Origin of the sequence: Aeromicrobium sp. UBA7512, from assembly GCF_002476985.1 — a bacterium.
GTDB lineage: Bacteria > Actinomycetota > Actinomycetes > Propionibacteriales > Nocardioidaceae > Aeromicrobium > Aeromicrobium phoceense.
This window is the reverse complement of the sequence record NZ_DLNK01000002.1, coordinates 1-57,477: the sequence shown is the minus strand read 5'-3', so window position 1 is coordinate 57,477 and position 57,477 is coordinate 1. Positions and strand designations below refer to the sequence as shown.

The window sequence follows — 57,477 nt, the reverse complement described above, 5'->3', positions numbered from 1 at the left end:
CGGCCGACCAGATCGGCTGGCTGGGCACCTCGAAGGTCGTCATGGGCTGGCCCCTGCAGATCGCCACGCTCGCCGCGATGGTGTGGCTGCTCAGCCGCAACAGCACGCCGGTGACCGACCTGCGAGACGAGCCCCGCGAGGTCTGAGCTCTGTCAGTCGTGCGACGACAGCTGGGCCGCGAGCTGCTCCTCCGCCTCGGCGGGGGTGACGAAGAGCAGCTCGTCACCGGCCTCGACCGTGCGGTCGGGCTCGGGCAGCAGCGACTGCTGGAGCCGCAGGATCGCCACCGGCGCGACGCCGTCGGGCCACGTGATGTCACCGAGGCGACGGCCGACGTAGGCCGAGTCCTCGGGCACGGTCAGCTCGACGAGGTTCGTGTTGCTCTGGCGGAAGGTGAACAGCCGGACGAGGTCGCCGACCGACACGGCCTCCTCCACGAGCGCGGCCATGATGCGCGGCGTGGACACGGCCACGTCGACGCCCCACGACTCGCCGTAGAGCCACTCGTTGCTCGGGTTGTTGACGCGGGCCACCGTGCGGGGGACCGCGAACTCGGTCTTGGCCAGCAGCGACGTGACGAGGTTGGCCTTGTCGTCGCCGGTGGCGGCGATGACCACGTCACACGTCTGCAGCTGCGCCTCCTCCAGCGTGCTCATCTCGCAGGCGTCGGCCAGCAGCCACTGGGCTCCCGGCACGAGGTCGCTGCGGATGGAGGTGGCGGCCTTGTCGATGAGGAGCACGCGGTGACCGTGGTCGACGAGCTCCTGGGCCACGGAGCGGCCGACCGCACCGGCTCCGGCGATCGCGACGCGCATCAGTCCTCCTCCTTGGGCCCGTTGTCCAGCGCCTCGAGCACGCCGTCGGCCTCCTCCGAGACCAGGAACATGCTGAGGTAGTCGCCCTCCTGGATCACGGTGTCACCCGTGATCTGCTGGCCCGTGCCCAGACGCGTGATGAACGCGACGCGGGCGCCGGTCTGCGCCTCGAGCGCCGCGACGGTGCGCCCGACCCAGGCGAACGGGGCGTAGGCGTTGTCGAGCCGGAGCCGGCCGGAGGGATCGCGCCAGGCCGGCTCGGAGCCGGCCGGCAGCAGCCGGCGGAGCATCTGGTCGGCCGCCCACGGGACGGTGGCCACGGTGGGGATGCCGAGGCGCTCGTAGACCTCGGCGCGTCGAGGGTCGTAGATGCGCGCCACGACGTTGGGCACGCGGAACACCTCGCGGGCGACCCGCGCGGCGATGATGTTGGAGTTGTCGCCGCTGGACACCGCGGCGAAGGCGTCGGCCTGCTCGATCCCGGCCGAGACGAGCACGCCCCGGTCGAAGCCCATGCCGGTGACGGTGGACCCGGCGAACGAGGGTCCCAGGCGCCTGAACGCGTCGGGGTTCGAGTCGATGACGGAGGTCGAGTGGCCGCGTGACTCCAAGCTGCGGGCCAGCGACGCGCCGACGCGCCCGCACCCCATGATCACGATGTGCACACCGGCGACGGTACACCGGCCTGATCGGGTCTAGCATCGGTCGGGTGGGATTGACCGGGGCGCTCAAGCGCGCTCTCATCGGACAGAAGCTGCGCACCTCCCAGATGGGCGAGACCCTGCTCCCCAAGCGGATCGCGCTGCCGGTGTTCGCCAGCGATGCTCTGTCGTCCGTGGCCTATGCGCCGGACGAGATCTTCCTGACCCTGTCGATGGGCGGACTGACGGCATACGCGTTCAACTGGCAGGTCGGTCTGGCGGTCGTCGTGGTCATGCTCACGGTGGTCGCCTCGTACCGCCAGAACGTGCGTGCCTATCCCAGCGGCGGTGGCGACTACGAGGTCGCGACCGTCAACCTGGGCCGCAACGCGGGTCTCACCGTGGCCAGTGCGCTCATGGTCGACTACGTGCTCACGGTCGCAGTCTCGATCTCCTCGGGTGTCCAGAACGCCGCCGCGGCACTGCCGTTCCTCAAGGGTCACGAGGCCGTCACCGCCGTGGGGCTCGTGGCGCTGCTGACCGCCATGAACCTGCGGGGCACGAAGGAGTCGGGTCGCGCGTTCGCGATCCCCACCTACCTGTTCATGGTCGCGATCGCGCTGATGGCCGGTTGGGGCTACATCGAGTACGCGCTCGGCACGCTGCCCGAGGTCGAGAGCGCGAAGTACGACATCGCGGCGGAGGAGCCCTTCACCGGCGCGATCTCCGGCATCGCGATGGCCTACCTGCTCGCCCGCGCCTTCTCGTCCGGCTGTGCGGCGCTGACGGGCGTCGAGGCGATCAGCAACGGCGTGCCGGCCTTCCGCAAGCCCAAGAGCCGTAACGCCGCGACGACCCTGCTGCTGCTCGGGACCATCTCCATCGCGATGCTGATGAGCATCATCGTGCTGGCCGACCTGATGAACCTGCGCTACGTCGAGGACCCGGCCCACCAGCTGCTCCTCGACGGCCAGCCGGTCGGCGAGGGATACGTCCAGGAGACCGTGATCGGCCAGCTCGCCGGCGCGCTCTTCCACGACGTGCCGCCGCTGTTCTACTTCGTCATCGCCTGCACGGGCATCATCCTCGTCCTCGCGGCGAACACCGCGTTCAACGGCTTCCCGGTGCTCGGGTCGATCCTCGCGCGCGACGGGTTCCTGCCGCGCCAGCTGCACACCCGTGGCGACCGGCTGGCCTTCAGCAACGGCATCCTGGCCCTCGCGGCGGCCGCCTCGGTGCTCATCGTGGCGTTCGACGCCGAGGTCACCAAGCTGATCCAGCTCTACATCGTCGGGGTCTTCGTCTCGTTCACGCTGAGCCAGCTCGGGATGATCCGGCACTGGACGCGGCACCTGCGGACCGAGTCCGACCCGGGGGAGCGAAACCGGATGCGGCGCTCGCGCGTCGTCAACGCGTTCGGCCTGGCGATGACGGCCACGGTCCTCGTGATCGTGCTCATCACCAAGTTCCTCGCCGGGGCGTGGATCGCGATCCTGGCGATGGTGATCGTGTTCGTGGTCATGCGCGCCATCGCCCGCCACTACGACCGCGTGGCGCTCGAGCTCGCGGTGGATGAAGCCGACGTCGCGCTGCCGGCCCGTGTCCACGGCGTCGTGCTCGTCAGCAAGCTGCACAAGCCGGCCATGCGAGCGATCGCCTACGCGCGGCTGGCCGGCTCCGGCACGCTCGAGGCGGTCACGGTCGACCTCGATCCCGACGAGACCGCCGAGCTGACGCGTCGCTGGGACGAGCTCCGAGTGCCGATCCCGCTGCGCGTGCTCGACTCGCCCTTCCGCGAGGTCGTGCGTCCGGTCATGCGGTACGTGAAGGCGCGGCGCTCGCAGAACCCGCGCGACCTCGTCACGGTCTACGTCCCCGAGTACGTCGTCGGCCGCTGGTGGGAGCAGCTGCTGCACAACCAGACCGCCTTGCGCCTCAAGGCCCGCCTGCTCTTCGTGCCGGGCGTGCTCGTCGTCAGCGTGCCGTTCCAGCTGGCCTCGGCGAAGCGGATGGCCGCAGTCGACTCCCGCCCGACGGCCGGCGACGTCCGGCGCGGCATCGGCAGGGAGGAGCGATGACCGACGATCCCGTGGTCACCGTCGGACCCGTCGCCCACGGCGGCCACTGCGTGGCCCGCCTGGACGGCCAGGTCGTCTTCGTGCGGCACGCGCTCCCCGGCGAGGTGGTGAGGATCCGCGTCACCGACCGCACGAAGCGCTTCCTGCGCGCCGACGCGATCGAGATCCTCGAGGCGTCGCCCGACCGCGTCACCCCTCCGTGCCCCCTCGCGAGGCCGGGCCTGTGCGGTGGCTGCGACTTCCAGCACGTCTCGGAGGAGGGCCAGCTGACCCTGCTCACCGACGTCGTCCGCGAGCAGCTCCAGCGGCTCGCCGGACTCGACTGGGACGGTCGCGTCGAGTCGGTCGGCCCCCTGCTCGACTGGCGCACCCGCGTGATCTGGTCCGTCGCCGAGAACGGGATGGCCGGCCTGCGCCGGCACCGCAGCCACGACGTCATCCCCGTGGAGGACTGCCCGATCGCGCATCCCGACCTGCCCGACGTCAGCCGTCAGCTGTGGGACGAGCCGCGCGTGGAGACGATCGTCTCGTCCACGGGCCAGCGGCTGCTCGTCACGGACGCGACGATCGGCGACGAGCTGGAGGCGCAGGCCGACGGCGTCGTGGCCTCCGACGGCTCGGTCCGCGCCGGCACCGGCACGCTCGTCGAGGAGGTCAAGGGACGCCGATTCGCCGTGAGCGGCTCGGGCTTCTGGCAGGTGCACCCCGCGTCCGCCACCACCCTGGTCGACGCGGTCCTCGCCGGCGCCGACGTCCGGCCGGGCGACCGCGTGCTCGACCTCTACGCGGGAGCCGGCCTGTTCTCGGCGTTCCTGGCCGAGGCCTGCGCCCCGGGCGAGCTGGTGAGCGTCGAGGGCAATCGCCGCGCCTCGGCCGACGCGGGGGAGAACCTCGCCGACCGGCCGAACGCGGCCGTCGTCCACGCGCCCGTGGAGCGCGCGCTGCGCCGCGGCGCCCTCGGGGCCCGGGCCGATGTCGTCGTCCTCGACCCGCCGCGCACCGGCGCCAAGGAGGCGGTCGCGGCCATCGCCGCGCTGGAGCCCCGACGGATCGTCTACGTCGCGTGCGACCCGGCCGCGCTCGCCCGCGACCTGGCCACGTTCGGCCGGCTGGGCTACGGGCTCGAGTCGCTGCGTGGCTTCGCCCTGTTCCCCATGACGCACCACGTGGAGTGCGTCGCGGTGCTTGCGCGGGCGTGACCCGTCCGGTTGAGTCACCCCCGTGACGTACGCCGACCCCCATGCCTGCCCCGCCTGCCGAGGGATGATCAGCGCAGCGATGACCTGTCCTCGCTGCGGGTTCGACCTCGGCTCCGTGGAGGCGCAGCGCCTGTGGGGGCTGTTCGTCGAAGCCGACCGGCTCGTGGCCGAGGGACGCGCCCGCCAGCAGGTCGGCGCGACGACGCCCGCTGCCGCTGCGGCGACGACCCCCGCCACGGGGACGACGTCGCTCCCGTCCGCCCCGACGCCGACGCCGGCGCCGGCTCCGGCTCGCACGTGGTCGACGGGCTCGATCCTGCTCGGCCTCGGTGCCGTGTGCCTGGTCGTCGCGGGCATCATCTTCGCGACCGTGGCCTGGGGCTCCCTCGGTGTGCTCGGCAGGGCGGCGATCCTGCTGGTGGTCACCGCCCTCGTCGGCCTCGCGGCCCGCTGGGCCACGCGCCGCGGGCTCGACAACACCGCCGAGGCGCTCTGGGCCGTCTTCCTCGGCTTCGTCACGGTGGACCTGCTGGCCGCCGTGGCCGAGGGTCTCTTCGGGCTCGAGTGGTCCGACTTCGCGCTCGTCTCGGTGGTCTGGACCGGCGTGCTCGTCGGCGCGGGAGTGGCGATCGTCCGGTCGTCCGAGGCGCCGCTGGGCCGTCGCCTCGTCAGCCCGCAGCTGGTGGCGGGCCTCGCCCCGTACGTCAGTGCCCCCGCCGTCATGGTGCGCCTGGGGGACCTCGGCGAGGGTGCCGATCTCTGGTTCTGGGCCGCGGCCGCGGCACTCGTGCTGCCGCTGGTGGTCGTCGCCGTCGGCCACCGGACGGGCCTGCGCTGGATGCTGTGGCCCAGCGCACTGCTCTCGCTGCTCCTCGCTGTCGTTCTCGTGGCTCTCGCGATCGACGCGTCGCAGGCCGGGTCGCCGGTCCTGGGTCCGACCGAGGCGCTGCCGACCATCGTGCTGGCTGCCCTCGCCGTGGGCGGGGCCGTCGTGGTGCCCCGCCTCCGCGTCTGGCTCACCGCCTTCGCGGTGTCCGCCGCGCTCTACCTGGTGGGCGTGGCGGCCCAGGGTGCGGCGTGGAGCGCCGACGTCGTCACGTCGGCGGCGGGTCTGACGGCCGTCGCGGTGCTCGTGGCCCTGCTCGCGTGGTTCGTGGTCCGTGAGGACGACTGGTCGCTCGGCACCCGGTGGGCGGCGGTCGCCGGTGGCACCGCCGCGCTGCTGTGGTGCGGGGCCGTGGCGCTCTCCAACGCCGAGCGCGCGGACGAGGCCGGCTGGTTCTCCTCGCCATCCGACGTGTGGGTGCGCCCCAACGAGCTCGACATCACGGAGGGGTGGTGGGTGCTGGCCGTCGCCGTGCCCGTGATCGCCGCGTGGCTCGCCACGACGCGCTGGCCGGCGCCGAGGCTCGCTCCGCCGGAGTGGCGGGTCCCGGTCGCGCTCGTCGCAGCCGGCGCCGCCGTGGTCACGGCGGTCGGCTCGTCGACGCTGCCCTTCCTCGTGCACGCCGTCGTGCTCGTCGTGGTCGGTGCCGCGCTCGCGGTCGCCCTGCGGAAGGCGCTGTGGGGGTTCGCGATCGTCCCGGTGGGCGTCGTGGCCCTCGCGATGGTCGTGGTGCCCCTCGGAGGACCCGTCACCGCGTGGGCGTGGGGGATCGCTGCCGCGGGCGCTCTCGTGTGTGCCGTGGTGGGTCTCGAGGAGCCTCCGGGTCCGCGTCGCGCGATCTCGGCTGCTGCCGCCGGGCTCACCGCGTTCGCGATCGTCGCCACGGTCGCGCAGGTCGCCGACCTCGCCGACGTCAGCCCCGGTGCGTGGGGACCGATCGTCGTGGGCGTGGCCGCGGGGCTGCTGCTGCTGACCCTCGCGCTCGACGAGCTGCCCTGGCACCGCACGGCGGTGGAGGTCGTGGTCGCCGCGACCCTGCTCGTCACGGTGGTCCGCGAGGGCGACGACTTGGCCCTGGTCTCACTGCTGCTCACGATCGGCGCGGTCGCCTCGGCCGTGGTGGGCCTGCTCGACGACGACCGCACGCACCTGCGCTGGGTCGCCGCCGGACTCACCGGCGCCGCCTGGGTGGCGCGACTGGCCGCCAGCGAGGTGGAGACCGTCGAGGCGTACACGGCGCCGTTCGCCGTGGCCGTCCTCGTGGCGGGCTGGTGGCACCTGCGCTCCCACCCGGAGAGCCGCACCTGGGTCGCCCTCACGCCCGGACTCCTGCTGGCCTTCCTGCCGTCGTTGCCCCAGGCGCTGGAGGACCCGACCAGCCTGCGCGCCCTGCTGCTCGGTCTGGTCGCCGCCGTCTCCCTCGCCGCCGGGCTCGTGCTGCGCTGGGGCGCACCGGTCATCGCCGGCGCGGCGGTCCTGCTGGTGCTGGTCCTGGCGAACGTCGGCCCGACGGCGCTGGGACTGCAGCGCTGGATCCTCATCGCGATCGCCGGGCTGATCCTGCTCGTGGTGGGTACCACGTGGGAGAAGCGAGTCGCTGAGGGACGCGCCCTGCTGGTGCGCATCGCCGCGCTGAGGTGAGGGTCACCTGAGCGGAGCGCTTCCGGACATCGTTTGATATCGTTTATCTTGACATCAAGATAACTGGTACTTAGGCCATCCTGAACGCCCCCGGGCGGCCCCACGGGGGGCAGGATGGGAACACCAGTGAAGGAGAAGCCCATGAGCGTCGACACTTTCCAGGCCAAGGACTCCTTGGCGGTCGGGGAGAAGTCCTACGACTACTACCGGCTCGATGCGGTCCAGGGCGAGGGACTCGACGTCGCCTCCCTGCCGTTCAGCCTCAAGATCCTGCTCGAGGCGCTCCTGCGCACCGAGGACGGCGCGGACATCACCGCCGAGGACATCAAGGCGATCGCCTCGTGGGACCCGAACGCGGATCCCAGCAAGGAGATCCAGTTCACCCCCGCCCGCGTGATCATGCAGGACTTCACCGGCGTCCCGTGCGTCGTCGATCTCGCCACGATGCGTGAGGCGATGGCCGACCTCGGTGGCGACCCCTCCAAGATCAACCCGCTCGCGCCCGCCGAGATGGTCATCGACCACTCCGTGATCGCCGACGTCTTCGGCACGCCCGAGGCGTTCGAGCGCAACGTCGAGATCGAGTACGAGCGCAACGGCGAGCGCTACAAGTTCCTCCGCTGGGGCCAGGGCGCCTTCAGCGACTTCCGCGTCGTCCCGCCGGGCACGGGCATCGTGCACCAGGTCAACATCGAGAAGCTCGCCCGCGTCGTGTTCACCCGCGACAGCGACGGCGGCGTCGTGGCCTACCCCGACTCGTGCGTCGGCACCGACTCGCACACCACGATGGTCAACGGCCTGGGCGTCGTCGGCTGGGGCGTGGGCGGCATCGAGGCCGAGGCCGCGATGCTCGGCCAGCCGATCAGCATGCTCATCCCGCGCGTCGTCGGCTTCAAGCTCTCCGGCGAGCTGCCGCAGGGCGCCACCGCCACCGACCTCGTGCTGACGATCACCGAGCAGCTGCGCGAGCACGGCGTCGTCGGCAAGTTCGTCGAGTTCTACGGCCCCGGCGTCAGCGCCGTCCCGCTGGCCAACCGCGCCACGATCGGCAACATGAGCCCCGAGTACGGCTCCACCATCGCGGTCTTCCCGATCGACGGCGAGACCACGAAGTACCTCGAGCTCACCGGCCGCTCGGCCGAGGAGATCGCGCTCGTCGAGGCGTACGCCAAGGCCCAGGGCCTGTGGCACGACACCGACCACGAGCCGCGCTACAGCGAGTACCTCGAGCTCGACCTCGCGGACGTCGTCCCGTCGATCGCCGGCCCGAAGCGCCCCCAGGACCGCATCGCGCTGACGAACAGCAAGACGGCCTTCCGTGCGTCGCTGCGTGACTACGTCGATCACAGCGAGCAGCAGCTCAACGGGTACGACGAGGCTGTCGACGACTCCTTCCCCGCGTCCGACACGCCCAAGACGTCCACGTACGCCAACGGCGGCGAGGGCCCGAGCGAGCACGCCACCGGCGCTCCCGGCGAGCGTGTCCGCAACCCGCAGAGCGTCACGCTCGAGGACGGCACCTCGTTCGAGGTCGACCACGGCGCGGTCACCATCGCGGCCATCACGTCGTGCACCAACACGTCGAACCCGTCGGTCATGATCGGCGCCGGACTGCTGGCCAAGAAGGCCGTCGAGAAGGGCCTGCAGCGCAAGCCGTGGGTCAAGACGACGCTGGCGCCGGGCTCGAAGGTCGTCACCGACTACTACGAGAAGTCGGGCCTGAACGTCTACCTCGACAAGCTCGGGTTCAACCTCGTCGGCTACGGCTGCACCACGTGCATCGGCAACTCCGGGCCGCTGATCCCCGAGGTCAGCGCGGCCGTCAACGAGGGCGACCTGGCCGTCTCCGCGGTGCTCTCGGGCAACCGCAACTTCGAGGGCCGCATCAACCCCGACATCAAGATGAACTACCTCGCGTCCCCGCCGCTGGTCATCGCGTACGCGCTCGCCGGCTCGATGGACGTCGACCTGTTCAACGACCCGCTGGGCCAGGACGCCGACGGCAACGACGTCTTCATGAAGGACATCTGGCCGTCGCCGGCCGAGGTCGAGGACGTCATCGCCAGCTCGATCGACGCCGACACCTTCAGCCGCGAGTACGCCGACGTGTTCGCCGGTGACGAGCGCTGGCAGAACCTGCCGACCCCCGAGGGCGACACGTTCGCGTGGGACGAGGACTCCACCTACGTCCGCAAGGCGCCGTACTTCGACGGCATGGGCCTGGAGCCCGACGCCGTCACCGACGTCGAGGGCGCCCGGGTCCTGCTGAAGCTGGGCGACTCGGTCACCACCGACCACATCAGCCCGGCCGGCGCGATCAAGAAGGACAGCCCCGCCGGCAAGTACCTCATGGAGAAGGGCGTGCAGCCGCGCGACTTCAACTCGCTCGGCTCGCGCCGCGGCAACCACGAGGTCATGATCCGCGGCACGTTCGCCAACATTCGGCTGCGCAACCAGATCGCGCCCGGCACCGAGGGCGGCTTCACCCGCGACTTCACCGCCGACGGCGAGGTCACCTCGGTGTTCGACGCCTCGCAGCACTACCAGGAGGCCGGCATCCCGCTGGTCGTCCTGGCGGGCAAGGAGTACGGCTCGGGCTCGTCGCGCGACTGGGCGGCCAAGGGCACGGCGCTGCTGGGCGTCAAGGTCGTCATCGCCGAGTCGTACGAGCGGATCCACCGCTCGAACCTCATCGGCATGGGCGTCCTGCCCCTGCAGTTCCCCGAGGGCGAGACGGCCGAGTCGCTGGGCCTGACCGGTGAGGAGACCTTCACGGTCACCGGCATCACCGAGCTCAACGACGGCACCACGCCGCGCACGGTCAAGGTGAAGGCCGACGACATCGAGTTCGACGCCGTCGTCCGCATCGACACCCCCGGTGAGGCGAACTACTACCGCAACGGCGGCATCATGCCGTACGTGCTGCGCTCGCTGCTCGACTGAGTGAGACGTCCTGGACTGCCCGCCACCGCTCCGGTGGCGGGCAGTTCTGCGTCACGGGGTGTCCGGCGCGGCGGCGGATGATGGGATGGGGGAGTGACGATCCACTCGGAGCACCCGTTCGTGCCGGCCGACCGCGACAAGGACGCCTTCCGCCGGCTCCGGGGCCGCCTCCCCGCGCCGGTGACGGTCGTCGCCACCGGGGCGGGCCGCGACCGGGTCGGGCTCACGGTCTCCTCGGTGCTGCTCGCTGACGGGGAGCCGCCCCGGATCGAGCTGCTCGTCGATCCCGACTCCGACCTGGGGGAGTCGCTCGACGTAGGCTTCCGCGCCGCGGCCAGCGTGCTGCAGCCCGGCGACGACTACCTCGCCGAGGTGTTCGCCGGCATGGCGCCGGCGCCGGGAGGCATGTTCACCGTCGGTCGCTGGACCGACTCCGCGTGGGGACCCCGACTCGAGGACCGCTCGTGGTGCGGCCTCACCGTGGACGAGGTGACCGAGATCGGCTGGTCGCTGCGCGTGACCGGAACGGTCCACGAGGTCGGCGTCGAGGCCTCCACCGGGACGGCCCACGCCCGCGGGCGCTTCCACGACCTCGGCTGACGGCCGGTCGTGGCGCCTCGCTGGCCGGGCGTCGTTACGATGGAGGAATGCCGTCAGTGCTCAGCTCCGTGTCCGGTCCCGCCGACCTGCGACGCCTGGACGACGAATCGCTGGCGCGGCTCGCTGCCGAGGTCCGTGAGTTGCTGATCGAGTCGGTCGCCGCGAACGGTGGGCACCTCGGTCCCAACCTCGGCGTGGTCGAGCTGACGATCGCGCTGCACCGCGTGTTCGACTCCCCGAACGACAAGATCGTCTGGGACACCGGACACCAGGCGTACGTCCACAAGATGCTCACCGGCCGCGCCGACCAGTTCGGCGACCTGCGCAAGGAGGGCGGCCTCTCGGGCTACCCCAGCCACGCCGAGTCGCCCCACGACTGGGTCGAGAACTCGCACGCCTCCACGTCGCTGTCGTACGCCGACGGCCTCGCGCGCGCCAACGCCGTGCAGGGCAAGGACGACCACGTCGTCGCGGTCATCGGCGACGGCGCGCTCACCGGCGGCATGGCGTGGGAGGCCATCAACAACATCTGCGCCGACAACTGCCGGCGCGTGGTGATCGTCGTCAACGACAACGGACGTTCGTACACGCCCACCGTCGGTGGCCTGGCGAACCGCCTCACGCAGATCCGCACCAACCCGCGGTACGAGCCGGCCCTGAGCGCCATCCGCGAGCGGATGACCACCGGCCCCAGGTTCGCCGAGGTCGCCTACGAGGCGCTCCACGCGATCAAGAAGGGCTTCAAGGACGTCCTCGCGCCGCAGGGCATGTTCGAGGACCTCGGCATCAAGTACCTCGGTCCGGTCGACGGACACGACCGCCACGCGATGGAGCAGGCGCTCACGGCGGCCCGCAACTTCGGCGGTCCCGTGCTCGTCCACGCGATCACCACGAAGGGCCACGGCTACGACATCGCCGTCGCCAACGAGAACGACCAGATGCACCAGGCGACCCCGTTCGACCGCCTGACGGGCGAGGCCATCAGCATCGCGCCCGCGGGCTGGACCTCCGTCTTCCGCGACGAGATCGTGCGCATCGCCGACGACCGTCCCGACGTCGTGGGCATCACCGCGGCCATGCTGTACCCGACGGGGCTCGACGCCTTCGCCGACAAGTTCCCCGATCGCGTCCTCGACGTCGGCATCGCCGAGCAGCACGCCGTCACCAGCGCGGCCGGCATGGCGATGGGCGGCCTGCACCCGGTCGTCGCGGTGTACGCCACGTTCCTGAACCGCGCGTTCGACCAGGTCCTGATGGACGTGGCCCTGCACCGCCAGGGCGTCACGTTCGTGCTCGACCGCGCCGGCGTCACGGGTGACGACGGCGCCAGCCACAACGGCATGTGGGACCTCTCCCTCATGCAGCTCGTCCCCGGCCTGCACCTGGCCGCCCCGCGTGACGGCAGCCGACTGCGCGAGCTGCTGCGCGAGGCCGTCGAGATCGACGACGCGCCCAGCGTGGTGCGCTTCGCCAAGGGCCCCGTGGCCCCCGACCTCGAGGCCGTCGACCGCGTCGGCGGTGTCGATGTCCTGCACCGGTCCGACGACGCCCAGGTCCTCGTCGTCGGCGTCGGCACGATGGCCGCGATGGCGGTCGACGTGGCCCAGCGCCTCGAGCAGGAGGGCGTGGCCGCGACGGCGATCGACCCCCGCTGGATCAAGCCGCTGGACCCGGCCGTGCTCGACCTCGCCGCCGACCACCGTCTCGTGGTGACGATCGAGGACAACGGCCGCCAGGGCGGGGTGGGGTCCACGATCCTGCACGCCGTCAGCGACCGCGGCCTCGACGTGCCGGTGCGGATCCACGCCGTCGCGCAGGAGTTCCTCGACCACGCGAAGCGCGACGTGATCCTGCGCCGCCTCGGCCTGACCCCCGAGTCGATCACGCAGGACGCACTGGCCCGGCTCGGGGAATGTCCCGAGGGTGACCGGCGTTGACTCCGAAGTGGTTCTCACGACGACGTTCCGATGAATACGAGCGCGACCCGATCCCGCTGATCGTCGCCCTCGACGGCTTCCTGAGCGCGGGCTCCTCCTCGGTCCTCGCGGCCGAGCAGCTGCGCACCGACGGCGGCGAGGTGGTGCACGAGTTCGACCTCGACTCGATGCTCGACTACCGCGCCCGGCGGCCCCCGATCACGTTCCGGCGTGACCACTACGTCGACTACGTCGAGCCCGTCCTGCAGCTCACGCGTCACACCGACCGCGTCGGCACGCCGTACCTGCTGCTCGCCGGTCCCGAGCCCGACTTCGGCTGGGAGGCCTTCGCGGCCGAGACGATCGACGTCATCACCGAGCTGGGCGTCCCGCTCACCGTGGGCCTCGGTGGCGTGCCGATGGGCGTGCCGCACACGCGGCCGCCGCTGCTGACGATGCACGGCACCCGCCCCGAGCTGGTCGACCGGAAGAACTTCTGGAACGCCGAGGTCACGGTGCCGTCGTCCGCGCAGTCGCTGCTGGAGTTCCGGATGCGCGAGCACCGGCTCGACGCGATCGGCTACGTCGTGCACGTGCCGCACTACCTGGCGCAGATCGAGTACCCGACCGCCGCGATCGCCCTGCTGGAGGCCGTGGGCCTGCGCCTGGGCCTCGAGTTCGACCTCGAGGACCTCCGGGCCCGCCAGCCCGAGTCGATCACCGAGATCGAGCAGCAGATCGCCGAGCAGGACGGTGAGCAGGTGCTGGCCGGCCTGGAGGAGCAGTACGACATCTTCAGCCGCGGCGCGGCCGAGTCGCTGCTCGCCGACGACGCCAGCCTCCCGACCGGAGACGAGCTCGCGAGCCAGCTGGAGCAGTTCCTGGCCAGGCAGCGCAAGGACGATCAGGGCTGACCGAGCCTGGCGTGATCTCGATACACCGCCTCGCTTCGCTCGTCGGCACTCGATCACCGGAAGTTGTGACGACGGTTACGGCTGCGCCGTGCCGTCGTCGGCCCGGCGACGCCGGCCGACTTCGATAGGATCGCGATCGTGCCTGCCTCCGTGAACGAACTCGTCGACCTGCTGCAGATCGAACAGCTGGAGGTCAACCTCTTCCGCGGTGGTCAGCCCAAGGAGTCGCGCCTGCCGCGCGTCTTCGGCGGCCAGGTGGCCGGTCAGGCCGTGAGCGCAGCCCAGCACACCGTCACCGACGGGAAGCACCTGCACTCGCTGCACGCGTACTTCATCCTCGGCGGCGACCCGAGCATCCCGATCATCTACGACGTGGAGAGCGTGCGCGACGGCCGCTCCTTCGCCACGCGCCGGGTGTCGGCACGTCAGCACGGCGAGGTCATCTTCTACATGACCGCCTCGTTCCAGCGCGACGAGGAGGGCTGGGACCACCAGGACGTCCTGCCGCCCACGCCGGGCCCCGAGGAGGCCACCTCGATGCTCGACCTGGTGAAGTACATCAGCCCGGACGGCGCCGAGCAGTGGAAGCGCGAGTGGGGCGGGTTCGACATGCGCTACGTCGGGGACCCGCGGCCCGAGGACGACCCCTCCCGCCCGTACGTCCCCGTCGTGCAGCGCATGTGGTTCCGCGCGAGCGACGCGCTGCCGGACGATCCCGAGCTGCACCGCGCCGCGTTCACGTACTACAGCGACTTCAGCCTGCTGGGCGCCGCCCTGGTGCCGCACGGCCTCGTGATCAGCTCGCCGAAGGTGCAGCCGGCCTCCCTCGACCACGTGGTGTGGTTCCACCGGCCGTTCCGCGTGGACGAGTGGCTGCTCTACGACCAGACGTCGCCGTCGGCCTCCGGTGCCCGCGGCCTCAGCACGGCCCGCGTGTTCACCCAGGACGGCACGCTTGTCGCCACGGTCGCGCAGGAGGGCCTCATCCGCCCGGCCAAGCCCCGCGACAAGCGCTGACGAGACGAACGGGCCCGCCACACAGCACGTGTGGCGGGCCCGTTCGTTCGCTCAGGCGGGCGTGATGCGCCCCACGAGGTGGGGAGCTGCCGAGCGGGCGTCGCGGACGCCGAACGTCGTCACGGCGCCCTCGGCCTCGGTGCCGAACACGACGGTGGCGGGCAGCAGGACCGGCTTCTTGAACTCGACGTCCACCGTGTAGGCGTCGGGCAGCCGGTTCTGCAGCGCGGCGAGGCTGTGGGCCTTCGTCCACATGCCGTGCGCGATCTGGCGAGGGAAGCCGAACGCCTTGGCCGTCCACGGGTAGAGGTGGATCGGGTTCCGGTCACCCGACACGGCGCCGTAGCGACGTCCGAGCTCGCCACCGAGCTTCCAGTGGACGACGCCCTCAGGAGCGTCCACGCCCGCCAGCGGGGGCACGGCGGGCTCGTCGCCGCCCTTGCTGCTGCGGAACAGGACCGTCATGGTCTCGTCCCACACCAGCTCGCCCGCCACGTGGGCCTCGCTGACCAGCGAGATGAGGCGCCCCTTCGGGTGCGGGTCGTCCGCTGCGGCCCGCAGCGAGAGGTCGTAGATCTCCTCGCGACCGATCGGCCGGTACTGGGTGATGCGGTTGCGCAGGTGCACCGCGCCCATGGGCGGGAACGGGAACGCCGTGTCCGTCATGAGGCTCAGGTGCAGCGTGTGCGCCGCGATGTGCGGGTACGTGGCCGGGAGGGTCTCGGCGCGGGCGAACCCGCACACCTCGTTGTAGCGGTCGAGGTGCGCCAGGTCGGTGGCCACCCGTGTGCGCCGCAGGGTGACGTCGGGCAGGCCGCCCCGCTCGTGCTTGATGCCGGGCAGGCCGCCGACGACCGGGATCGCCGGCAGCGCCGCCTTGAGCATCAGCGGCAGGCCCGCCGGCGCCTTGTCGAAGGTGCGCGTGGTCACGTCAGGCACCGAGGAAGCCCTGGCCGCAGACCCGCACGACGTTGCCCGAGATCGCCGACGAGCCGGGGTGGCAGTACCAGGCGATCGCCTCGGCGACGTCGACCGGCTGGCCACCCTGCGACAGCGAGCTCAGGCGGCGTCCGGCCTCGCGGATGCCCAGCGGCATCGTCTGGACCATGTCGGTCTCGATGAAGCCGGGGGCGATCGCGTTGACCGTGATGCCGTCGCCGGCGACCCGGGGCGCCAGCGCCTGGACGAAGCCGATGACGCCGGCCTTGGCCGTGCCGTAGTTCGTCTGGCCGTTGTTGCCGGCGATGCCCGCGATCGACGAGATGCCGATGACGCGGCCACCGGGGCGGATGAGCTTCTGCTCGAGCAGGTGGGCCGTGATGCGCTCCGGCGCGCCGACGCTGATGTCGACGACCTTCGCCCAGTTCTCGGCCTTCATGTTCCTGAGCCGCTTGTCGCGGGTGATGCCGGCGTTGTGGACCACGAAGTCGACGCCGTCGCCCAAACCCGCGGCGATCGTCTCGGGAGCGTCGTCGGCGGTGATGTCGCAGACGATCGAGGAGCCGTCCAGCTCGGCCATGAGGGCGTCGAGGTCCGCCTGCAGCGGCGGGACGTCGAGGCCGATGATGGTGGCGCCATCGCGGTGCAGCGTGCGCGCCATGGCTGCGCCCAGGCCGCGGGAGGCACCCGTGACGAGGGCGACCTTGCCGGCGAGCGGACGCGTCGGATCGGCGGGGGAGTCGGCCTCCGCGAGCTCGGTGGTGCCCAGGCGGACGACCTGGCCGTCGACGAACGCCGACTTGGCCGAGAGCAGGAACTGCAGGGTCGAGCCCACGGCGTCCTTGGACTCGGGCGTCACGTACACGAGGTTGGCGGTGCTGCCGTTCGCGCCGATCTCCTTGCCGAGCGAGCGGACGAAGCCCTCGAGGCCGCGCTGCGCGATGGCGGCGCCGACGGACTCGGCGCGCTCGGGCAGCAGGCCGATCACGACGATCTTGGCGCTGCCGGCGAGGCAGCGCAGGACCGGCGTGAAGAACTCCTGGAGGGCCACGGTGCCGGCGGCCGAGTCGATCCCGGAGGCGTCGAGCACGAGGCCCTTGTAACGGCGACCCTCGGCCCGCACCGTGGTGGTGTCGATGCCGGCGCCCTTGAGCAACCCGGGCAGCGACCCCACGACGAGGCCCTCTCCGCCGATCAGGACGGGACCGTCGACCAGCGCACCGCCTCGGTAGCGCTCCAGCTCCGGAGGGTTCGGCAGGCCCAGGTTCTTCACCAGGAACTGACCGATCGGGTTCTGGATCATCGACTTGTAACGGTCGCTCATCGCAGGATGTGTCCTATCTCTCGGATCTCTCGGATACCATCGGTATCTGAACGCGTTAAGGTGACTCTAGCCTGCACGGCAGCGCCACGGCAAAGGAAAGCGACGTAGGTCGCAGACGAAAGGTTCCGCATGGCTGACAAGCCCTCCACGAAGGCCGCGAAGGCCACCAAGGCCGCCCCCCAGGACGCCGCCACCATCCGTCGCGTCGCCGTCATCGGCGGCAACCGCATCCCGTTCGCGCGCTCGAACTCGGTCTACTCGGGCGTCTCCAACCAGGAGATGCTCACCGCCGCGCTCGACGGGCTCGTCGACCGCTTCGGCCTCGAGGGCGAGCGGGCCGGCGAGGTCGTCGCCGGTGCCGTCCTGAAGCACGCGCGCGACTTCAACCTCACGCGTGAGGTCGTCCTCGGCTCCAAGCTCTCGCCCGCCACGCCCGCCGCCGACATCCAGCAGGCCTGCGGCACCGGCCTGCAGGCGGCGTTCCAGGTCGCGAACAAGATCGCGCTCGGCAAGATCGAGTTCGGCATCGCCGGCGGCACCGACACCACGTCCGACGCCCCGCTGGCCGTCAACGACAAGCTCCGCAAGATCCTGCTGCAGGCCAACCAGGCCAACGCCAAGGGCGACAAGAAGGCACTGGTCAAGCTGCTCGCCAAGATCCGCCCGAGCTACCTGGCCCCCGACCAGCCGCGCAACGCCGAGCCGCGCACCGGCCTGTCGATGGGCGACCACCAGGCGCTCACCACGCACGAGTGGGGCATCACGCGCGAGGCGCAGGACGAGCTGGCCGCCCGCTCGCACCAGAACCTCGCCGCCGCGTGGGAGTCGGGCTGGCAGGACGACCTCGTCTCGCCGTTCAACGGCGTGGAGCGCGACAACCACCTGCGTCCGGACTCCACGGTCGAGAAGCTCGCCAAGCTCAAGCCGGTCTTCGGCAAGCAGCTCGGCGACGCCGCCACGATGACCGCCGGCAACTCCACGCCGCTGTCCGACGGCGCCTCGGTGGCGCTGCTGGCCTCGGAGGAGGAGGCCGCGCGTCGCGGCTGGGACGTGAAGGCGTTCCTCGTCGACTACGAGACGGCCGCGGTCGACTACGTCAACGGCGGCGAGGGCCTGCTGATGGCTCCGGCCTACGCGGTGCCGCGGATGCTCGAGCGCAACGGCCTGACCCTGCAGGACTTCGACTTCTACGAGATCCACGAGGCGTTCGCCGGACAGGTGCTGTCCACGCTCGCGGCGTGGGAGGACGCGGACTTCTGCAAGCAGCGCCTCGGCCTCGACAGCCCGCTGGGCTCGATCGACCGCAGCAAGCTCAACGTGAAGGGCTCGTCGCTCGCCGCGGCGCACCCGTTCGCGGCCACGGGCGGGCGCATCATCGCCAACCTCGCCAAGCTGCTGGAGGAGAAGGGCTCGGGCCGCGGCCTGATCTCGATCTGCGCTGCCGGCGGCCAGGGCGTCGTGGCGATCCTCGAGCGCTGACGCGACGGACGAACGAAGCGGGGCCGGTGGCATCAGCCACCGGCCCCGCTTCGTGTGCGTCGTGGGGGAGCGTCAGTCCTGGATCTCGACGATGGCGCGCACCGAGCGCTTCGCGAGGTCGAGCACCTCGGTCGTGGGCAGGTGCTCCATCGTCGGCAGGCCCGAGTTCAGCTCGCGGATCGAGCGCTGGAACGTGACGAGGTTCAGGATGCCCAGGCCCTGCGTGTACATGATGTTCGCGACGAGCTCGGGGTCCTTGACGTCGAAGTCGCCACTGGCGTTGCCGGCCAGGATCGCCGAGGTGATGTGGTCGAAGCAGCGGTTGATCGCGGCGCCCAGCTCGGTGAGGCGGTCGAGGCTGATCTGCTCGAGCAGCTCGGAGCCGCGGTGGCGCAGCAGCGACTGAGCGCAGTCGACGAACGCGGGGTACTCGCTGCCGTAGGAGAGGAACTCGACGGTGATCGTGTCGATCCGCTCGATGGGGCTGAGCTGGGAGTCGTCGGACTTGGCCAGACGGGTCTCGAGCTGGTTGAGGTAGTCCACCAGCGTCATCGCGAAGAGCTCTTCCTTCGTGGTGAAGTGGCGGTAGATGATCGCGCGGTTGATGCCGACGGCCCGCGCGATGTCCTCGATCTGCGCGTCCCGCATTCGACGTTCGTCGAACAGGGCGCGGGTCGCATCGAGGATCTCGCGCGTGCGTTGCGCCCTGCGCTCGACGATGGCCATACCGACGACCTTATCGGCTCCGTCCGCGAAAGTGACGTCCGGCACCGCGCGCGCGTCAAGGCGATGTGACGCACAGCACGTAGGGTGTGCAGCATGGCGAAGTTGGACATACGTACCAAGCAGTGTGTCGTGACCGGTGCAGCCGGCGGGATCGGAGCCGCCACGGCGCTCGCGCTGGCTCGCGCCGGTGCGCGTCTGGTGCTCACGGACCTGGACCCGGTGGGGCTCGAGCGCACGGTGGAGCAGGTCAGGGCATCTCGGGGCCAGGTCGTGCTCAGCCGTGCGGTCGACCTCACCGACGCCGACGCGGTCCGCCGCTTCGCCGCTGACGTGCGGGAGGAGGTGGGGTCGCCCGACGTGCTGCTGAACATCGCCGGCATCTCGATCTGGGGCACGATCGACCGGCTCCAGGAGGAGCACTGGCGCCGGCTCCTCGACGTGAACCTCATGGGGCCCGTCCACGTCATGTCGTCCTTCCTGCCCGGCATGATCGAGGCGGGCCGCGGCGGTCACGTGGTCAACGTCTCGAGCGCCGCGGGGATCTTCGGGCTTCCGTGGCACGCGGCCTACAGCGCCAGCAAGTTCGGACTCCGTGGCGTCTCGGAGGTGCTGCGGTTCGACCTGCGGCGGCACGGGATCGGCGTGAGCCTCGTCTGCCCCGGGGCGGTGGCGACACCGCTGGTGCGCGACCTCGAGGTGGTGGGCGTCGACCGCTCCGCGCCGTCCTTCCAGGCGATCGAGCAGCGGTTCCTCCGTCACGCCATCAGCCCCGAGGCCGCGGCGGACGCCATCGTCAAGGGCCTCGAGCGACGGCGCTACTGGGTCTACACGTCACGCGACATCCGGCTCGGCCACTACGCCCAGCGCTGGTTCCCGTGGGGTTACGGACTGGCGATGCGGTACCTCAACCGGATGCTGACGTGGGCCGAGGCCCGGGCGATGAGCGGAGGGAGGCGATGAGGGCGCCGCGCGTCACTCCCGGCGGGCGCCGGCAGCTCGGGCCGGTGAACCACCTGCTCGGCCGTCTGCTGTCCCGCGGTGCGGGCGTCAGGAACGCCCACCTGTTCACCACGCTCGGCCGCAACCGCGGGCTGTTCCGCGCGTGGCTGCTCTACTCCGGCGCGCTGATGCTGCGCGGACGGCTGCCGCGTCGGGAGACCGAGCTGGTGATCCTGCGGGTCGCCCACCGCTGCGACAGCGAGTACGAGCGACAGCACCACGTGCGGCTCGGTGCCAGGGCGGGCCTCGGGCGCGACGAGATGGAGCGGGTGCGTGCCGACGGCCTCGCGGGATGGAAGCCGTCGGACGAGGTGCTGCTCGCGGCCACCGACCGGCTGCTGGCCGAGGACGACGTCGACGACGCGACGTGGTGGCGGCTGCGCGCCTACTGGGACGAGGCGCAGGCGATCGAGCTGTGCCTGCTCGTGGGCCAGTATCGCGGCCTCGCCACCACAATCCGCACGCTCGGCATCGCGCCCGACCGCTCGACGGACTGACGACTCCCGTCGTACGGTCGGACCACCGAGACGGGGAGGCCAGATGCACGACGTGACGTACTCGATGGGCCTGTCGCTCGACGGCTACATCGTCGGGCCAGACGGGGGATTCGACTGGGGCGCCCCGGAGGAGCAGATCAGCGACGTCATGGAGATCTCGATGGACGAGATCCAGGGCGTCTCCACCCACCTCATGGGCCGGCGGATCTACGAGACGATGCTCTACTGGGAGACCGCCGCCGAGGACCCGGACCTGGGGGAGCAGGAGCGCCGCTGGACCGAGCTGTGGAACCCGTTGCCCAAGGTCGTGTTCTCGCGCACGCTCACCGAGGTGGAGGGCGCGGCGCGGCTGGCCAACGGCTCCCTGCAGGAGGAGATCGAGCGGCTCAAGGCCGAGCCCGGCGACGGCGACATCGCGATCGCCGGGGCCACGCTGGCGGCGCAGGCCGCCGACCTCGGCCTCATCGACGAGTACCGCCTGCGGGTCAGCCCGGTGCTGGTGGGCGGCGGCATCCCCTACTTCACGCGCGGTCGCCAGCACGTCGACCTCGAGCTCGTCGAGAGCCGGGAGTGCGCCGCGGGACTGATGTACCTGCGGTACCGCGTCCGGCGCTGATCGCCCCGCGGATCCTTCCGCGCGATTCTGTCGGTGTCCGCCCGTAGGCTCGAAGGCATGAGACCCGTCTCCGAACTCACGCGGCAGGTGGCACCGTTCGAGGTCGTCTCCGACTACCAGCCCGCCGGCGACCAGCCCGCCGCGATCGCCGAGATCACCCAGCGCATCCAGGGTGGCACCGACGACGTCGTGCTGATGGGTGCCACCGGCACCGGCAAGACGGCCACCACCGCGTGGCTGGCCGAGCAGCTGCAGCGCCCGATGCTCGTGATGCTGCCGAACAAGACCCTCGCCGCGCAGTTCGCCAACGAGCTGCGCGAGCTGCTGCCGAACAACGCCGTCGAGTACTTCGTCTCGTACTACGACTACTACCAGCCCGAGGCGTACATCGCGCAGAGCGACACCTACATCGAGAAGGACTCCTCGATCAACGAGGAGGTCGAGCGGCTGCGCCACTCGGCCACGTGGTCGCTGCTCACGCGGCGTGACGTCATCGTGGTGGCCACCGTGTCGTGCATCTACGGCCTCGGCTCGGCGCAGGAGTACCTGAACCGGATGATCGGGTTCAAGGTCGGCGACGAGATGGGCCGCGACCACCTGCTGCGCACGCTCGTGCAGGCGCAGTACGTCCGCAACGACGTCAGCGCCACGCGCGGCACCTTCCGCGTCAAGGGCGACACCGTCGAGATCTTCCCCGTCTACCAGGAGATGGCGGTGCGGGTGGAGTTCTTCGGCGACGAGATCGAGCGGCTGATGACCCTGCACCCGCTCACCGGCGAGGTGCTCAGCGACGACCAGGAGCTCTTCGTCGGCGCGGCCACCCACTACGCGGCCGGCCCCGAGATCATGGTGCGCGCGATCGAGCGCATCAAGGCCGAGCTGGAGGAGCGGCTCGCGGTGCTCGAGCGCGAGAACAAGCTGCTCGAGGCCCAGCGACTGCGCATGCGCACCACGTACGACCTCGAGATGATGGAGCAGGTCGGCACCTGCTCGGGCATCGAGAACTACTCGCTGCACATGGACGGACGGCCGCCGGGATCGGCGCCGAACTGCCTGCTCGACTACTTCCCGAAGGACTTCGTCCTCGTCGTCGACGAGTCCCACGTCACGATCCCGCAGATCGGCGCGATGTACGAGGGCGACATGAGCCGCAAGCGCTCGCTCGTCGAGCACGGCTTCCGGCTGCCCAGCGCGATGGACAACCGGCCGCTCAAGTGGCCCGAGTTCCTCCAGCGGATCGGCCAGACCGTCTACCTCTCGGCCACGCCGGGCGACTACGAGATGAACAAGGTCGAGGGCGACGTCGTCGAGCAGGTCATCCGCCCCACCGGCCTGATCGACCCCGAGGTCGTCGTCAAGCCGACGAAGGGCCAGATCGACGACCTCATCGGCGAGATCAACGACCGTGTCGCCAAGAACGAGCGCGTCCTGGTCACCACGCTGACCAAGAAGATGTCCGAGGACCTCACCGACTACCTGCTGGAGGCAGGCATCCGCACCCGCTACCTGCACAGCGAGGTCGACACGCTGCGCCGCGTCGAGCTGCTGCGCGAGCTCCGGATGGGGGAGTACGACGTCCTCGTCGGCATCAACCTGCTGCGTGAGGGGCTCGACCTCCCCGAGGTCAGCCTCGTGGCGATCCTCGACGCCGACAAGGAGGGCTTCCTGCGCTCGGGTCGCTCGCTGATCCAGACGATCGGCCGTGCGGCGCGCAACGTCTCCGGTCAGGTGATCATGTACGCCGACCGCATCACCGACTCGATGGAGAAGGCGATCGACGAGACGAACCGTCGCCGGGCCAAGCAGGTCGCCTACAACACCGAGCGCGGCATCGATCCGCAGCCGCTGCGCAAGAAGATCGGCGACATCACCGACATGCTCGCCCGGGAGGACGAGGACACCCGCGCCCTGCTCGCCGCCACGGGCGACCACAAGCGCAAGGGCGCGGCCGTCCCGCTGGGCCAGCACACGAAGGGTCTCGCCGACCTGCCCTCGGGCGAGCTGGCGTCGCTCATCGACCAGCTCTCCCAGCAGATGCACCAGGCCGCGGCCGACCTGCAGTTCGAGGTCGCGGCGCGCCTGCGCGACGAGATCGGCGAGCTCAAGCGAGAGCTCCGCGGAATGATGAGCGCCGGCACCTGAGTTGGCGCCCGCTTCGCGGCGCTGTCAGACTGGTCCGCGGAGGGGAGTATTCCCATCACCGGCGTGTCGTCAGCACGGGGGTCATCGTCGACCACCCCGGGGCGCCGGACCGGCCACATCTGCATTCCGGTGGAAGAGACCTCCGAGTCCTTGATGACCCGGAGAGAGAAGCAGAGGAACGCCTGTGAACGTCAGCACGCTCGAGTGGGGTGTCACCATCGCGGTGACGATCGCCATCCTGCTGTTCGACATCGTCGTGATCGCCCGCAAGCCGCACGAGCCCACCACGAAGGAGTGCGCGCTCTACCTGTCGTTCTACATCGGCCTGGCCATCGCGTTCGGCGCGTGGGTCTGGGGCTTCCACGGCAGTCAGTACGGTGTGGAGTTCTACGCCGGCTGGCTCACCGAGTACAGCCTGTCGATCGACAACCTGTTCATCTTCATCATCATCATGAGCAGCTTCGCCGTCCCGCGGAAGTACCAGCAGGAGGCGCTGCTCGTCGGCATCATCCTGGCGCTGATCTTCCGCGGCATCTTCATCGCGCTCGGCGCGGTGGCCATCAACGAGTTCTCGTGGGTCTTCTACATCTTCGGCGCCTTCCTGCTCTACACGGCGGTCAAGCTGGCGAAGAACGACGACGAGGACGAGGACGTCGAGAACGCCGTTGTCCGGTTCGCCCGCAAGCGCTTCAACATGAGCGACCAGTGGGACGGCCTGAAGCTGGTCGTCCGCGAGAACGGCCGGCGCGCGATCACGCCGATGGCGCTGGTCATCATCGCGCTCGGCACCACCGACATCCTGTTCGCGCTCGACTCGATCCCGGCCATCTTCGGCCTCACGCAGGAGCCGTACATCGTCTTCACCGCGAACGTCTTCGCGCTGATGGGCCTGCGCCAGCTGTACTTCCTGCTCGGCGACCTGCTGCAGCGTCTGGTGTTCCTGTCCTACGGCCTGGCGTTCCTGCTGTTCTACATCGGCATCAAGCTCGTGCTGCACGCGCTGCACGAGAACGAGCTGCCGTTCATCAACGGCGGTGAGCCGGTGCACCACATCGGTCCGATCCCGATCCCCGAGGTGCCCACCCTGCTGAGCCTGGGCGTCATCATCGCGACGCTCACGATCACGGCCGTGGCCAGCCTCTGGTACTCCAACAAGTACCCCGACCGGGTGGGCGGCGGCCACTGACCCCGAGCGGCTGGGGTCAGGGGATGTCGTGCGGCGGAAGGTCGTCCGGCGCCCCGACCTCCAGCCGCTCGCCCCGGCGGCGGCTGAGGAAGTACATCGGCACCGACAGCACGAGACCGATCACCAGCAGGATCCCCGCGATCTCGTACTGCTCACCCGGCCGGCCCGAAAGCGGCGTCACGAGGTAGACGCACGTCACGATGCCGAGCACCGCGATCGGCGCCCGGGTCGAGAAGTGGGAGTGCTCGACGGTGTCCTTGCGCAGCACCAGCACGGCGGTGTTGACGACGGCGAAGACGGCCAGCAGCAGCAGGCTCGTCGTGCCGCCGAGAATGGCGACCGCCTCGGTGCTGGCGTTCGAGACGTAGGCGATCAGGCCCAGCGCCAGGCCGGTGGTCAGCGCGATCGACGCCCAGGGCGTCTGGCGCTTGCTGATCTTCGACAGGCTCCGGGGGATGATGCCCTGCTTCGCCATGCCGTACAGGAGCCGGCTGGCCATCAGCATGTTGATCAGGGCCGAGTTCGCGACGGCGAACATCGAGATGAACGGCAGGATCTGGTCGATCGGGACGCCGGGCGCGCCCTGCTCGACCACGGTGACCAGCGGGGTGTCGTTCCCGGCGAGCTCCCCGATGGGCACGATCGCCACGGCGCAGATCGACACGAGGATGTAGATCACGCCGGTGACTCCCAGGCCGGTCAGCATGATCTTGGGGAAGATGCGGTTCGGCTCGTGGCACTCCTCGGCCATGTTGACGGCGTCCTCGAAGCCGACCATCGCGAAGAACGCCAGCGAGGTGGCGGTGGTCGCCGCGAGGAACACGTTCTTGTCGTCGGGCGTCTCGAACGCGACGACCGCACCCCAGTCGGCGTTGCCGCCCGCGATCGCCCAGAGGCCCACCATGATCACCAGGAGCAGGCCCGAGAGCTCGATGAGCGTCAGCACGACGTTGGTCTTCACGCCCTCGCTCACGCCCCGCAGGTTGATGGCCGCGATCAGGAACATGAATCCGAGCGCGATGAGCATGATCTCGAAGTTCGACGCCTCCCAGTCGAAGCCCACGGCGAGGTTGGCCGCGAACGCGCGTGCCGCGGTGGAGGCGGACGTGATGCCCGAGCACATCACGGTGAAGGCCACCATGAACGTGAACAGGTGGATGCCGAAGGCCTTGTGCACGTACAGCGCGGCGCCGGCGGCCTGCGGGTACTTCGTCACCAGCTCGAGGTACGAGAGCGCCGTCAGCAGCGCCACGCCGAAGGCGACGAGGAACGGCAGCCATGCCGCGCCGCCGACCTCCGCCGCGACCTGCCCCGTGAGCGCGTAGACGCCCGTGCCGAGGATGTCGCCGATGATGAACAGCAGTAGGAGCTTGGGTCCGAGGACCCGCCTGAGCTCGGTGGGCTGGTCGGTGCTGGTGGCCATGGCTCCCCCTACGTAGGTTGCCTACACCTTCGTCCCACGCGCCCGAAACGGCAACCGGGCACGGATCCGAACCCCGGACCGATATCGTGTGCGGGTGAGACTGATGCGGGGAATCCGCTCGAAGGTGGTGTCGTCGCTGGCCCGGCGGCACGTCGCCAAGCGCGGAATCGACCTCGCGAGCTTCTCCTTCATCCCCGAGCCCACGAAGGCCCCGCTCCAGCGGATCGGCGTCGACCCGGTGCCCGAGATGGCCCGACTCCGGCGTGAGGAGCCCCTGCACCGGCTCGACCTGCCGTTCGACTTCACCGCCTACCTGGTCACCGGGTACGAGGAGTCGCGTCAGGTGATGACGGCGCGCGACACGTACTCCACCGACATCCGCCACCTGTTCTCCGGTGACGGTCCCGCGACGTCGGACGACATCGGGGGACTGGGCTTCACCGACCCTCCCGTGCACACCCGGCTGCGGAAGATCATCACGCCGGAGTTCACGATGCGCCGGCTCGCGCGCCTGGAGCCGATGATCGAGCAGATCGTCGACCGTGCCCTCGACGACCTCGAGGCGGCCGGCCCCCACGTCGACCTCGCGAAGACCTTCGCGTTCCCGATCCCGTTCAACACGATCTGCGCGCTGCTGGGTCTGGACTACGAGGACACGCAGGCCTTCTCGAAGCTGGGCAGCGCCCGCTTCGACGCGACCAACGGGGGAGCGGCGGCCTTCGGCGCGGTCTCCGAGCAGCGCGAGTTCCTCTTCGACGCGGTCGCTCGCCAGCGCAAGGAGCCCGGACCCGGGCTCATCGGCCAGATCATCCGCGACGAGGGCGAGCTGATCAGCGACCGCGACCTCGCGGGACTCGCCGACGGCGTGTTCACCGGTGGCTACGAGACCACCGCGGGGATGATCGCGCTCAGCACCATCATGCTGTCGAGGGACCGCGCCTACGCCGATCTGGTGCGATCGGGCAACCGCGAGACCCTCGACCGGGTCATCGAGGAGCTGCTGCGCTACTTCGCCGTCGTGCAGGTCGCGTTCCCGCGCTTCGCGAAGCAGGACATGGACCTGTTCGGGACGAAGGTGAAGGCCGGCGACGTCCTGCTGGTCTCCCTGAGCAGCGCCAACCGCGACGAGTCCAGCGCCGGCGCGGGCGCCGACGCCTTCGACCCGCTCCGGATTCCCACGAGCGGCCACCTGGCGTTCGGCCACGGCATCCACCGGTGCATCGGCGCCGAGCTGGCCCGCATGGAGCTGCGCATCGCGCTGCCGAAGCTGCTGCGCCGCTTCCCGGACCTGAGCCTGGCCGTCCCCGAGTCCGAGCTGGAATTCCGCCAGCTCAGCTTCGTCTTCGGCATCGAGTCGCTCCCCATCACGCTGGCCTAGCAACCACGCCGGACGTCATACGGTGCGGTCGTCATGGCGACCGACTCGTATGACCTAAGCGGCTCAACCATGGCGAAGCAGCCGCAGGCTACCAACCCCGGGCGCGCCAGTCCGGCAGGCTCGGTCGCTCAGCGCCCAGAGTGGAGTCGTCGCCGTGGCCCGGGTAGAACCACGTGTCGTCGTCGAACCGGGCGAACAGCTTGGACTCGACCTCGCCGCACAGTCGCATGAAGTCGTCGGGCGACCACGTGCGGCCCACGCCCCCGGGGAACAGCGAGTCGCCGGTGAACAGGTGGGTGACGCCGTCGGGGTCGTCGTACACCAGCACGATCGAGCCGGGCGTGTGCCCGACGACCTCGATCACCTCGAGCTCGCACGAGCCGACCCGCACCCGAGCGCCCGTGCGGACCCGGACGTCGACCTCGACGGGCAGCTCGTCCGCGTCGTCCTCGCCCGCGACGGTCTCGGCGCCGGTGGCGTCCACGACCTCGGCGAGCGCCTGCCAGTGGTCGGCGTGCCGGTGGGTCGTGATGACGCGCGCCAGACCCCGATCGCCGACCAGCTCCAGGAGCCTTCCGGCCTCGTCCGCGGCGTCGATCAGCACCTGCTCTCTGGTGAGCGCGCATCGCAGCAGGTAGGCGTTGTTGGCCATCGGTCCCACGGCGATCTTCGTGATCACCAGGTCGCCGGCCTCGCGGGTGTCGGGCGCGCCGCCGACCGTGACCTCTCCCGTGTACGTCATGGCCTCGACCCTACTCGTCGGGAGGTTTCTGTCAGGGCACCTCAGTACGCTGGACAGGTGAACGATCGTCTCGTGGTGAGGGGTGCGCGCGAGCACAACCTCAAGGATGTCTCCGTCGATCTGCCCCGTGACTCACTCATCGTGTTCACGGGCCTGTCGGGGTCGGGCAAGTCGTCCCTGGCGTTCGACACCATCTTCGCCGAGGGCCAGCGCCGCTACGTCGAGTCCCTCTCGGCGTACGCCCGCCAGTTCCTGGGCCAGATGGACAAGCCGGACGTCGACTTCATCGAGGGCCTGTCGCCCGCGGTGTCGATCGACCAGAAGTCCACCTCGCGCAACCCGCGGTCCACCGTCGGCACGATCACCGAGGTCTACGACTACCTCCGCCTGCTCTACGCGCGCGCCGGCCGGCCCCACTGCCCCACGTGCGGCGAGCCCATCGCCCGCCAGACGCCGCAGCAGATCGTCGACCGCATCCAGGACGACGAGGAGGGCACCCGCTTCCAGGTCCTCGCCCCGGTGATCCGCGGCCGCAAGGGCGAGTACCTCGAGCTCTTCCGCCAGCTCCAGCAGTCTGGCTTCAGCCGCGCGATCGTCGACGGCGAGATGATCATGCTCGCCGACGAGCCGCCCAAGCTGGCGAAGCAGAAGAAGCACACGATCGAGGTCGTCGTCGACCGCCTCACGGTCAAGCCGTCGTCCAAGCAGCGCCTCACCGAGTCCGTCGAGACGGCACTCGGCCTGGCCGACGGCATCGTGATCATCGACTACGTGGGCCTCGACGAGAAGGACCCGGCGCGCCGTCGCCGCTTCTCCGAGCGCCTCGCGTGCCCCAACGACCACCCGCTGCAGGTCGACGAGCTCGAGCCGCGCTCGTTCTCCTTCAACGCCCCGTACGGCGCGTGCCCCGAGTGCCACGGCCTCGGCTCGCGCAAGGAGGTCGACGCCGAGCTCCTGGTCCCCGACCCCGAGAAGACCCTCGCCGAGGGCGCGATCACGGCGTGGACCTACACCCAGGTCTCCGACTACTTCCTGCGCCTCATGCGCTCGCTCGGCGACGAGCTCGGCTTCGACGTCGACACCAAGTGGGCCGACCTGAAGCCCGAGTTCCAGGACGCGCTGCTGAACGGGCACTCCACGAAGGTGCACGTCCAGTACAAGAACCGCTACGGCCGCCAGCGGTCGTACTGGGCCGAGTTCGAGGGCGCGAAGGCGTTCGTCGAGCGACGCCACGCCGAGACCGACTCCGACACCAGCCGCGACCGCCTCGAGGGGTTCATGCGCGAGGTCCCGTGCCCCGCGTGCGGCGGCACCCGCCTCAAGCCCGTGATCCTGGCCGTCACGCTCGAGTCCGAGCGCTTCGGCGCCAAGAACATCGCCGAGCTCTGCCACCAGTCGATCGCCGAGGCGGCCGACTTCCTGCAGGACCTGGTGATGAGCGATCGCGAGCGCCAGATCGGCGAGCGTGTGCTCAAGGAGATCCACGAGCGCCTGCGGTTCCTGCTCGACGTCGGCCTCGACTACCTGGCGCTGGATCGCGCCGCCGGCTCGCTGTCGGGCGGCGAGGCCCAGCGCATCCGGCTCGCCACCCAGATCGGCGCCGGCCTCGTCGGTGTCCTGTACGTGCTCGACGAGCCGTCGATCGGCCTGCACCAGCGCGACAACCACCGCCTCATCGAGACGCTCGTGCGCCTCAAGAACCTGGGCAACACGCTCATCGTGGTCGAGCACGACGAGGACACCGTGCGCGCCGCGGACTGGGTCGTCGACATCGGCCCCGGTGCGGGCGAGCACGGCGGTCAGGTCATCGTGTCCGGCCCCGTCGAGGACCTGCTCAACAGTCCCGACTCGCTCACCGGCGCCTACCTGTCGGGTCGCCAGTCGATCCCCGTTCCGGAGGTCCGTCGCCCCCGCGACAAGGGCCGCCAGCTCGTCGTGAAGGGCGCCCGCGAGAACAACCTCAAGAACGTCGACGTGGCCTTCCCTCTCGGCCAGCTCGTCTCGGTCACGGGCGTCTCCGGCTCGGGCAAGTCCACGCTGGTGAACGACATCCTCTACACGTCGCTCGCCCGCCAGATCTACAAGGCGCGCACGATCCCGGGTCGCCACCGCACCATCGAGGGCACCGACCAGGTCGACAAGGTCATCCACGTCGACCAGTCGCCGATCGGGCGCACGCCGCGCTCGAACCCGGCCACCTACACCGGCGTCTTCGACCACGTCCGCAAGCTGTTCGCGCAGACGCCCGAGGCGAAGATGCGCGGCTACCAGCAGGGCCGCTTCTCGTTCAACATCAAGGGCGGCCGTTGCGAGGCCTGCCACGGCGACGGCACGATCAAGATCGAGATGAACTTCCTGCCCGACGTCTACGTGCCGTGCGAGGTCTGCCACGGCGCCCGGTACAACCGCGAGACGCTCGAGGTGCGCTACAAGGGCAAGACCATCGCCGAGGTGCTCGACATGCCCATCGAGGAGGGCGTCGAGTTCTTCGAGGCCATCCCCGCGATCGCCCGCCACCTGCGCACCCTGGTCGACGTCGGCCTGGGCTACGTGCGCCTGGGCCAGCCCGCGCCCACGCTGTCCGGCGGCGAGGCGCAGCGCGTGAAGCTGGCCTCCGAGCTGCAGAAGCGCTCCACCGGCCGCACCGTCTACGTGCTCGACGAGCCCACGACGGGCCTGCACTTCGAGGACATCCGCAAGCTCCTCATCGTGCTGCAGCGCCTCGTCGACACCGGGAACTCGGTCATCGTCATCGAGCACAACCTCGACGTCATCAAGGCCTCGGACTGGCTCATCGACATGGGCCCCGAGGGCGGCAGCGGCGGCGGCACGGTCGTCGCGCAGGGCACCCCCGAGGACGTGGCGGCACATCCCGACTCGCACACCGGCCGGTTCCTCAAGCCCCTCCTGTCATGAGCGGGTGGGGGAGCGACCGTGGCTGATCCGTCCACCTACCGGCCGCGGCCGGGAGAGATCCCGACCAGTCCGGGCGTCTACAAGTTCCGCGACGAGCAGGGGCGGGTCATCTACGTCGGCAAGGCCAAGAGTCTGCGGCCGCGCCTGAGCTCGTACTTCCAGGACCTCGGCAACCTGCACCCGCGCACGCACCAGATGGTCACCACCGCCGCGTCGGTGGAGTGGACCGTCGTCAACACCGAGGTCGAGGCGCTGGCGCTGGAGTACTCCTGGATCAAGGAGTACGACCCGCGGTTCAACGTCAAGTACCGCGACGACAAGTCCTACCCGTGGCTCGCCGTCACGGTGGGCGAGGAGATCCCACGCGTCCTGGTGATGCGCGGAGCCCAGCGCAAGGGCGTCCGGTACTTCGGTCCCTACGGGCACGCCTGGGCGATCCGCGACACGGTCGACACCCTGCTCCGCGTGTTCCCGATGCGCTCGTGCAGCGCCGGCGTCTTCAAGCGAGCCAGGGCGGCGGGCCGACCGTGCCTGCTCGGCGACATCGGGAAGTGCTCCGCGCCGTGCGTCGGGCGCGTCTCCCCGGAGGAGCACCGCGACATCGTCGACGACTTCCTCTCCTTCATGGGTGGCCAGACCGCCGGCTTCGAGCGGGGGATCGAGCAGCGCATGCGCGACGCCGCGGCGTCGCAGGAGTACGAGCTCGCCGCCAAGTACCGCGACGACCTGATGGCGATGCGCCGTGTCCTGGAGAAGCAGTCGGTCGTCCTGGGCGACGGCACCGACGCCGACGTCCTCGGCTTCGTCGACGACCCGCTCGAGGTCGCCGTCCAGATCTTCAACGTCCGCGGCGGTCGCATCCGCGGCCAGCGCGGGTGGGTCGCCGACAAGGGCGACGACGCCGGGCTCCCCGAGCTCGTGCAGAACGCCCTGATGACGCTGTACGCCGACGTCGTACCCTCCGCGATCCCGCGTGAGGTGCTCGTCCCGGCGCTGCCCGCCGACCACGAGGCGGTCGCCGAGCTGCTCACCGAGCGCCGCGGGGCGAAGGTCACGATCCGCGTCCCGCGCCGGGGCGACAAGCGGGCGCTGCTCGACACCGTCGAGCAGAACGCGAAGCAGGCGATCGCGCGCCACAAGCTCAAGCGCTCGGGCGACCTCACCACCCGCAGCCGGGCCCTGGAGGAGATCCAGATGGCCCTCGACCTCCCGTCGCCGCCGCTGCGGATCGAGTGCTTCGACGTCTCGAACCTCCAGGGCACCGAGATCGTGGCGTCGATGGTGGTCTTCGAGGACGGCCTGCCGCGCAAGTCCGAGTACCGGCGCTTCACCGTGCGCCACGAGGGCCAGAGCGACGTCGCCGCGATGCACGAGGTCATCACGCGCCGGTTCGCCCACCACCTGCGCGCCCTGGAGCGCCAGGGCGACGCCGAGCCGGGCATCGATCCCGAGACGGGCAAGCCGCGCCGGTTCGCCTACGCGCCGTCGCTCGTCGTGGTCGACGGCGGTCCGCCGCAGGTCGCCGCCGCGCAGCAGGCGATGGACGCGCTCGGCATCAAGGACGTCGCGCTCTGCGGTCTGGCCAAGCGGCTCGAGGAGGTGTGGCTGCCCGACGACGAGGATCCCGTGATCCTGCCGCGTACCAGCGAGGGGCTCTACCTGCTGCAGCGCGTGCGCGACGAGGCCCACCGCTTCGCGATCACGCACCACCGCCAGCGGCGCAGCAAGTCGATGGTCGAGAGCCTGCTCGATCCGGTGCCCGGCCTCGGCGACAGCCGGCGTCGTGCGCTGATGAAGCACTTCGGCTCGCTCAAGAAGCTGCGCACCGCGACCGTGGAGGAAATCACTGTCGTGCCCGGGATCGGCCCCGCTACGGCAGAATCCATCGTGGCGGCGCTCCACGAGGGAGAACCGCCGGCGCCGGCCGTGAACATGGCCACCGGCGAGATCCTGGAGGACTGAGACCGACCATGACCAAGCTCACCGAGTTCGTCCTCGTCACCGGGATGACCGGCGCGGGCCGCAGCACCGCGGCCAAGGCGCTGGAGAAGCTGGGCTACTACGTGGTCGACAACCTGCCGCCGGGCATGCTCGACGAGCTGGTGTCCTCCGTCGACGCGGCCGAGGACATCGACCGGCTCGCGGTCGTGGTCGACTCGCGCTCCCGCACGTTCTTCTTCGGCCTGGTCGACGCGATCGAGTCGGTCCTCGACCTCGGCGTGCGGGTCCGCACGCTCTACCTCGAGGCCTCCGACGAGGTCCTCGTGCGGCGCCAGGAGGCGGCACGTCGACCGCACCCACTGAGCCGCCAGGGTCGCCTCATGGACGGCTTCGTGCGCGAGCGCGAGCTGCTGCGCACCATCCGCGGCCGTGCCGACATCGTCATCGACACCAGTCGTCTCAACGTCCACCAGCTGGCCCACCGGGTCCGGCAGGCCTTCGAGGTCGAGGACGAGCGCGGCCTCCACGTCACGATCGTGTCCTTCGGCTTCAAGTACGGCATCCCGATCGACGCCGACATGGTGGCCGACATGCGCTTCCTGCCCAACCCCTTCTGGGTCGACGAGCTGCGTCCCCTCAGCGGCCAGGACGCCGCGGTGGCCGAGTACGTCCACCGGCAGGAGCGCTCGCAGGAGTTCCTCGACCGGTACGTCGAGCTGCTCTCGATGATCACGAACGGGTTCCTGCAGGAGGACAAGCTGTTCCTCACCGTCGGGATCGGCTGCACCGGCGGCCGCCACCGCAGCGTGGCGATGTCCGAGGCGCTCGCCGACCGGCTGCGGGCCCGTGACGTCCGCACACTCGTCGTCCACCGCGACCTGGGCCGCGAATGACGCAGGCGCGGTCCGGGGGCCCCGCCGTCGTCGCCCTCGGCGGCGGGCACGGCCTGGCCGCCACGCTGTCGGCCCTGCGCCAGGTCACCACCCGGCTCACGGGCATCGTCACGGTCGCCGACAACGGCGGCTCGTCCGGTCGCCTGCGCACCGAGCTCGGCATTCTGCCTCCGGGCGACCTGAGGATGGCGCTGGCCGCGCTGTGCGGCGACGACGACTGGGGCCGCGCGTGGGCCGAGGTCCTGCAGCACCGGTTCGGGGGAGACGGTCCGCTGGCGGGCCACCCCGTTGGCAACCTGCTCCTGGCCGCGCTGTGGGACATGGAGCGCGACCAGGTGGCGGGGCTCGACCTCGTCGCGGAGCTGCTGGGCGCGCAGGGACGCGTGCTGCCGATGGCCAACGTGCCGCTCGACATCGAGGCCGACGTCGACTTCGGCCCGCCCGAGCGGATCGAGCTGGTGCGCGGCCAGGCCGAGGTCGCCACCACGCCCGGCCGGATCCTGGGGGTTCGGCTCGACCCGGGCGACCCGCCGGCCTGCCCCCAGGCCGTCGCCGCGCTCGAGACCGCAGACTGGGTCACGATCGGACCCGGCTCGTGGTTCACCAGCGTCATGCCCACCCTGCTGGTGCCGCAGCTGCGCCAGGCCCTGCTGCGCACGCCGGCGCGCCGCTGCCTGGTCCTCAACCTCGTGGCCCAACCCGGAGAGACCGAGCACCTCACGCCGGAGGAGCACCTCGACGTCCTCGCGGCCCACGCTCCCGACCTGCGCCTCGACGTCGTCGTGGCCGACACGTCGGCGGCCCGCGACGTCGACGCTCTCGCCCGCGGAGCCGCCCGGCTGGGGGCTCGGCTGGTGACGGCCGACGTGCGCGCCGCCGGGCAGTCGGGCCAGCACGATCCGGCCGCGCTGGCCGAGGTCTTTGCCACCACGTTCGCCCCCGCGTCACCAGCACAGGCATAGAGTGGCCCGAGCGGACATCTCGGGACGCTGGAACTGGAGGCTGATGAAGCGATGGCGATGACGGCACAGGTCAAGGCGGAAGTGGCCCGGATCCCGGTGACGAAGGCATGCTGCCGCAAGGCCGAGGTCTCCACGATCCTGCGCTTCTCCGGAGGCCTGCACATCGTCTCGGGCCGGATCGTGATCGAGGCCGAGCTCGACACCGCCGCCGCCGCCCGCCGGCTGCGCCAGGAGATCGCCGAGGTCTACGGGCACGAGAGCGAGATCATCGTCCAGCAGGGCGCCGGCGTCCGCAAGACCACGCTCTACGTCGTGCGCATCGCCCGGGGCGGCGAGCTCCTCGCCCGCCAGACCGGCCTCGTCGACGGCGGCGGCCGCCCCGTCCGTGGTCTCCCGCCGCAGGTCGTCTCGGGTCCGTCGTGCGATGCCGTCGCCGCGTGGCGCGGTGCGTTCCTGGCCCGCGGCTCCCTCACCGAGCCGGGCCGCTCGTCGGCACTGGAGATCGGCTGCCCCGGCCCCGAGGCTGCGCTCGCGATGGTCGGTGCCGCGCGTCGCGTCGGCGTCTCGGCCAAGGCTCGCGAGGTGCGTGGAGGCGACCGCGTCGTCATCCGCGACGGCGAGGCCATCGGTGCGCTGCTGACCCGCCTCGGCGCCCACGAGACGCTGCTGGCCTGGGAGGAGCGCCGGATGCGCCGCGAGGTGCGCGCCACCGCCAACCGGCTCGCCAACTTCGACGACGCCAACCAGCGTCGCTCCGCCCGCGCCGCGGTCGCGGCCGGGGCTCGCGCCCAGCGCGCGCTCGACATCCTCGCCGACGAGGTCCCCGACCACCTGCGCATGGCCGGCGAGCTGCGCGTGCAGCACCGCGAGGCCAGCCTCGAGGAGCTCGGCCAGCTGCACGATCCGCCGCTGACGAAGGACGCGATCGCCGGCCGCATCCGCCGCCTGCTCGCGATGGCGGACAAGCGCGCCCACGATCTGGGGATCGACGACACCGAGGCGGGGCTCAACCCCGATCAGTACGCGGACGGCTGACCGATCCCGAGGGGCGACGCCCGGTGCATTCGACCGGGGGACGTCGGTAGGGTGAGGACGTAATCGAGTCTTCACCCGGCAACTCAGGAGCAACCGTGACTGTTCGCGTAGGTATCAACGGATTCGGCCGCATCGGTCGTAACTTCTTCCGCGCGGTGCGTGCCGCCGGCGTCGACGTCGAGATCGTGGCCGTCAACGACCTGACCGACAACAAGACGCTGGCCACCCTGCTCAAGTACGACTCGATCCTGGGTCGCCTCGACGCCGACGTGAACTTCGACGACACCGCGATCTACGTGGGCGACCAGAAGATCGTCGCCTTCGAGGACCGCGACCCGGCCAACCTCGACTGGGCCTCGGTCGGCGCCGACATCGTCGTGGAGTCCACCGGCTTCTTCACCGACGCCACCGCGGCCAAGGCGCACATCGACGGCGGCGCCAAGAAGGTCATCATCTCGGCCCCGGCCAAGAACGAGGACATCACGATCGTCATGGGCGTCAACGACGACCTGTACGACCCGGCCTCGCACACGATCATCTCCAACGCCTCGTGCACCACGAACTGCCTCGCGCCGATGGCCAAGGCCCTCAACGACGGCATCGGCATCGAGCGCGGCCTGATGACCACGATCCACGCCTACACGCAGGACCAGAACCTCCAGGACGCGCCGCACAAGGACCTGCGCCGTGCCCGCGCCGCCGCGCTGAACATCGTCCCCACCTCCACCGGTGCCGCCAAGGCCGTCAGCCTCGTGCTGCCCGAGCTGAAGGGCAAGCTCGACGGCTACGCGCTCCGCGTGCCCACGCCCACCGGCTCGGCCACCGACCTGACCTTCACGGCCAGCCGTGAGACGTCGGTCGAGGAGATCAACGAGATCGTCCGCAAGGCCGCCGAGGGCTCGACGTACCTCAAGTACAACGAGGACCCGATCGTCTCCACCGACATCGTCACCGACCCGCACTCGTGCATCTTCGACGCGCCGCTGACCAAGGTCACCGGCGACCTCGTGAAGGTCGTCGGCTGGTACGACAACGAGTGGGGCTACTCGAACCGCCTCGTCGACCTCGCCGCGCTCGTCGGCAAGTCGCTCTGAGCTCCCTCGTGAAGACGATCGACGACCTGGGCGACCTGAAGGGCAAGCGCGTCCTGGTCCGCAGCGACCTGAACGTGCCCCTCGACGGTGCCACCATCACCGACGACGGCCGCGTGCGGGCCAGCGTCCCGACGATCCAGAAGCTGGTGAAGAAGGGCGCCCGCGTCCTCGTCGCCGCGCACCTGGGTCGGCCCAAGGGCGCGCCCGACCCGCAGTACTCGCTGTCGCCCGTCGCGATCCGGCTGAGCGAGCTGCTGGGGGAGAGCGTGCGCTTCGCGTCCGACACCGTCGGCGTGGACGCCCAGCGGACCGTGCAGGAGCTCAAGGACGGCGAGGTCGCCCTGCTGGAGAACGTCCGGTTCAACGCCGGCGAGACCAGCAAGGACGACGCCGAGCGCGGCGCCTTCGCCGACGAGCTGGCGGCCCTGGCCGACGTCTTCGTGTCCGACGGCTTCGGCGTGGTGCACCGCAAGCAGGCCAGTGTCTACGACGTGGCCCAGCGCCTGCCCGCCGCGGTGGGCGGCCTCGTGCAGGCCGAGGTCGAGGTCCTGCAGCGGCTCACGGCGTCGCCCGAGCGGCCCTACGCGGTCGTCCTGGGCGGCTCCAAGGTGTCCGACAAGCTCGGCGTCATCGACCACCTCCTCACCAAGGCCGACACGCTCGTGATCGGCGGCGGCATGGTGTTCACGTTCCTCGCGGCCCAGGGCCACGGGGTCGGGAAGTCGCTGCTGGAGCAGGACCAGATCGACGTCGCCAAGGGCTACCTGGATCGCGCCGAGCAGCTCGGCGTGTCCATCGTGCTGCCCACCGACGTCGTCGTGGCGCCGGAGTTCGCGGCCGACGCCCCGGCCACCACGGTCTCGATCGACGCGATTCCGGACGACCAGATGGGTCTGGACATCGGGCCCGAGTCGGCGAGCGCGTTCGCCGAGGTCATCCGAAGCGCGAAGACGGTGTTCTGGAATGGCCCGATGGGCGTGTTCGAGATGGCGGCCTTCGCGGCCGGCACCCGCACCGTCGCGCAGGCCCTCACCGAGGTCGACGGACTGTCGGTCGTCGGTGGTGGCGACTCCGCCGCCGCCGTGCGCCAGCTCGGCTTCGAGGACTCCCAGTTCGGCCACATCTCGACCGGTGGCGGCGCGAGCCTGGAGTACCTCGAGGGCAAGACCCTGCCCGGACTGGCCGTACTGGAGGAGTCAGCATGACGCGTACGCCGCTGATGGCGGGCAACTGGAAGTCCAACCTGAACCACCAGGAGGCGGTGGTCCTCGTCCAGAAGCTGGCGTGGACCCTGTCGGACAAGAAGCACGACCACGCCAGGAGCGAGGTCGTGGTGATCCCGCCCTTCACCGACCTGCGCAGCGTCCAGACGCTCATCGACGGCGACAAGCTGCCGATCGGCTACGGCGCGCAGGACGTCTCCGCGCACGACGGTGGCGCGTACACCGGCGAGATCTCCGCGGCGATGCTGGCGAAGCTCGGCTGCTCGTACGTCGTCGTCGGCCACTCCGAGCGCCGTGAGTACCACGCCGAGTCCGACCAGCTCGTGAACGAGAAGGCCGCCAAGACGCTCGCCGCGGGCATGACGCCGATCGTGTGCGTCGGCGAGGGCCTCGAGGTCCGCCAGGCCGGTGAGCACGTCGCGTACACGCTCGCCCAGGTCGACGGCTCGCTGGCCGGCTTCACGGCCGAGCAGGTCGCCGGACTCGTCATCGCGTACGAGCCCGTGTGGGCCATCGGCACCGGTGAGGTCGCCACCCCCGAGGACGCCCAGGAGGTCTGCGCGGCCATCCGTGGACGCCTGGGGGAGACCTGGGGTACCGAGGCGGCCGACCAGACCCGTATCCTTTACGGCGGATCGGTCAAGGCGGCGAACGTGGCCGCGATCATGGCGAAACCCGATGTCGACGGAGCGTTGGTCGGCGGGGCGAGCCTGGTCGCGGAGGAGTTCGCCGGGATCGCCCGGTTCTACGACATGCCAGACCTCCAGGGGTCCTGACCGAAGGGAGAGACGTGGTCATCGCGTTCTCCGTGCTGCTCGCCCTGAGCAGCGTGCTCATGATCGTCCTCGTGCTGATGCACAAGGGCCGAGGCGGCGGTCTGTCCGACATGTTCGGCGGTGGTGTCTCCAGCTCGCTGAGCGGCTCCTCCGTCGCCGAGCGCAACCTCGATCGCATCACCGTCGGCACCGCCGTGGTGTGGGTCGTGTGCGTCTTCGCACTCGGCCTGCTGCTGAAGGTGAGCAACTGATGGCCGCCGGAGCGATTCGCGGCAGCCGCATCGGCGCCGGCCCCATGGGCGAGGCCGAGCGTGGCGAGGCCGCACCGCGCCAGGCGATCTCGTACTTCTGCGTGAACGACCACTCGGTCACGCTGAACTTCGCGATCGAGGCCGAGGTGCCCGCCGAGTGGGACTGCCCGAAGTGCGGCATGCCCGCGAGCATGGACTCGGACAACCGGCCCGACGCGCCCAAGACCGAGCCGTACAAGACCCACCTGGCCTACGTGAAGGAGCGCCGCTCCGAGACCGAGGCCGCCGACATCCTCAAGGAAGCCCTCGACACCCTGCGCAGCAAGCGCAAGACCGGCGAGATCATCTTCTGAGGGCCGAGGCCGCTCTGCGGCCGACTCGCCCGAAGAGGTTGAGGTGCGAGGGCGCTCAGCGCCCGAAGCCTCGAAACCCGGTCGATGAAGGGACCACGGAATCACCCGTGGTCCCTTCGTCATTCGGCGTGATCTCGATACACCGTCTCGCTGCGCTCGCCGGCACTCGATCACCGGTTGCTCAGCGAGGCAGGCGCGAGGCGGCGGCGGTGTCGAGGAACCAGACGGTCTCCTCGAGCCCGCGCGCGCCGGCGGCGGGCGCCTGGTCGATCGGCGTGCCGATCATGGCCTTCGCGACCGCCTCGGCCTTGTCGGCGCCCGAGACCACGAACCAGGTGGCGCGCGTGTGGTTCAGCGCCGGGTAGGTCAGGGAGATGCGCTCCGGCGGCGGCTTGGGGGAGTCGAAGACCTCGACGGCGAGGCGCTCGGTCTCGTGCACCTGCGGGTGGCCGGGGAACAGCGACGCGATGTGCGCATCGGGCCCGACGCCGAGCAGCACCACGTCGAACGGGTCCTCCGGCAGCGTCTTCGCGTAGGCGTCGGCCGCCTCGGCCATCGAGAGCTCGCAGCCGTGCGCCGGCATGGCGTGGACGTGCTCGTCGGGGATGCCCAGGCGGTCGAGGAAGCCCTCGCGAGCCTGACGGTCGTTGCGGTCCTCGTGACCCTCGGGCACGAAGCGCTCGTCGCCCCACCAGTACTCGGCCACGCGCCAGTCGGCGTTCTCGCTCGACACGCGACCGTAGATCTTCGTCGCGATGGACCCACCGGTGAGCACGATCCGCGGGGTGCGTCCCGCGGTGGCGACGGCGTGCACGCGAGCCGCGAGCTGGCGCGACACCGCCAGCGCCAGGTCGTCGGCGCTGTCGAAGATCTCGATCATCCTCAGTCCTTTCCGGTGTGCAGGTGCTGCAAGGTCTCGCCGTAGATCTCGTCCGCGTCGAGGCGGCGCAGGTCCTCGGCCAGCAGCTCGGGGATCGTGCGGCGGCGGATCGGCACCACCCGGGGCGACGAGCCGGGCACGCTGAACTCGCAGCTCATCTCGCTCGTGCGCTTGATGTCGATGTCACCCACGTCGGTGAACAGGGTGACGCGCTGGATCTGCGAGCCGGAGTCGTCGTCCACGAACTCGATCGGGACCCCGAGGCGGCACTCGAGCCACGCCTGCAGCAGGACGGCGACCGGGTTGACGTCGTCGGCCAGGATGCGGCCGCCGGTCGCCGAGCCCGAGGTCTGGTCGAGGGCCGCGGCGAGCAGGGCGCGCCACAGCGTGAGCCGGGTCCAGGCCAGGTCGGTGTCGCCCGGGTCGTAGCCGGGCGCGAGCTTGTGGAGCCACTGCACCGGCGCCGGCGTGCGCTCGGAGTCGGTCAGCCGGCGGCGGGCGAGGCGACCGATGGGATCGAGCGAGGGCTCCAGCGGGCCCACACCGGGCCACCAGACCACGACGGGGGAGTCGGGCAGCAGCAGCGGCAGCACCGCGGACTCCGCGTGCTTCACGAGCGGGCCGGACATGCGCAGCAGCACGGATTCGCCCGGAGAGCCCGCGCCGACCCGCACGCGGGCGTTGAGGCGCGGCTTGCCCCGTCCGTCGCCCAGGATGACGCCCAGGACGCGGGAGGGGTGCTCGTGCTGCAGGACGTTGGCGGACTTCATCGCCTCGGCCACGTTCTCGTCGTCGGTGACGATGAGGAAGGTCAGCACCATGTCCATGGCGGGGCTGCCCGCGAGGGAGCGTCCCTTGGTCAGCGCCTTGGCGACCGCCGCGGCATTCGTGTCCTCGAGCAGCAGGTCCATCAGGGTCGCCTCCAGACGCGGCCGTCGCGCGCGAGCATGTCGATCGCCGACTGCGGGCCCCACGTTCCGGCTTGGTACGTGTCGATCGAGCGCTTGCGCGACCAGTGCTCCATCACGGGATCGAGGATCTCCCACGAGAGCTCGACCTCCCGGTGCTGCGGGAACAGCGGCGGATCGCCCAGCAGGACGTCGAGGATGAGTCGCTCGTACGCCTCGGGGCTGCTCTCGACGAACGAGCCGCCGTAGACGAAGTCCATGTTGACGTCGCGGATCTCCATCGTGGTGCCGGGCACCTTGGCGCCGAACCGCATCGTGACGCCTTCGTCGGGCTGGATGCGCATCACGAGGGCGTTGTGCCCCAGCTCGGTGACGTCGTTGCTCGGGAAGGGCAGGTGCGGAGCCTTCTTGAACACCACCGCGACCTCGGTGACGCGCCGTCCGAGTCGCTTGCCGGTGCGCAGGTAGAACGGGACACCGGCCCACCGCCGTGTCTCGATGTCGAGGCGCAGCGCGGCGAAGGTCTCGGTGAGGGACTTGGAGTCGATGCCCTCCTCCTCGAGGTAGCCGACGACCGGCTGGCCACCGGCCCAGCCCTCGACGTACTGCGCGTGGGCGGTGTGCTTGTCCAGGTCGTCCGGGAGCCGCACACTGCGCAGGACCTTCTGCTTCTCGAGCCGCAGGCTGGCGGCATCGAACGCGACGGGCTCCTCCATCGCCACGAGGGCCAGCAGCTGCAGCAGGTGGTTCTGGATGACGTCGCGGGCGGCGCCGATGCCGTCGTAGTAGCCGGCGCGCGAGCCGATGCCGATGTCCTCGGCCATCGTGATCTGCACGTGGTCGACGTAGTTGGCGTTCCACACCGGCTCGAACATCTGGTTGGCGAAGCGCAGGGCCAGGATGTTCTGGACCGTCTCCTTGCCCAGGTAGTGGTCGATGCGGAAGACCGACTCGGACTCGAAGACGTTGCCGATCAGCTGGTTGAGCTCCTTGGCCGACTCGAGGTCGTGACCGAAGGGCTTCTCGATGACCACACGGCGCCAGCCCGTGCCGGGCTTGGCCAGGCCGTGCTCGTCGATCTTGGACACGACCGTGGGGAACAGACCGGGCGGGATCGACAGGTAGAAGGCGTGGTTGCCGCCGGTGCCCTGCCGCTCGTCGAGCTTCGTGAGGGTCTTGGCCAGCTCCTCCCACGCGTCGTCGTCGTCGAACTGGCCAGGCACGAACTTGATGCCGGCGGCCAGCTGCTTCCAGACCGTCTCGCTCCACTCGGTGCGGGCGCCGGCCTTGGCGGCCTTCTTGAGCAGGGCGGCGAACGTGCCGTCGCCCCAGTCGCGCCGGGCGAAGCCGACGAGGCCGAAGCCCGGGGGCAGCAGGCCGCGGTTGGCCAGGTCGTAGATCGCGGGGATGAGCTTCTTGCGCGCGAGGTCGCCGGTGACACCGAACATCACGACGGTGCAGGGTCCCGCGATGCGCGGCAGACGGCGGTCGCGCGGATCGCGCAGGGGATTGGGGCTCATGCCAGGGCGTCCTTGATCGCTCGCAGGCCGGCATCGACGTCGTGGAGGTGCAGCCGCAGGACCGGACGTCCCTTGTCGCGCAGGACCTGGGCGTCACCGGCCGCCTGGGACACGATGAACTGGCCGAGGGTGAAGTCCCGCCCGGGCACGGCAAGGTCCTCCGCCGGGTCGCAGGTGACCTGCAGGAAGACGCCGACCGGGGTCCCACCCTTGTGGTACTGGCCGGTGGAGTGCAGGAAGCGCGGGCCCCAGCCGAACGTCACCGGTCGCGAGAGCCGTCCCGCGAGCTGCGGCGCCAGCGACTCCAGCCCCTCAAGAGCCCAACGGTCGAGGTAGAACTGCAGCGCGAGGTACTCACGCTCGCCGACCTGGCCCAGCAGCTCGCTGATCGCGTCCTCGATGCTCTGCGCCGAGGACCCGTAGATGTCGGCGACCTCGCCGGCGTGGTCGGGCTCGGGGAGCGAGGCGTCGCCGCCCAGCAGCTCGCGGGCTGCCGCCTTGGCGCTCTCGACGTCGGGCTGGTCGAACGGGTCGATCGACAGCAGGCGCCCGGCGACGGCCGTGGCGACCTCCCAGATCAGGAACTGCCCGCCGAGCGAGCCGTGGACCGCTGCGGCCCAGGGAGCGTCGGGGACGTCCTCGGTCCCGAGGTGGACGACGAACTCGTCGGGGGTGGTCGGGTCGGTCGCCGACTGGGCCACGACCGGGAGGATGCCGGTGGCGTCCTTGCCCGTCGACTCCGCCACGAGCTGCTCGATCCAGTCGCCGAGGCCGTGACCGTCGTGGTCGAACAGGACGACCTTGTCGACCCCCTCGCGGGCGGCGACGCCGAGCGCGGCGCCGAGCTCCAGGCCGTCGTTCTCGGGGCTGTCGTCGCCCAGGGAGGGCACGACCTCACCGGCTTGGTCGAGCAGCGCCCCGATGTCGGCGCCGGCCAGCCCGCTGGGGACCAGGCCGAACGCCGTCAGCGCCGAGTAGCGGCCGCCCACGTGAGGATCGGCCCGGAAGACGCGGTAGCCCGCGGCGGTGGCCTCCTCGTCGAGGGGCGAGCCCGGGTCGGTCACGACCACGAGGTGGCCGGCCGGATCGAGGCCGGCGTCGCGGAACGCCTGCTCGAAGATCCGGCGCTGGCTGTCGGTCTCGACGGTGCCGCCGGACTTGCTCGACACCACCACGACGGTGTGCTCCAGGTCGTGGACCGCGGACCGGACCATGTCGGGCTGCGACGAGTCCAGCACGTCGAGCGGCACGCCGGCGGCGGCGCAGATGACCTCGGGCGCGAGCGACGAGCCGCCCATCCCGCACAGCACCACGCGCGTGATGCCGCGGGAGGCCAGCTCGTCGCGCAGGGCCACGATGTCGGGGACGAGCGCGCGCGAGGACTCGTGCAGGGTCACCCAGGAGAGCCGGATGGACGCCTCGGACTCCGCCTCGGGACCCCAGAGGGTCCCGTCCTCGGCGAACAACCGAGAGGCGAACCGTTCCGCGACGAGCGCCTGGACGGCGCCGTCGACCGACTCGTGCTGGGGCGGGTGGACGCGGAGCCGGTTCGTCATGTTCAGGCCTTGTCGAGCTCGGCCCGGACGGTCTCGAGGAGCTCGGCCCACGAGTCGTCGAACTTCTGGAGCCCCTCGTCCTCGAGCTTCTCGACGACCTCGTCGTAGGAGATGCCCTGCGCCTCGAGGTCGTCGATCACCTGCTGGGCCTCGGCGGCACGACCGGTGACCGTGTCGCCGGTGACCTCGCCGTGGTCGGCGAAGGCCTCCAGCGTCTTCTCGGGCATCGTGTTGACCGTGCCGTGAACGACCAGCTCGGTCACGTAGAGCGTGTCGGAGTACGCCGGGTCCTTGACGCCCGTGGAGGCCCACAGGGGGCGCTGGGGGTGCGCGCCCTTGGCGAGCAGCTCCTTGGCCCGGTCGGATCCGAAGACCTCCTCGTAGGCCGCGTAGGCCAGCCAGGCGTTCGCCAGCGCCGCCTTGCCGCGCAGGGGGCTGTCCTGGGGGAGCCGGCCGTCGACCTCGGCGTCGACGCGGCTGACGAAGAACGACGCGACCGAGTGGATCTTCGACAGGTCGCGACCCTCGGCCGCGGCCTGCTCGAGGCCGTAGAGGTACGCGTCCATCACGCCGCGGTAGCGCTCGAGGGAGAAGATCAGCGTGACGTTGACGCTGATGCCCTTCGCGATCGACGCGGCGATGGCCGGCAGGCCCTCACGGGTGGCCGGGATCTTGATCAGCAGGTTGGGGCGGTCGATCTCGTTCCACAGCCGCTCGGCCATCTCGACCGTGCCGTCCGTGTCACGGGCGAGGCCCGGCTCGACCTCGATCGACACGCGACCGTCGAAGCCGTCGGTGGCGTCGTAGACCGGACGCAGGATGTCGCACGCGTCGCGCACGTCCTTGGTCGTGATCGCGAAGACCGTGGCGTCGACGTCGGCGCCGGAGGCCTTGAGCTCCGCGACCTGCTTCTCGTACTTCTCGCCCTTGGCGAGAGCGGACGCGAAGATCGTCGGGTTGGTGGTCACGCCCACGACGTGACGCTCGGTCACCAGCTGGGCGAGGTTGCCGGTCTCGATCCGCTCGCGGGAGAGGTCGTCGAGCCAGATCGACACCCCCGCGTCGCTGAGAGCCTTCAGTCGTTCGGTCATGTCGATCACTCCTGAGATGGTGGTCAGTGGGTGGTGTCGGGGAGCACCGGGCCGGTCGGTCGGGCGAAGACCGGCACGCCCCCCTCGTGCTGGGCGGCCTGGATGGACTCCATCGCCGCGTCGACCGTGGAGGCGGCCGTGATGCCGAAGCGCTCGTACAGCTCGCTGTAGTTGGCCGAGGCGCCGAAGTGCTCGAGGGAGATGATCCGTCCGGCGTCGCCGACGATGTCACGCCAGCCGAACGCGACACCGGCCTCGACGACCACGCGCGCCCGCACGTGCGGCGGGATGACGCTGTCGCGGTAGGCCTGGTCCTGCTCCTCGAACCACTCGCGGCACGGCATCGAGACGACGCGCGCGCCGATGCCCTGCTCGGCCAGCGTGCTGCGCGCCTGGACCGCGAGCTGCACCTCCGAGCCGGTGGCCACGATGATCACGTCGGGCGTGGCGTGGTGCAGCTCGGCGGGGGAGTCTAGGAGCACGTAGGCGCCCTTGGCGGCCTCCGACGCGGCGGCGTACTCGCCGTCACGCGGGAACACGGGCAGGTTCTGCCGGCTGAGCGCCAGCGCCGCGGGGCGGTGGTGGCGCTGCAGGATCGTGGACCAGACGGCCACGGTCTCGTTGGCGTCGGCCGGGCGGACGACGTCGAGGCCGGGGATCGTGCGCAGCGCGGCGAGGTGCTCGACCGGCTGGTGCGTCGGTCCGTCCTCGCCCAGGCCGATGGAGTCGTGCGTCCACACGTAGGTGACCGGCAGCTCCTGCAGTGCGGCGAGGCGCACCGCGGGGCGCATGTAGTCGCTGAAGACCAGGAACGTGCCGCCGTACGGCCGGGTGGGGCCGTGCAGCGCGATGCCGTTCATGATCGAGCCCATCGCGTGCTCGCGGATGCCGAAGTGCAGCACGCGGCCGTACCAGTCGCCGGAGAACTTCTTGGTGGAGTTCTGCGGCGGCAGGAAGGACGGCTGGTCCTTGGGGGTCGTGTTGTTCGAGCCGGCGAGGTCGGCGGAGCCGCCCCACAGCTCGGGCAGGTGCGGCGCGGCGGCCGACAGGAAGTCGCCCGACGCCACGCGGGTGGCGACGCCCTTCTCGTTCGGCTCGTAGACCGGGAGGTCGGCGTCCCAGCCGTCAGGCAGCTCGCGCGACGTCAGACGGTCGAGCAGCGTCTTGCGCTCACCATTGGCCGTGACCCAGAGGTCGAAGCGGGTCTGCCACTCCTCGCGGGCGTCGGCGCCGCGCTGGATCGCACCCCGCGTGTGCTCGAGCACGTCGTCGTCGACGGCGAAGTCGACCTCGGGATCGAAGCCGAGCAGCTCCTTCGTGGCCTTGATCTCGTCGGCCCCGAGCGCCGAGCCGTGCGCCGCGCCGGTGTTCTGCGCGTTCGGCGCGGGCCAGGCGATGATCGTGCGCAGCACGATGAGGCTGGGGCGGTCGGTGACGAGCTTCGCCGAGGCGAACGCGTCGGCGAGGGCGTGCACGTCCTCGCGGTACTCGCCGCCGCCGTGGGTCCAGTCGACGGTCTGCACGTGCCAGCCGTAGGCCTCGTAGCGCAGGGCGACGTCCTCGGTGAACGCCACGTCGGTGTCGTCCTCGATGGAGATCTTGTTGTCGTCGTACAGCAGCGTCAGGTTGCCCAGCTCCTGCAGGCCGGCCAGGGAGGAGGCCTCGCCCGAGACGCCCTCCTGCAGGTCGCCGTCGGAGCAGATCGCGTAGATGTCGTGGTCGAACGGGCTCTCACCCGGACCGGCGAAGGGATCGAAGAGGCCGCGCTCGCGGCGGGCGGCCATCGCCATGCCCACCGCGTTGGCGACGCCCTGACCCAGCGGGCCGGTGGTCACCTCGACGCCGGGGGTGTGGCCGTACTCGGGGTGACCCGGCGTCTGGCTGCCCCACGTGCGCAGGCTCTTGAGGTCGTCGAGCGACATCGGGTAGCCCGACAAAAAGAGCTGGATGTACTGGGTCAGGCTCGAGTGCCCGCACGACAGCACGAACCGGTCGCGGCCGATCCACGACGGATCGGCGGGATCGTGCCGCATCAGCTTCTGGTAGATCAGGTACGCGGCGGGCGCCAGGCTCATCGCGGTTCCGGGGTGGCCGTGGCCGGCCTTCTGGACGGCATCGGCCGCCAGGAGTCGCGCCGTGTTGACGGCGCGGTCGTCCACGTCCGACCAGTCGATCGTCGGTTCAGTGGCATGAGGGGCGTTGGTCACCGCGGCACTCCTGGGTCGTCACGTGGTTGGTCGAACGAGGTCTGCGTCTTGAGCCTATCCGTCGGGCATTAGACTCTGCCATGTGACCGTCACTCCGCATGCCTCCGACGAGCACACCCGAATCGATCGGCCCAGCCGCCGCGATGTGGTGCTCGCCTACGTGGCCCTGACCAAGCCCCGCATCATCGAGCTGCTGCTGCTCACCACCGTGCCGGTGATGTTCCTGGCGCAGCAGGGCGTTCCCGACCTGTGGCTCGTGGTGGCGACCCTGATCGGCGGCACGCTCTCGGCCGGGTCGGCCAACGCGCTGAACTGCGTCGTCGACGCCGACATCGACCAGAAGATGCGTCGCACGGCTCGCCGTCCGTTGCCCCGTCACCAGGTGGGCACGCAGGCCGCGCTGAAGTTCGGGCTCATCCTCGGCGTGCTCTCCACCGCCTGGCTCGGCCTGACGGTCAACTGGCTCTCGTCGGCGCTCGCGCTGGCCGCCAACGTCTTCTACGTCGTGGGCTACACGATGATCCTCAAGCGACGCACCACGCAGAACATCGTGTGGGGCGGCGCCGCGGGATGCTTCCCGCCGCTGATCGGCTGGACCGCCGTCACGAACGAGCTGGCCTGGACCCCGATCCTGCTCTTCCTGGTGGTCTTCTTCTGGACGCCGCCGCACTTCTGGGCGTTGGCGATGCGCTACCGCGAGGACTACGCCGCCGCCGACGTGCCGATGCTGCCGTCGGTCGCCCCGTCGGCCGAGGTCGGCCGTCAGATCGTCCGCTACACGTGGGCCACGGTGCTGACGTCGGTGCTGGTGTGGCCGGTCGCCGACACGGGCTGGTTCTTCCCGTCGATGGCGATCCTGCTGGGCATCGTCTTCCTGCTGGAGGCCTACGACCTGCGGGCCCGCGCCCGCGAGACGGAGGAGCTGTCGATCATCAAGCCGATGCGGCTGTTCCACTTCTCGAACGCGTACCTGGCGCTGCTGTTCGTGGCCGCCGCGATCGATCCCTTCATCGGCTGAGCGCCTCACGCGCCGTAGGCTCGGAGCCATGCGCGCCTTCCTCTCCTGGATCCTCCCGGCCGTCGCCACGTTCGCCGCGTGGTGGCTCTTCCTCGGGATGGACGAGAACGACACCTACTCCGTGCTGCAGGTGGCCGGCCTCGTCGTCGTCCTGATCGTGATCGGCATCGCGGCAGGCTGGCTCGCACGCAGCAGTGAGCTGCTCGGCGTCATCGTCTCCGCCGTGGTCGGCGTGGCCGCCGCCTGCTGGACAAGCTGGTCCGACGACGAATCGGGTCTGTTCGTCGTGGGCTGGGGGATGGTCGTGTTCGGCATGGTGGTCAGCACCGTCCTGGTCGTCATGATCACCTCCGCGTACCGCCAGTCCCGGCTGCGCCGCGACGCCCAGCCGTGACGACCCCGATCCGGCCCGTCGAGCCCGATGACTGGGCCCGCTGGCGTGCGATCCGGTTGCGCGCCCTCGAGGAGGACGCGCCCGCCTTCGCCTGCAGCGCGCACCGCTGGATCGAGGGTGGCGACAGCGAGCAGCGCTGGCGCGAGCGGATCGCCGCGCCCGGTCGCCTCTTCCTCGCGACGCAGGACGGCCGGGACGTCGCGATGATCGGACTGGCCCCCGGTGACGAGCCCGAGCTGATCTCGATGTGGGTCGCGCCGGAGGCCCGGCGCAGCGGGATCGGCGTGGCGCTCGTCGAGACCGTGGTGCGCGAGGCGGGAGCGCGGCCGCTCCGGCTGCGTGTCATGGCGCAGAACGCCGGCGCGATCGCCTTCTACGAGAGGTGCGGCTTCGTGCTGACCGGCGAGCCGGTCGACGAGGAGGGCACGCTCACGATGCGGCGGGCCGGGACGCCAGCCACCACCACGTGGTCACCGCCAGCAGAACGGCCGCGCCGACCAGGTGCGTCGCCACCAGCACGATCGGCAGATCAGTGAAGTACTGCACGTAGCCGACGAGTCCCTGGGCCAGCCCGGCGGCCAGCACGAGCAGGCCGATGCGGCGCGCGCGGTCGCGCAGCAGCACGATGGCGACGACGGTCAGGATGAGGAACAGCCACACGGAGATCGCGTGGGTCCGGCTCCACCACGCCGGGTCGAGGTCGTTGCGCGGCGCGTCGGCGTCGCCCGCGTGGGGGCCGCTGCCCGTCACGATCGTGCCGAGGTAGATCGCCGCCAGCAGCACGACGTACGCCGCCCGCACCACCCAGGCCGCCCGGGGCTCCACCGTGCCCTCCGCCTCGCGCAGCGAGACCAGGAACACCGTGGACGCGACCACCAGCGCCATGGACAGGATCAGGTGCAGCGACACGATCCACGGGTTGAGGTCGGTCAGCACGGTGATGCCGCCGATGACGCCCTGGAACGGGATGCCGATCGCGATGCCCAGCACGAGGCGCAGCTGCGTGCGCGTGGCGCCGGTCCAGCGCCACGTGGCGACGACGGCACCGATGGCGACGACGACCAGGACGTACGTCAGCATGCGGTTGCCGAACTCGATCGCGCCGTGCCAGCCGAGGGCGCCGTGGGGGACGAACGACTCGTCGGTGCACCGGGGCCACGTGGGGCAGCCCAGGCCCGAGGCCGTCAGCCGCACCAGCCCACCCGTCAGGATGATCAGGGTGTTGGCGACGAGGTTGGCCCACGCCCACTTCTCGACCGTCGACTTCGACACGGTGCGTCGAGAGACCGCACTCACTCCCATCGGAACCACCTTCCGGCGGCTGCCGCGGCACCCACGGCCCACGCGGCGATCACCGCCACGGAGAACGTACCGGGCGAGCCGGTCATGAACGCGTCGCGCAGCCCCTCGCCGAGAGCGCCCGAGGGCAGCAGCGCCAGCAGGCCGCGGACGGCCTCGGGGTACTGGTCGAGCGGGAGCAGCAGCCCTCCGCCGACGAGGAGCAGCACGTAGACGAGGTTGGCCAGCGCGAGCGTGGCCTCGGCGCGCAGGGTGCCGGCCAGGAGCAGGCCGAGCCCTCCGAACGCCACGGTGCCGAGCAGGCCCAGCACGAGGAGCCAGCAGGTGCCGGCCACGGGTGCCTCGGGCCGCCAGCCGAGCGCGACGGCCAGCCCGCCGAGGACCGCGAACTGCGCGAGCTGCAGGATCGCGACGGCGCCGACCTTGCCGGCCAGCAGCCCGCCGCGGGACAGGGGAGTGGCGCCGAGGCGCTTGAGCACGCCGTAGCGGCGCTCGAACGCCGTCGCGATCGCGAGCGACGTGAACGACGTCGAGACGATGGCGAGCGCGAGCACACCGGGCGCCAGCACGTCGAGGGGCCGATCACTGTCGATGAACCGGTCGGATCGCGAGCCCACGACGAGCAGCAGGATAGGGATCACGAAGGTGACCACCATCTGCTCGCCGTTGCGGACGGTGAGCTTCAGCTCCATCGCGGTCTGCGCCCAGGTGCGGCGTAGGCGCGAGGCGGCGCCGGGCGCGGGGGAGAGGTCGAGGGACGTCATCGCAGCTCCCGCCCGGTGAGCTCGAGGAAACGGTCCTCGAGGGTCTGGTGCTCGACCAGGACGGACTCGATCAGGACGTCGTGCGCCGCGCACCAGCCGGTGATGCGGTGCAGGACGGCCGGGTCGACCTCCGTGGTGAGCACGTACTGGCCGGGCTCGGGCTCGGTCACGGCGGCGCCCTCGGGCAGCTCCTTGACCAGCGAGTCGCGGTCGAGGCCCGCGCGCGTGCGCAGGCGGATGGTGTTCTGGGCGCCCGCGGCCACGAGCTCGGAGGGCGTTCCCGAGGCGATCACGCGGCCGGCGTCGACGATGTGGACGTGGTCGGAGAGCTCCTGGGCCTCGTCCATGTAGTGCGTCGTCAGGACGGTCGTGACGCCGTGGTGGCGCAGCTCGTCGACGAGGTCCCACGTGGCCCGGCGCGACTGCGGGTCGAGCCCGGCGGTGGGCTCGTCGAGGAACACCAGCTCCGGGCGGCCCACGATCGCCATCGCGAGGGACAGGCGCTGCTTCTGGCCGCCCGAGAGGCGCCGGTACGAGGTGCGGCCGAACGACGCCATCCCGAGCCGCTCGACGAGGGGCTCGACGGGCAGCGGGTCGGCGTAGAGCGAGGCCATGTGGCGCAGCATCTCGCCGGCGCGGACGCCCAGCCAGGCGCCGCCGGACTGCAGCATCACGCCGACACGGGGGCGCAGCTCGGTGGCGTCGGCCACCGGGTCCAGGCCCAGGACGCGCACGCGGCCCGACTGCGGGCGTCGGAAACCCTCACAGGTCTCGATCGTAGTGGTCTTCCCCGCGCCGTTGGGCCCGAGGATCGACGTGACGGTGCCCGGCTCGACCGTCAGGGTGAGTCCGTCGACCGCGCGGACCTCCGCGCCGCCGCGGCCGTATCGCATGACGAGGTCGCGAACCTCCACGGCGGGAGTCGTCGTCGTCGAGGGCACCAGAACATTCTAGGTGTGGCAGGTTGAAGCCATGGACCTGCCCGTGATGCCACCGCTGGCACCGATGCTCGCCAAGTCCGCGAAGCAGGTGCCGCACGCCGACGGCCACCTGTACGAGCCCAAGTGGGACGGCTTCCGCGCCATCGTCTTCCGTGACGGCGACGAGATTGAGATCGCCAGCCGCTCGACCAAGTCGCTCACCCGCTACTTCCCCGACGTCGTGGAGTCGATCCGGCAGAACGTGCCCGAGCGCTGCGTCCTCGACGGCGAGATCGTGATCGCCAGCGACGGCCGGCTGAGCTTCGACCTGCTCTCGAACCGCATCCACCCTGCGGAGTCGCGCGTCACCATGCTCGCCCGTGAGACGCCCGCGTCGTTCGTGGTCTTCGATCTCCTCGCGCTGGACGACCGCTCGTTCCTCGACGAGCCGCTGTCGGTCCGGCGCGAGTCGCTCGTCGAGGCGCTGTCGGCCGCACGGCCGCCCGTGCACGTCACCCGGGTCACCGCCGACCCCGAGGAGGCCGAGCGCTGGTTCACGACGTTCGAGGGTGCGGGGCTCGACGGCGTGATCGCGAAGCAGCTCGACGGGGCCTACGTCCCGAACGGCCGGGCGATGCTCAAGGTGAAGCATGCGCGCACGGCCGACGTCGTGCTCGCCGGCTACCGGCTCCACAAGAACTCCACCACCGAGCGGCCGCTGCTGGGCTCGATGCTCCTCGGCATCTACGCGGACGACGGGCGGCTCCAGCACGTGGGCGTCGCGGCCTCGTTCACCGAGGCGCGTCGCGCGGAGCTCATCGACGAGCTCGCGCCGCTGGAGCTGGCCGAGGGGGAGTCCCACCCGTGGGACCTCTGGCGTGACGAGCAGGCCCAGGCCTCGGGTCGCCTGCCCGGCGGGCAGAGCCGGTGGACGGGCACGAAGGACCTGTCGTTCGTGCCGCTGCGCCCCGAGCGGGTGCTGGAGGTCGCCTACGAGCACATGGAGGGGGAGGGCGACCAGGCCCGCTTCCGCCACATGGGCCGGTTCCAGCGCTGGCGCCCCGACCGTGAGCCGGAGTCCTGCACGTACGACCAGCTCGAGGAGGTCGCGCGCTACGACCTCGGCGACGTGCTGATCTGACTCACCAGGGCTCGAACTCGTCGAAGTCCTCCACCTGGAACGTCTCCACCTCGGTGGGAACCTGCTCGGACGAGGAGTCGCGGGCGACGGTGCTCATGAGGAAGAGCAGGGCGACGGCCACGGCGGCGATCAGTCCCGCGATGACGAATCCGCTGATCCCGGCCCGTGCCTGGTGCGGCAGCGAGCCACGGATGGGCACCTCCTGGCCGTTGAGCAGCATGTACCCGTCGCGGATGCGGTCCCGCGAGCCCGTGGCGCGAGGGGCCGTAGCGGCGGAGCGACCTCCCTCGACGCGTTCGGTCCACGCGGATCCGTTCCAGTAGCGGCGTCCGCCGCCGCCGGCCGGATCGTCGTACCAGCCCGCGGGCGCCTGCTTCTGGGTCACCTGATGACAGTAGCGAACCGCCCCGCCGGAGGGAGCCCGACGGGACGGCCCGTGACAGTGGAACGGGCGTCGGGAATGAACATGACGTAACCCTCAGTTGCGTTGTCAGTCCGTCTCGTCGGCCTTCTTGCGCGACGGCTGCACGCGGCGCGGCTCGCCCGGCATCTTGGGGTAGTCCGGCGGGTACGGCATCTCGCCGAGTCCGTTCTCCTCGTCGCGGTCGTACCAGTCGAGCAGCGTCTGCAGCGAGTGGTGGACGTCGTCGATCTCCGACCACGGGTCGGGTCGTCGCCCCAGCAGCGCGGGAACGGTCGTGAGGTTCAGGTCGCGCGGGTCCTCGACGTCGAAGAGCTCGTCCCACGTCAGCGGGGTGGAGACGGGCGCACACGGCTTCGGGCGCAGGCTGTAGGCGCTGGCGATGGTGCGGTCGCGGGCGTTCTGGTTGAAGTCGACGAAGATCGCGGCGCCCCGCTCCTCCTTCCACCAGGCCGTGGTGACGGCGTCGTCGCGGCGCTCCAGCTCACGGCCGAACGCCAGGGCCGCGTGACGGACGTCGGTGAACGTCCACTTCGGCTCGATCCGCGCGAAGATGTGCACGCCGCGGTTGCCGCTGGTCTTGGCGAACCCGCGGATCCCGATCTCCTCGAGCAGCTCCTTGGCCACCTTCGCGACCCGCTGCGCGTCGTGGAAGTCGGTGCCCGGCTGCGGATCGAGATCGATGCGGATCTCGTCGGGGTGGTCGACATCGGCGCGGCGCACGGGCCACGGGTGGAACGTGATGGTCCCCATGTGGGCGGCCCAGGCGGCGACGGCGATCTCGGTGGGGCAGATCTCGTCGGCGCGGCGACCCGAGGGGAAGTGGATGCGCACCGTCTCCAGGTACGGGGGAGCGCCCTTGGGGACGCGCTTCTGGTAGAACGCGTCGCCGTGGCCGTCGGCGCGGGTGGCCATCACCATGTCCTCGCGGACGCCCTTGGGCCAGCGCTCCAGCGTGGTGGGGCGCTCGCGCAGCGCGCGCATCAACCCGTCCTCGACGGCCACGTAGTACTGGACCACCTCGAGCTTGGTGATGTCCGGCGTGCGGTCGGTCTTCTCGTAGATCACGCGGTCGGGGCTGGAGACGCGCACGGCGCGCCCCCCGGCCTCGACCTCGGCTGCGGCTGCCCCCATGGGGCGACCCTACTGTCAGTCGACCTCGGTGACGATGGATTGGACCTCGAGGACCGGCACGGCGGTCGTGGCCGTGGTGCTGATCGTGAGCAGGTCCTGGGCGCCGGCCGGGACGTCGATGACGCGGCCGCCCATCTCGAAGCGGATGTCGTACGTGATCGTCATCGTGGCCTGGTAGTCCCCGGCTCGCCGGAACGTCATCGAGCACTCGTCCGACTTCGCGGTGACCAGAGGGCAGTCGATCGTCTGGCCGCCGGCGCTGACGGTCATGCCGCGCGGCGACGCGATCGCACGCATGCCGAGGGCGGGGGAGCCCACGACCTCACCGGCGGGGGCACCCTCGGCCCACCACCAGGTGTCGAGGTTCACGAGCGTGCGCGTGGGCGGGTTGAACACCGCGGTCACGGTGGGCAGCTGCAGGGCGCCGCGGGCCGCCTCGATGCGGTCGAGGATCGTGACCATCTGGAACTCGGTGTCCCAGTAGTAGGTGCGGATCTCCTCGGCGTCGGCGTTCTCCTTGCACGACGTGAAGATGAGCTTCTCCGCGTCCTCGGGCTTGTCCTTCAGGCTGGGGTCGTCCTCGCGGGCCTTCTCGATGTCCTGGATCGCGGCCGGGTCGTTCATGTAGCAGGCGCGGTTGCCCTGGCAGAACTCGTTCCACAGATCGAAGAAGGTGCACTCGGGCGCAGCGGGGGTGCCGCCCCCGCCACCGTCGCCGCCGCCTCCATCGTCGCTCCCGCCCGACCACGTGATGCAGCCGTACTGCAGGCCGTCGGCCGCGGGATCGGTGTCGCCCCAGGCGGTGCAGACGGGGTCGGCGTGGGCCGGGACCATGAGCACGAAGAGCGTGACCATGACGGTGGCCAGCAAGGCGCCCGTGCGCCGGGCGAGGGTCAGCACGAGATCCCGCTCGGGGTGTCGGCCTCGCCCACGATGAGCCAGGTGCCGTCGGTCTGCTCGAGCCGGTGACTGCTGGCGTACCAGCCGGCGGCCTCGGGCTCGACGACCTCGCCGTCGGCCTCGGCGCCCCACTCGTCCTCATTGACGCAGACCGTGGCGATCGCGGAGGTCCCGTCGACCGTGGCGGTGTAGTCGCGCAGCTCCGGCTCGCCGGTGCGGCGGAAGTTCCCGGCCTCGAACTGCGCGTAGCGCGCGAGCATCGGCTCGGTCTCCGAGGGGGCCAGGGTGCGGCTGAAGTCGGCCGTGTCGTAGGCGCCCGAGGTCTCGACCCGGACGCGCTCGTCCCAGTAGGCCTCGAGGACCGCGACGGCCTCGTCCTGCGCGGAGGCGGTCGGCGTGGGCGTCGTGGTGGCGGGCGTGTCGGAGCCGTCGTCGCCACCGCAACCGCCCAGCAGCAGCGCCCCGGCCAGTGCCATCGCGCACGTCGTGATGCGCATCCCCCTTGCAAGCATGGGCACGATTGTAGTGAAGAACTGCCGCCCGGTCTCCCACGCGGTGGGCGTGACGGGAGTGAGGTACGGCTCACTGAGGCGAGCCTTCGTTGAATGCGAGGAATCAATAACGCAACAATGGTGTTGTGAAATACGTGAGCGTGGATCATGAGGTGTCGTCGGTCGACGACCTCTCCACGCGCGATCGCGTCGCCGAGAGCATCCTGGAGAACGGTCCCAGCACCGCCACGAGCCTGGCCACCCGCCTCGGACTCACCCCCGCCGCCGTGCGTCGCCACCTCGAGCACCTCGTCGAGCACGGCCTCGTGGAGTCGCGCGAGGAGCGCGTCCGGGGCCAGCGTCGCCGCGGCCGCCCCGCCCGGGTCTTCGTTCTCACTGCCGCCGGCCGCGACACGTTCGCGCACACCTACGACGACCTGGCCGCCGACGCGCTGCGCTTCCTGCGCGCCACGGGCGGCGACTCCGCCGTCATGGACTTCGCGCGTCACCGGCTGGCCGAGTTCCGCAACCGGTACGAGCGGCTGCTGGCCGACGTCCCGGTCGAGGACCAGGCCTCGGTGCTCGCGCGGGCGCTGACCGACGACGGCTTCGCGGCCTCGGCCAGCTCCACCCCGCTCGGCGAGCAGATCTGCCAGCACCACTGCCCGGTGGCCCACGTCGCCGAGGAGTTTCCCCAGCTGTGCGAGGCCGAGACCGAGGTCTTCGCCGAGCTGCTGGGCTCCCACGTCCAGCGCCTGGCGACCATCGCCCACGGCGATGGCATCTGCACCACGCACCTGCCCCGCACCACCCAGTCCACCCATGTCACCGCTGTGTCTCCAACTGAAGGGGAGTCGTCATGACGACCACGAACGACACGACCTCGATCGAGGACCTGAACCCGGGTCTGAAGGATGTCGGAAACTACGAGTTCGGCTGGCACGACGCCGACGTCGCCGGAGCCAGCGCGCAGCGCGGCCTCAGCGAGGCCGTCGTGCGCGACATCTCGGCCAAGAAGAGCGAGCCCCAGTGGATGCTCGACCTGCGCCTGAAGGGCCTCAAGCTCTTCAACCGCAAGCCGATGCCCACGTGGGGTGCCGACCTCGACGCGATCGACTTCGACAACATCAAGTACTTCGTCCGGTCGACCGAGAAGCAGGCGACCACGTGGGAGGAGCTCCCCGAGGACATCAAGAACACGTACGACCGCCTGGGCATCCCCGAGGCCGAGAAGCAGCGCCTCGTCTCCGGCGTCGCCGCGCAGTACGAGTCCGAGGTCGTCTACCAC

Annotated in this window: 51 protein-coding genes and 1 pseudogene (1 of these 52 only partly in view); 32 read left to right on the top strand and 20 right to left on the bottom strand. The window is 70.6% G+C overall.

The genetic code is table 11. The features are described from left to right. Positions 1-146, top strand: partial view of a DUF3159 domain-containing protein gene (locus tag B2363_RS01130; RefSeq protein ID WP_181755571.1) — the 3' end only. Its footprint begins 526 nt before the window's first position; 146 of the gene's 672 nt are visible here — the last part of the coding sequence; the start codon falls outside the window, past its left edge; it ends in the stop codon at positions 144-146. Positions 147-152: 6 nt separating this feature from the next. On the opposite strand, the gene B2363_RS01125 is transcribed toward B2363_RS01130, so the two are convergent. Beyond that, positions 153-815, bottom strand: coding sequence for a potassium channel family protein (locus B2363_RS01125; protein WP_181755572.1), 663 nt, complete (start codon positions 813-815; stop codon positions 153-155). Then, the gene (locus B2363_RS01120) at positions 815-1,480 is read right to left on the bottom strand and encodes a potassium channel family protein (RefSeq protein ID WP_286927860.1); all 666 of its coding nucleotides are present in this window, start codon (positions 1,478-1,480) and stop codon (positions 815-817) included. Before B2363_RS01120 ends, B2363_RS01125 begins: the two co-directional genes overlap by 1 nt. 104 nt (positions 1,481-1,584) lie before the next feature. On the opposite strand from B2363_RS01120, the gene B2363_RS01115 reads away from it, so the two are divergent. From B2363_RS01115 to B2363_RS01080, 8 genes are all read left to right on the top strand, one after another. Next, positions 1,585-3,534: an APC family permease gene (locus tag B2363_RS01115; RefSeq protein ID WP_286928037.1), complete on the top strand. Its 1,950-nt coding sequence runs from the start codon at positions 1,585-1,587 to the stop codon at positions 3,532-3,534. Further along, positions 3,531-4,733: a class I SAM-dependent RNA methyltransferase gene (locus B2363_RS01110; protein ID WP_286927858.1), complete on the top strand. Its 1,203-nt coding sequence runs from the start codon at positions 3,531-3,533 to the stop codon at positions 4,731-4,733. Before B2363_RS01115 ends, B2363_RS01110 begins: the two co-directional genes overlap by 4 nt. A 79-nt stretch (positions 4,734-4,812) precedes the next feature. Then, the gene (locus B2363_RS01105) at positions 4,813-7,260 is read left to right on the top strand and encodes an SCO7613 C-terminal domain-containing membrane protein (RefSeq protein ID WP_286927856.1); all 2,448 of its coding nucleotides are present in this window, start codon (positions 4,813-4,815) and stop codon (positions 7,258-7,260) included. A gap of 141 nt (positions 7,261-7,401) precedes the next feature. Continuing rightward, the gene (gene acnA / locus B2363_RS01100; protein ID WP_181755576.1) at positions 7,402-10,203 is read left to right on the top strand and encodes an aconitate hydratase AcnA; all 2,802 of its coding nucleotides are present in this window, start codon (positions 7,402-7,404) and stop codon (positions 10,201-10,203) included. A gap of 93 nt (positions 10,204-10,296) precedes the next feature. Next, complete coding sequence (locus B2363_RS01095) at positions 10,297-10,803, top strand: flavin reductase (protein WP_286927855.1); 507 nt, start codon at positions 10,297-10,299, stop codon at positions 10,801-10,803. A gap of 47 nt (positions 10,804-10,850) precedes the next feature. Continuing rightward, the gene (gene dxs, locus B2363_RS01090) at positions 10,851-12,740 is read left to right on the top strand and encodes a 1-deoxy-D-xylulose-5-phosphate synthase (protein WP_286927853.1); all 1,890 of its coding nucleotides are present in this window, start codon (positions 10,851-10,853) and stop codon (positions 12,738-12,740) included. Further along, positions 12,737-13,633 carry a proteasome assembly chaperone family protein gene (locus B2363_RS01085; protein ID WP_286927851.1) on the top strand — a complete coding sequence of 299 codons (897 nt, stop codon included), beginning with the start codon at positions 12,737-12,739 and terminating at the stop codon, positions 13,631-13,633. The genes dxs and B2363_RS01085 overlap by 4 nt, the downstream gene beginning before the upstream one ends. A gap of 138 nt (positions 13,634-13,771) precedes the next feature. Further along, complete coding sequence (locus B2363_RS01080) at positions 13,772-14,650, top strand: acyl-CoA thioesterase (RefSeq protein WP_286927849.1); 879 nt, start codon at positions 13,772-13,774, stop codon at positions 14,648-14,650. 51 nt (positions 14,651-14,701) lie between these two features. On the opposite strand, the gene B2363_RS01075 is transcribed toward B2363_RS01080, so the two are convergent. Both B2363_RS01075 and B2363_RS01070 read right to left on the bottom strand, forming a co-directional pair. Beyond that, entirely contained in the window at positions 14,702-15,580 is an 879-nt protein-coding gene (locus tag B2363_RS01075) for a MaoC family dehydratase (RefSeq protein WP_286927847.1), read from the bottom strand. Position 15,581: 1 nt separating this feature from the next. Further along, the gene (locus B2363_RS01070) at positions 15,582-16,913 is read right to left on the bottom strand and encodes a 3-oxoacyl-ACP reductase (RefSeq protein WP_286927845.1); all 1,332 of its coding nucleotides are present in this window, start codon (positions 16,911-16,913) and stop codon (positions 15,582-15,584) included. 129 nt (positions 16,914-17,042) lie between these two features. Between B2363_RS01070 and B2363_RS01065 the strand changes: the two genes are divergently transcribed. Next, positions 17,043-18,392 carry an acetyl-CoA C-acetyltransferase gene (locus B2363_RS01065; protein ID WP_286927844.1) on the top strand — a complete coding sequence of 450 codons (1,350 nt, stop codon included), beginning with the start codon at positions 17,043-17,045 and terminating at the stop codon, positions 18,390-18,392. 72 nt (positions 18,393-18,464) lie between these two features. Here B2363_RS01065 and B2363_RS01060 read toward each other — a convergent pair whose 3' ends face one another. Continuing rightward, complete coding sequence (locus B2363_RS01060; protein WP_286927843.1) at positions 18,465-19,118, bottom strand: TetR/AcrR family transcriptional regulator; 654 nt, start codon at positions 19,116-19,118, stop codon at positions 18,465-18,467. Between the two features lie 93 nt (positions 19,119-19,211). Here B2363_RS01060 and B2363_RS01055 point away from each other — a divergent pair, with 93 nt between their 5' ends. The 5 genes from B2363_RS01055 to B2363_RS01035 all read left to right on the top strand — a co-directional run bounded on the left by B2363_RS01055 (position 19,212) and on the right by B2363_RS01035 (position 24,558). Continuing rightward, on the top strand, positions 19,212-20,078 hold the full coding sequence (locus tag B2363_RS01055; RefSeq protein WP_286927842.1) for an SDR family oxidoreductase: 867 nt from the start codon (positions 19,212-19,214) through the stop codon (positions 20,076-20,078). Continuing rightward, positions 20,075-20,614 carry a carboxymuconolactone decarboxylase family protein gene (locus tag B2363_RS01050; RefSeq protein WP_286927841.1) on the top strand — a complete coding sequence of 180 codons (540 nt, stop codon included), beginning with the start codon at positions 20,075-20,077 and terminating at the stop codon, positions 20,612-20,614. The genes B2363_RS01055 and B2363_RS01050 overlap by 4 nt, the downstream gene beginning before the upstream one ends. Before the next feature lie 43 nt (positions 20,615-20,657). Beyond that, the gene (locus B2363_RS01045; protein WP_181755587.1) at positions 20,658-21,230 is read left to right on the top strand and encodes a dihydrofolate reductase family protein; all 573 of its coding nucleotides are present in this window, start codon (positions 20,658-20,660) and stop codon (positions 21,228-21,230) included. Between the two features lie 57 nt (positions 21,231-21,287). Further along, complete coding sequence (uvrB, locus tag B2363_RS01040; protein ID WP_286927838.1) at positions 21,288-23,372, top strand: excinuclease ABC subunit UvrB; 2,085 nt, start codon at positions 21,288-21,290, stop codon at positions 23,370-23,372. Positions 23,373-23,556: 184 nt separating this feature from the next. Then, positions 23,557-24,558, top strand: a complete 1,002-nt coding sequence (locus B2363_RS01035) for a TerC family protein (RefSeq protein ID WP_286927835.1) — start codon at positions 23,557-23,559, stop codon at positions 24,556-24,558. A 16-nt stretch (positions 24,559-24,574) separates the two neighbouring features. Here the strand turns inward: B2363_RS01035 and B2363_RS01030 are convergent, their stop codons facing one another. Then, positions 24,575-25,981, bottom strand: a complete 1,407-nt coding sequence (locus B2363_RS01030) for an APC family permease (RefSeq protein WP_286927834.1) — start codon at positions 25,979-25,981, stop codon at positions 24,575-24,577. A gap of 103 nt (positions 25,982-26,084) precedes the next feature. Between B2363_RS01030 and B2363_RS01025 the strand changes: the two genes are divergently transcribed. After that, on the top strand, positions 26,085-27,359 hold the full coding sequence (locus tag B2363_RS01025) for a cytochrome P450 (protein ID WP_286928034.1): 1,275 nt from the start codon (positions 26,085-26,087) through the stop codon (positions 27,357-27,359). An 88-nt stretch (positions 27,360-27,447) separates the two neighbouring features. Here B2363_RS01025 and B2363_RS01020 read toward each other — a convergent pair whose 3' ends face one another. Further along, positions 27,448-28,101 carry an MBL fold metallo-hydrolase gene (locus tag B2363_RS01020; protein ID WP_286927832.1) on the bottom strand — a complete coding sequence of 218 codons (654 nt, stop codon included), beginning with the start codon at positions 28,099-28,101 and terminating at the stop codon, positions 27,448-27,450. A 57-nt stretch (positions 28,102-28,158) separates the two neighbouring features. On the opposite strand from B2363_RS01020, the gene uvrA reads away from it, so the two are divergent. The 10 genes from uvrA (at position 28,159) to B2363_RS00970 (ending at position 39,545) form a co-directional block, all read left to right on the top strand. Continuing rightward, positions 28,159-31,017 carry an excinuclease ABC subunit UvrA gene (gene uvrA / locus B2363_RS01015; RefSeq protein ID WP_286927829.1) on the top strand — a complete coding sequence of 953 codons (2,859 nt, stop codon included), beginning with the start codon at positions 28,159-28,161 and terminating at the stop codon, positions 31,015-31,017. Positions 31,018-31,035: 18 nt separating this feature from the next. Then, on the top strand, positions 31,036-32,979 hold the full coding sequence (uvrC, locus tag B2363_RS01010; RefSeq protein ID WP_286927828.1) for an excinuclease ABC subunit UvrC: 1,944 nt from the start codon (positions 31,036-31,038) through the stop codon (positions 32,977-32,979). Between the two features lie 8 nt (positions 32,980-32,987). Then, positions 32,988-33,851, top strand: a complete 864-nt coding sequence (gene rapZ / locus B2363_RS01005) for an RNase adapter RapZ (RefSeq protein ID WP_286927827.1) — start codon at positions 32,988-32,990, stop codon at positions 33,849-33,851. Further along, a complete protein-coding gene (locus tag B2363_RS01000) occupies positions 33,848-34,813 on the top strand; it encodes a gluconeogenesis factor YvcK family protein (RefSeq protein ID WP_286927825.1) in 966 nt (321 codons plus the stop codon). Before rapZ ends, B2363_RS01000 begins: the two co-directional genes overlap by 4 nt. Positions 34,814-34,864: 51 nt before the next feature. Beyond that, positions 34,865-35,848, top strand: a complete 984-nt coding sequence (whiA, locus tag B2363_RS00995; protein ID WP_181755597.1) for a DNA-binding protein WhiA — start codon at positions 34,865-34,867, stop codon at positions 35,846-35,848. A gap of 95 nt (positions 35,849-35,943) precedes the next feature. After that, positions 35,944-36,942 carry a type I glyceraldehyde-3-phosphate dehydrogenase gene (gene gap, locus B2363_RS00990; RefSeq protein WP_286927822.1) on the top strand — a complete coding sequence of 333 codons (999 nt, stop codon included), beginning with the start codon at positions 35,944-35,946 and terminating at the stop codon, positions 36,940-36,942. An 8-nt stretch (positions 36,943-36,950) separates the two neighbouring features. Next, positions 36,951-38,147: a phosphoglycerate kinase gene (locus B2363_RS00985; RefSeq protein WP_286927821.1), complete on the top strand. Its 1,197-nt coding sequence runs from the start codon at positions 36,951-36,953 to the stop codon at positions 38,145-38,147. Continuing rightward, on the top strand, positions 38,144-38,941 hold the full coding sequence (gene tpiA / locus B2363_RS00980) for a triose-phosphate isomerase (RefSeq protein ID WP_181755600.1): 798 nt from the start codon (positions 38,144-38,146) through the stop codon (positions 38,939-38,941). Before B2363_RS00985 ends, tpiA begins: the two co-directional genes overlap by 4 nt. Positions 38,942-38,955: 14 nt before the next feature. Then, entirely contained in the window at positions 38,956-39,192 is a 237-nt protein-coding gene (secG, locus tag B2363_RS00975; RefSeq protein ID WP_078698291.1) for a preprotein translocase subunit SecG, read from the top strand. Next, positions 39,189-39,545: an RNA polymerase-binding protein RbpA gene (locus B2363_RS00970; protein ID WP_376785958.1), complete on the top strand. Its 357-nt coding sequence runs from the start codon at positions 39,189-39,191 to the stop codon at positions 39,543-39,545. Before secG ends, B2363_RS00970 begins: the two co-directional genes overlap by 4 nt. A 181-nt stretch (positions 39,546-39,726) precedes the next feature. On the opposite strand, the gene pgl is transcribed toward B2363_RS00970, so the two are convergent. The 6 genes from pgl to tkt are packed head-to-tail and all read right to left on the bottom strand — an operon-like array spanning position 39,727 to position 47,707. Continuing rightward, complete coding sequence (pgl, locus tag B2363_RS00965; protein WP_286927815.1) at positions 39,727-40,425, bottom strand: 6-phosphogluconolactonase; 699 nt, start codon at positions 40,423-40,425, stop codon at positions 39,727-39,729. 2 nt (positions 40,426-40,427) lie between these two features. Beyond that, a complete protein-coding gene (locus B2363_RS00960; protein ID WP_286927813.1) occupies positions 40,428-41,336 on the bottom strand; it encodes a glucose-6-phosphate dehydrogenase assembly protein OpcA in 909 nt (302 codons plus the stop codon). Next, positions 41,336-42,853, bottom strand: coding sequence for a glucose-6-phosphate dehydrogenase (gene zwf, locus B2363_RS00955; protein ID WP_286927811.1), 1,518 nt, complete (start codon positions 42,851-42,853; stop codon positions 41,336-41,338). Before zwf ends, B2363_RS00960 begins: the two co-directional genes overlap by 1 nt. Then, positions 42,850-44,409, bottom strand: coding sequence for a glucose-6-phosphate isomerase (locus tag B2363_RS00950; RefSeq protein WP_286927809.1), 1,560 nt, complete (start codon positions 44,407-44,409; stop codon positions 42,850-42,852). The genes zwf and B2363_RS00950 overlap by 4 nt, the downstream gene beginning before the upstream one ends. Before the next feature lie 2 nt (positions 44,410-44,411). Next, entirely contained in the window at positions 44,412-45,500 is a 1,089-nt protein-coding gene (tal, locus tag B2363_RS00945; RefSeq protein WP_286927807.1) for a transaldolase, read from the bottom strand. Between the two features lie 23 nt (positions 45,501-45,523). Then, on the bottom strand, positions 45,524-47,707 hold the full coding sequence (gene tkt, locus B2363_RS00940; RefSeq protein ID WP_286927805.1) for a transketolase: 2,184 nt from the start codon (positions 47,705-47,707) through the stop codon (positions 45,524-45,526). An 82-nt stretch (positions 47,708-47,789) separates the two neighbouring features. On the opposite strand from tkt, the gene B2363_RS00935 reads away from it, so the two are divergent. The 3 genes from B2363_RS00935 to B2363_RS00925 are packed head-to-tail and all read left to right on the top strand — an operon-like array spanning position 47,790 to position 49,655. Further along, positions 47,790-48,725: a heme o synthase gene (locus B2363_RS00935; RefSeq protein WP_286927803.1), complete on the top strand. Its 936-nt coding sequence runs from the start codon at positions 47,790-47,792 to the stop codon at positions 48,723-48,725. Between the two features lie 28 nt (positions 48,726-48,753). Continuing rightward, the gene (locus B2363_RS00930) at positions 48,754-49,119 is read left to right on the top strand and encodes a hypothetical protein (protein ID WP_181755608.1); all 366 of its coding nucleotides are present in this window, start codon (positions 48,754-48,756) and stop codon (positions 49,117-49,119) included. Beyond that, a complete protein-coding gene (locus tag B2363_RS00925; protein ID WP_286927799.1) occupies positions 49,116-49,655 on the top strand; it encodes a GNAT family N-acetyltransferase in 540 nt (179 codons plus the stop codon). The genes B2363_RS00930 and B2363_RS00925 overlap by 4 nt, the downstream gene beginning before the upstream one ends. Here the strand turns inward: B2363_RS00925 and B2363_RS00920 are convergent. The 3 genes from B2363_RS00920 to B2363_RS00910 are packed head-to-tail and all read right to left on the bottom strand — an operon-like array spanning position 49,549 to position 52,123. After that, positions 49,549-50,421 carry a COX15/CtaA family protein gene (locus B2363_RS00920; RefSeq protein WP_286927796.1) on the bottom strand — a complete coding sequence of 291 codons (873 nt, stop codon included), beginning with the start codon at positions 50,419-50,421 and terminating at the stop codon, positions 49,549-49,551. The genes B2363_RS00925 and B2363_RS00920 overlap by 107 nt on opposite strands. After that, complete coding sequence (locus B2363_RS00915) at positions 50,412-51,182, bottom strand: ABC transporter permease (RefSeq protein WP_286927794.1); 771 nt, start codon at positions 51,180-51,182, stop codon at positions 50,412-50,414. Before B2363_RS00915 ends, B2363_RS00920 begins: the two co-directional genes overlap by 10 nt. After that, a complete protein-coding gene (locus B2363_RS00910) occupies positions 51,179-52,123 on the bottom strand; it encodes an ABC transporter ATP-binding protein (protein ID WP_286927792.1) in 945 nt (314 codons plus the stop codon). Before B2363_RS00910 ends, B2363_RS00915 begins: the two co-directional genes overlap by 4 nt. 31 nt (positions 52,124-52,154) lie before the next feature. Here B2363_RS00910 and B2363_RS00905 point away from each other — a divergent pair, with 31 nt between their 5' ends. Next, positions 52,155-53,243 (top strand): ATP-dependent DNA ligase, encoded by a 1,089-nt coding sequence (locus B2363_RS00905; RefSeq protein ID WP_286927790.1) that lies wholly within the window; start codon positions 52,155-52,157, stop codon positions 53,241-53,243. A gap of 1 nt (position 53,244) precedes the next feature. Here B2363_RS00905 and B2363_RS00900 read toward each other — a convergent pair whose 3' ends face one another. The 4 genes from B2363_RS00900 to B2363_RS00885 form a co-directional block, all read right to left on the bottom strand. Beyond that, complete coding sequence (locus B2363_RS00900; protein ID WP_286927788.1) at positions 53,245-53,628, bottom strand: DUF2510 domain-containing protein; 384 nt, start codon at positions 53,626-53,628, stop codon at positions 53,245-53,247. Between the two features lie 105 nt (positions 53,629-53,733). Beyond that, positions 53,734-54,798: a DNA polymerase domain-containing protein gene (locus tag B2363_RS00895; RefSeq protein ID WP_286927786.1), complete on the bottom strand. Its 1,065-nt coding sequence runs from the start codon at positions 54,796-54,798 to the stop codon at positions 53,734-53,736. Between the two features lie 15 nt (positions 54,799-54,813). Beyond that, entirely contained in the window at positions 54,814-55,698 is an 885-nt protein-coding gene (locus B2363_RS00890; protein WP_286927785.1) for a hypothetical protein, read from the bottom strand. After that, positions 55,692-56,210, bottom strand: coding sequence for a hypothetical protein (locus tag B2363_RS00885; RefSeq protein ID WP_286927784.1), 519 nt, complete (start codon positions 56,208-56,210; stop codon positions 55,692-55,694). The genes B2363_RS00890 and B2363_RS00885 overlap by 7 nt, the downstream gene beginning before the upstream one ends. A gap of 125 nt (positions 56,211-56,335) precedes the next feature. On the opposite strand from B2363_RS00885, the gene B2363_RS00880 reads away from it, so the two are divergent. Further along, positions 56,336-57,052 carry a helix-turn-helix transcriptional regulator gene (locus B2363_RS00880; RefSeq protein WP_376785951.1) on the top strand — a complete coding sequence of 239 codons (717 nt, stop codon included), beginning with the start codon at positions 56,336-56,338 and terminating at the stop codon, positions 57,050-57,052. Continuing rightward, positions 57,049-57,477: pseudogene (locus tag B2363_RS00875) on the top strand (Fe-S cluster assembly protein SufB); the annotation flags it as partial. The gene B2363_RS00880 and the pseudogene B2363_RS00875, both read left to right, overlap by 4 nt.

Bases quoted from the DNA above. Each gene is read 5' to 3' on its own strand.
- B2363_RS01065 (WP_286927844.1), top strand. From the start codon at position 17,043: ATGGCTGACAAGCCCTCCACGAAGGCCGCGAAGGCCACCAAGGCCGCC.
- uvrB (WP_286927838.1), top strand. From the start codon at position 21,288: ATGAGACCCGTCTCCGAACTCACGCGGCAGGTGGCACCGTTCGAGGTC.
- B2363_RS01070 (WP_286927845.1), bottom strand. From the start codon at position 16,913: ATGAGCGACCGTTACAAGTCGATGATCCAGAACCCGATCGGTCAGTTC.
- B2363_RS01105 (WP_286927856.1), top strand. From the start codon at position 4,813: ATGACCTGTCCTCGCTGCGGGTTCGACCTCGGCTCCGTGGAGGCGCAG.
- B2363_RS01020 (WP_286927832.1), bottom strand. From the start codon at position 28,101: ATGACGTACACGGGAGAGGTCACGGTCGGCGGCGCGCCCGACACCCGC.
- B2363_RS00960 (WP_286927813.1), bottom strand. From the start codon at position 41,336: ATGGACCTGCTGCTCGAGGACACGAATGCCGCGGCGGTCGCCAAGGCG.
- acnA (WP_181755576.1), top strand. From the start codon at position 7,402: ATGAGCGTCGACACTTTCCAGGCCAAGGACTCCTTGGCGGTCGGGGAG.
- B2363_RS00905 (WP_286927790.1), top strand. From the start codon at position 52,155: ATGGACCTGCCCGTGATGCCACCGCTGGCACCGATGCTCGCCAAGTCC.
- B2363_RS01060 (WP_286927843.1), bottom strand. From the start codon at position 19,118: ATGGCCATCGTCGAGCGCAGGGCGCAACGCACGCGCGAGATCCTCGAT.
- B2363_RS01030 (WP_286927834.1), bottom strand. From the start codon at position 25,981: ATGGCCACCAGCACCGACCAGCCCACCGAGCTCAGGCGGGTCCTCGGA.
- whiA (WP_181755597.1), top strand. From the start codon at position 34,865: ATGGCGATGACGGCACAGGTCAAGGCGGAAGTGGCCCGGATCCCGGTG.
- B2363_RS00885 (WP_286927784.1), bottom strand. From the start codon at position 56,210: ATGCTTGCAAGGGGGATGCGCATCACGACGTGCGCGATGGCACTGGCC.
- rapZ (WP_286927827.1), top strand. From the start codon at position 32,988: ATGACCAAGCTCACCGAGTTCGTCCTCGTCACCGGGATGACCGGCGCG.
- B2363_RS00930 (WP_181755608.1), top strand. From the start codon at position 48,754: ATGCGCGCCTTCCTCTCCTGGATCCTCCCGGCCGTCGCCACGTTCGCC.
- B2363_RS01045 (WP_181755587.1), top strand. From the start codon at position 20,658: ATGCACGACGTGACGTACTCGATGGGCCTGTCGCTCGACGGCTACATC.
- zwf (WP_286927811.1), bottom strand. From the start codon at position 42,853: ATGAGCCCCAATCCCCTGCGCGATCCGCGCGACCGCCGTCTGCCGCGC.
- B2363_RS01055 (WP_286927842.1), top strand. From the start codon at position 19,212: ATGGCGAAGTTGGACATACGTACCAAGCAGTGTGTCGTGACCGGTGCA.
- tal (WP_286927807.1), bottom strand. From the start codon at position 45,500: ATGACCGAACGACTGAAGGCTCTCAGCGACGCGGGGGTGTCGATCTGG.
- B2363_RS01115 (WP_286928037.1), top strand. From the start codon at position 1,585: ATGGGCGAGACCCTGCTCCCCAAGCGGATCGCGCTGCCGGTGTTCGCC.
- dxs (WP_286927853.1), top strand. From the start codon at position 10,851: ATGCCGTCAGTGCTCAGCTCCGTGTCCGGTCCCGCCGACCTGCGACGC.
- tpiA (WP_181755600.1), top strand. From the start codon at position 38,144: ATGACGCGTACGCCGCTGATGGCGGGCAACTGGAAGTCCAACCTGAAC.
- B2363_RS01025 (WP_286928034.1), top strand. From the start codon at position 26,085: ATGCGGGGAATCCGCTCGAAGGTGGTGTCGTCGCTGGCCCGGCGGCAC.
- B2363_RS00895 (WP_286927786.1), bottom strand. From the start codon at position 54,798: ATGGGGGCAGCCGCAGCCGAGGTCGAGGCCGGGGGGCGCGCCGTGCGC.
- B2363_RS01050 (WP_286927841.1), top strand. From the start codon at position 20,075: ATGAGGGCGCCGCGCGTCACTCCCGGCGGGCGCCGGCAGCTCGGGCCG.
- B2363_RS01000 (WP_286927825.1), top strand. From the start codon at position 33,848: ATGACGCAGGCGCGGTCCGGGGGCCCCGCCGTCGTCGCCCTCGGCGGC.
- B2363_RS01110 (WP_286927858.1), top strand. From the start codon at position 3,531: ATGACCGACGATCCCGTGGTCACCGTCGGACCCGTCGCCCACGGCGGC.
- pgl (WP_286927815.1), bottom strand. From the start codon at position 40,425: ATGATCGAGATCTTCGACAGCGCCGACGACCTGGCGCTGGCGGTGTCG.
- B2363_RS00950 (WP_286927809.1), bottom strand. From the start codon at position 44,409: ATGACGAACCGGCTCCGCGTCCACCCGCCCCAGCACGAGTCGGTCGAC.
- B2363_RS00915 (WP_286927794.1), bottom strand. From the start codon at position 51,182: ATGACGTCCCTCGACCTCTCCCCCGCGCCCGGCGCCGCCTCGCGCCTA.
- B2363_RS00920 (WP_286927796.1), bottom strand. From the start codon at position 50,421: ATGGGAGTGAGTGCGGTCTCTCGACGCACCGTGTCGAAGTCGACGGTC.
- B2363_RS01125 (WP_181755572.1), bottom strand. From the start codon at position 815: ATGCGCGTCGCGATCGCCGGAGCCGGTGCGGTCGGCCGCTCCGTGGCC.